At 59.9% G+C, this 42279-nt stretch carries 37 protein-coding genes and 2 pseudogenes (1 of these 39 cut by a window edge); 16 read left to right on the top strand and 23 right to left on the bottom strand.

Annotated elements, in window-relative coordinates; translation table 11 throughout:
- Positions 1-109: 109 nt before the first annotated feature.
- Positions 110-490: pseudogene (tnpA, locus tag B5F39_RS01565) on the top strand (IS200/IS605 family transposase).
- A 536-nt stretch (positions 491-1026) separates the two neighbouring features.
- Here the strand turns inward: tnpA and B5F39_RS01560 are convergent.
- Entirely contained in the window at positions 1027-1284 is a 258-nt protein-coding gene (locus B5F39_RS01560) for a hypothetical protein (protein WP_087363131.1), read from the bottom strand.
- A gap of 170 nt (positions 1285-1454) precedes the next feature.
- Here B5F39_RS01560 and B5F39_RS01555 point away from each other — a divergent pair, with 170 nt between their 5' ends.
- From B5F39_RS01555 to rpe, 6 genes are all read left to right on the top strand, one after another.
- Positions 1455-2117 carry a GntR family transcriptional regulator gene (locus tag B5F39_RS01555; RefSeq protein WP_343217563.1) on the top strand — a complete coding sequence of 221 codons (663 nt, stop codon included), beginning with the start codon at positions 1455-1457 and terminating at the stop codon, positions 2115-2117.
- Positions 2118-2142: 25 nt separating this feature from the next.
- Positions 2143-3282: a DegT/DnrJ/EryC1/StrS family aminotransferase gene (locus tag B5F39_RS01550; RefSeq protein WP_162608295.1), complete on the top strand. Its 1140-nt coding sequence runs from the start codon at positions 2143-2145 to the stop codon at positions 3280-3282.
- Between the two features lie 59 nt (positions 3283-3341).
- Positions 3342-4034 carry a zinc metallopeptidase gene (locus B5F39_RS01545; protein ID WP_087363126.1) on the top strand — a complete coding sequence of 231 codons (693 nt, stop codon included), beginning with the start codon at positions 3342-3344 and terminating at the stop codon, positions 4032-4034.
- A gap of 148 nt (positions 4035-4182) precedes the next feature.
- A complete protein-coding gene (locus B5F39_RS01540; RefSeq protein ID WP_087363123.1) occupies positions 4183-5523 on the top strand; it encodes an RsmB/NOP family class I SAM-dependent RNA methyltransferase in 1341 nt (446 codons plus the stop codon).
- Positions 5524-6711: a PASTA domain-containing protein gene (locus B5F39_RS01535; RefSeq protein ID WP_087363121.1), complete on the top strand. Its 1188-nt coding sequence runs from the start codon at positions 5524-5526 to the stop codon at positions 6709-6711. It abuts the gene before it with no gap.
- Positions 6690-7385: a ribulose-phosphate 3-epimerase gene (gene rpe / locus B5F39_RS01530; protein ID WP_087363120.1), complete on the top strand. Its 696-nt coding sequence runs from the start codon at positions 6690-6692 to the stop codon at positions 7383-7385. The genes B5F39_RS01535 and rpe overlap by 22 nt, the downstream gene beginning before the upstream one ends.
- A gap of 207 nt (positions 7386-7592) precedes the next feature.
- Here the strand turns inward: rpe and B5F39_RS01525 are convergent, their stop codons facing one another.
- Positions 7593-8021, bottom strand: coding sequence for a hypothetical protein (locus B5F39_RS01525; protein ID WP_087363117.1), 429 nt, complete (start codon positions 8019-8021; stop codon positions 7593-7595).
- 3 nt (positions 8022-8024) lie between these two features.
- Positions 8025-10877 (bottom strand): UPF0182 family protein, encoded by a 2853-nt coding sequence (locus B5F39_RS01520; RefSeq protein WP_087363115.1) that lies wholly within the window; start codon positions 10875-10877, stop codon positions 8025-8027.
- A gap of 125 nt (positions 10878-11002) precedes the next feature.
- On the opposite strand from B5F39_RS01520, the gene B5F39_RS01515 reads away from it, so the two are divergent.
- Both B5F39_RS01515 and B5F39_RS01510 read left to right on the top strand, forming a co-directional pair.
- Positions 11003-11494, top strand: a complete 492-nt coding sequence (locus tag B5F39_RS01515) for a prolyl-tRNA synthetase associated domain-containing protein (protein ID WP_087363112.1) — start codon at positions 11003-11005, stop codon at positions 11492-11494.
- A gap of 588 nt (positions 11495-12082) precedes the next feature.
- Positions 12083-14143 (top strand): Synerg-CTERM sorting domain-containing protein, encoded by a 2061-nt coding sequence (locus B5F39_RS01510; protein WP_087363175.1) that lies wholly within the window; start codon positions 12083-12085, stop codon positions 14141-14143.
- A gap of 386 nt (positions 14144-14529) precedes the next feature.
- Here B5F39_RS01510 and B5F39_RS01505 read toward each other — a convergent pair whose 3' ends face one another.
- From B5F39_RS01505 to B5F39_RS01475, 8 genes and pseudogenes are all read right to left on the bottom strand, one after another.
- Positions 14530-15666, bottom strand: coding sequence for an aldo/keto reductase (locus B5F39_RS01505; RefSeq protein ID WP_343217565.1), 1137 nt, complete (start codon positions 15664-15666; stop codon positions 14530-14532).
- Between the two features lie 100 nt (positions 15667-15766).
- Positions 15767-15820 (bottom strand): annotated as a pseudogene (locus tag B5F39_RS14705) (twin-arginine translocation signal domain-containing protein); the annotation flags it as partial.
- An 18-nt stretch (positions 15821-15838) separates the two neighbouring features.
- Positions 15839-16813: a DUF6282 family protein gene (locus B5F39_RS01500; protein ID WP_143330610.1), complete on the bottom strand. Its 975-nt coding sequence runs from the start codon at positions 16811-16813 to the stop codon at positions 15839-15841.
- 297 nt (positions 16814-17110) lie between these two features.
- Positions 17111-17791 carry a DUF4405 domain-containing protein gene (locus tag B5F39_RS01495; protein WP_204245008.1) on the bottom strand — a complete coding sequence of 227 codons (681 nt, stop codon included), beginning with the start codon at positions 17789-17791 and terminating at the stop codon, positions 17111-17113.
- A gap of 98 nt (positions 17792-17889) precedes the next feature.
- The gene (locus B5F39_RS01490; protein ID WP_087363110.1) at positions 17890-18207 is read right to left on the bottom strand and encodes a DUF4491 family protein; all 318 of its coding nucleotides are present in this window, start codon (positions 18205-18207) and stop codon (positions 17890-17892) included.
- A gap of 102 nt (positions 18208-18309) precedes the next feature.
- Positions 18310-19878 (bottom strand): DEAD/DEAH box helicase, encoded by a 1569-nt coding sequence (locus B5F39_RS01485; protein WP_087363108.1) that lies wholly within the window; start codon positions 19876-19878, stop codon positions 18310-18312.
- A 1-nt stretch (position 19879) separates the two neighbouring features.
- Entirely contained in the window at positions 19880-20350 is a 471-nt protein-coding gene (locus B5F39_RS01480; RefSeq protein ID WP_087363106.1) for a GNAT family N-acetyltransferase, read from the bottom strand.
- A 143-nt stretch (positions 20351-20493) separates the two neighbouring features.
- The gene (locus B5F39_RS01475; protein WP_087363105.1) at positions 20494-22095 is read right to left on the bottom strand and encodes a M20/M25/M40 family metallo-hydrolase; all 1602 of its coding nucleotides are present in this window, start codon (positions 22093-22095) and stop codon (positions 20494-20496) included.
- A gap of 117 nt (positions 22096-22212) precedes the next feature.
- Between B5F39_RS01475 and B5F39_RS01470 the strand changes: the two genes are divergently transcribed.
- Positions 22213-22920, top strand: a complete 708-nt coding sequence (locus B5F39_RS01470; RefSeq protein WP_204245007.1) for a 3-oxoacid CoA-transferase subunit A — start codon at positions 22213-22215, stop codon at positions 22918-22920.
- On the top strand, positions 22904-23572 hold the full coding sequence (locus B5F39_RS01465; protein ID WP_087363103.1) for a 3-oxoacid CoA-transferase subunit B: 669 nt from the start codon (positions 22904-22906) through the stop codon (positions 23570-23572). Before B5F39_RS01470 ends, B5F39_RS01465 begins: the two co-directional genes overlap by 17 nt.
- A 396-nt stretch (positions 23573-23968) precedes the next feature.
- Here B5F39_RS01465 and B5F39_RS01460 read toward each other — a convergent pair whose 3' ends face one another.
- The 3 genes from B5F39_RS01460 to B5F39_RS01450 form a co-directional block, all read right to left on the bottom strand.
- On the bottom strand, positions 23969-24901 hold the full coding sequence (locus tag B5F39_RS01460; RefSeq protein WP_087363101.1) for a 2-dehydropantoate 2-reductase: 933 nt from the start codon (positions 24899-24901) through the stop codon (positions 23969-23971).
- An 8-nt stretch (positions 24902-24909) separates the two neighbouring features.
- Positions 24910-25902 (bottom strand): glycosyltransferase family 8 protein, encoded by a 993-nt coding sequence (locus B5F39_RS01455; RefSeq protein ID WP_087363099.1) that lies wholly within the window; start codon positions 25900-25902, stop codon positions 24910-24912.
- Positions 25903-26060: 158 nt separating this feature from the next.
- Complete coding sequence (locus B5F39_RS01450) at positions 26061-27041, bottom strand: glycosyltransferase family 8 protein (protein ID WP_087363097.1); 981 nt, start codon at positions 27039-27041, stop codon at positions 26061-26063.
- A 193-nt stretch (positions 27042-27234) separates the two neighbouring features.
- On the opposite strand from B5F39_RS01450, the gene amrA reads away from it, so the two are divergent.
- Positions 27235-28623: an AmmeMemoRadiSam system protein A gene (gene amrA / locus B5F39_RS01445; protein ID WP_087363095.1), complete on the top strand. Its 1389-nt coding sequence runs from the start codon at positions 27235-27237 to the stop codon at positions 28621-28623.
- On the top strand, positions 28616-29443 hold the full coding sequence (gene amrS, locus B5F39_RS01440; protein ID WP_087363093.1) for an AmmeMemoRadiSam system radical SAM enzyme: 828 nt from the start codon (positions 28616-28618) through the stop codon (positions 29441-29443). Before amrA ends, amrS begins: the two co-directional genes overlap by 8 nt.
- 166 nt (positions 29444-29609) lie before the next feature.
- Here amrS and B5F39_RS14625 read toward each other — a convergent pair whose 3' ends face one another.
- Positions 29610-29738 carry a hypothetical protein gene (locus B5F39_RS14625; RefSeq protein ID WP_255375995.1) on the bottom strand — a complete coding sequence of 43 codons (129 nt, stop codon included), beginning with the start codon at positions 29736-29738 and terminating at the stop codon, positions 29610-29612.
- Between the two features lie 198 nt (positions 29739-29936).
- On the bottom strand, positions 29937-30086 hold the full coding sequence (locus tag B5F39_RS14145; protein WP_158095892.1) for a hypothetical protein: 150 nt from the start codon (positions 30084-30086) through the stop codon (positions 29937-29939).
- Positions 30087-30753: 667 nt separating this feature from the next.
- Here B5F39_RS14145 and B5F39_RS01435 point away from each other — a divergent pair.
- Complete coding sequence (locus tag B5F39_RS01435) at positions 30754-31662, top strand: LysR family transcriptional regulator (RefSeq protein WP_087363092.1); 909 nt, start codon at positions 30754-30756, stop codon at positions 31660-31662.
- 379 nt (positions 31663-32041) lie between these two features.
- On the opposite strand, the gene B5F39_RS01430 is transcribed toward B5F39_RS01435, so the two are convergent.
- Positions 32042-33334: an ATP-binding protein gene (locus B5F39_RS01430; RefSeq protein WP_087363090.1), complete on the bottom strand. Its 1293-nt coding sequence runs from the start codon at positions 33332-33334 to the stop codon at positions 32042-32044.
- Positions 33335-33340: 6 nt separating this feature from the next.
- Entirely contained in the window at positions 33341-35233 is a 1893-nt protein-coding gene (typA, locus tag B5F39_RS01425) for a translational GTPase TypA (protein WP_087363088.1), read from the bottom strand.
- Positions 35234-35425: 192 nt separating this feature from the next.
- On the opposite strand from typA, the gene B5F39_RS01420 reads away from it, so the two are divergent.
- Positions 35426-36478 (top strand): putative ABC transporter permease, encoded by a 1053-nt coding sequence (locus B5F39_RS01420; protein WP_087363087.1) that lies wholly within the window; start codon positions 35426-35428, stop codon positions 36476-36478.
- A gap of 103 nt (positions 36479-36581) precedes the next feature.
- On the opposite strand, the gene B5F39_RS01415 is transcribed toward B5F39_RS01420, so the two are convergent.
- The 4 genes from B5F39_RS01415 to B5F39_RS01400 all read right to left on the bottom strand — a co-directional run bounded on the left by B5F39_RS01415 (position 36582) and on the right by B5F39_RS01400 (position 40775).
- The gene (locus B5F39_RS01415; RefSeq protein WP_087363085.1) at positions 36582-37547 is read right to left on the bottom strand and encodes a D-2-hydroxyacid dehydrogenase; all 966 of its coding nucleotides are present in this window, start codon (positions 37545-37547) and stop codon (positions 36582-36584) included.
- A gap of 110 nt (positions 37548-37657) precedes the next feature.
- Positions 37658-38335: an RraA family protein gene (locus tag B5F39_RS01410; RefSeq protein ID WP_087363083.1), complete on the bottom strand. Its 678-nt coding sequence runs from the start codon at positions 38333-38335 to the stop codon at positions 37658-37660.
- A 19-nt stretch (positions 38336-38354) separates the two neighbouring features.
- A complete protein-coding gene (locus tag B5F39_RS01405; protein WP_087363081.1) occupies positions 38355-39527 on the bottom strand; it encodes a pyridoxal phosphate-dependent aminotransferase in 1173 nt (390 codons plus the stop codon).
- A gap of 27 nt (positions 39528-39554) precedes the next feature.
- Positions 39555-40775 (bottom strand): dicarboxylate/amino acid:cation symporter, encoded by a 1221-nt coding sequence (locus tag B5F39_RS01400; protein WP_087363079.1) that lies wholly within the window; start codon positions 40773-40775, stop codon positions 39555-39557.
- A gap of 299 nt (positions 40776-41074) precedes the next feature.
- Here B5F39_RS01400 and B5F39_RS01395 point away from each other — a divergent pair, with 299 nt between their 5' ends.
- Positions 41075-41947: a MurR/RpiR family transcriptional regulator gene (locus tag B5F39_RS01395; protein WP_087363077.1), complete on the top strand. Its 873-nt coding sequence runs from the start codon at positions 41075-41077 to the stop codon at positions 41945-41947.
- A 92-nt stretch (positions 41948-42039) separates the two neighbouring features.
- Here B5F39_RS01395 and B5F39_RS01390 read toward each other — a convergent pair whose 3' ends face one another.
- A protein-coding gene (locus B5F39_RS01390) for a cation-translocating P-type ATPase (RefSeq protein WP_087363075.1) crosses the window boundary here: on the bottom strand, positions 42040-42279 show its 3' end. It continues 2409 nt past the right edge of the window; only the last 240 of its 2649 coding nucleotides appear in the window; its start codon lies beyond the right edge, outside the window; its stop codon occupies positions 42040-42042.

Here is a 42279-nt window from a genome sequence, read left to right as displayed (position 1 = left end):
CGATGGTACTGCGGAGGGTATCCGTGGGAGAGTAGGACGGCGCCGGAATTAGTTGAATGAGAGAGGGACGGCCTTAGGCCGTCCCTCTCTCGCTTTATTCTCTCGCTTTATATTATATTGCAAATATCATATAGTATTCGTTCCGAAATTTAGAAGATAGATTATCTACGGAAGGTTGAAAACTGAGATTGAAAAGATTTTAAGAACTCTCTGCGAGAATAGCGTATCGCAAATCATGGGGTATCTGAAGGGCAAGAGTTCTCTTATGATATTCGATAAATCTGCTCACATGAAATACAAATACGGCAACAGGCATTTCTGGTGTAGGGGATATTACGTAGACACAGTAGGACGCAGCCAGAAGAAAATAGCGGAATATATCAGGAATCAGCTGAAAGAGGGCTATCAAGCCGACCTGCTGAGTTTGTTTGAGCCAATAGACCCGTTTACGGGTAAGCCGGTGGACGCAGGCAAAAAAGATTCCCGGTAAGCTCCTTTAGGAGCCGCCCGGGAAAGTGGTGCGGTTGGCGGATTTTCAAGCTCGTTTAGAGCTGTCGGTAATATGCCCTTATAGGGCTGGGACAAACTACCGGCTCAGCCGGTAGTTCTGATTATTTACAAGAATCTCCTCCCTGCGCCGGGAGTCCTTTCGACTTTTTGCTGATTAACTTGAGAGACAGAATACAATAGCATTATCAATCGAATCCATACACTTCATAACGCCGCGTTCATTTCGGAGGGCGGAACAGCGAAATTTTATGGTTTTTCACGCGGCACCGGAGCCGGCCAAGCCTTCAGCGACGGCGCCTGCGTTTGGGAAAAGTCCGCGTCCGCCGGTTGTTTCGCTAGGGAGTTTGCTCGCGGCTTGAATTGTGCGCGCGTTTGCCGCATTCACGGACGCCGCGTAAATTCAGGCGTTGCGAGCCTAGCCGCGGCGTCCGGCGCCGAGCGGGGGCGACAGCGGTGTGTCGGCGGAAGCGCCGCGCGTCGCGCGGGATTTCGGCGAAGCTGTGGCGCGATGTGGTCTTATGCCTCTTTCTCCGAATTTTCGGGATTTTTCGCGCGTTTTGTTTCTAGTTCGGCGCGTTCGCGTTCCAGCTCGTCGAGGTAGCTTTTCCATAATTTCAGCGCGGCGGCTGCGAAGATCGTGCCGGAGGTCAGCCCCGCGGCGATCGGCACGGGCTTCGGCACGCCCATCGCGTAGCTTCCGAGTCCGCCGAGCGCGTAGCCGTATGCGACGATCGTTGATATTGAGAGCAGCAGTACGATAAGTCTTTTGTTCATGCCGATATTTTACGGCCCTGCGGCGCGGCTGTCAAAAAACTTTTCGGCGCATGATTTACGGCCTATTTTGTTGCGCGAGCGGATTTTTATGCTAAGATTGTTAGTTGTGTTTGTTCTACAGCGCGCGCTCACGCGGGCGTGCGCGTCAGCTTTAGGGGGATGTTTTGAGAATGCAGCATCGGATGTACAACACCTCGTCGGATTCCGTATATATGGATCTTCGCGGTAAAATTTTGAATCGCGAACTGAAGCCTGCTCAGAGGCTTCTTGAGGTGAAGATTGCGAACGAGATGGGAGTCAGCCGCACGCCTGTGCGCGAGGCGCTCCGCAGGCTCGCGAACGAGGGGCTCGTTAAGATTGTGCCGAACAGCGGCGCGCGCGTGGCTTCGCCTACTGCGCACGAGATGGAAAACGCCTATGCGGTCCGCGAGTATCTTGAGAATATGAGCGTCGAGCTCGCGTGCCGAGCCGGGCTGGACAAGAGGATGCTCGAGAAGCTCGACGGCCTCGTGCGCGAGGGCGACGCGGCTTTCGAGAGCGGAGACCGCGAGGCGGCGCTCGCGGCTAATTCGGCTTTTCACCGCGTAATCTCGGAGGCGGGAAAGAACTACGTCCTCAGCGAGTATGTGGACAATATAATACAGCGCACCAACGTCTATATTTATTTTTACAGCAAGTTCGTAGAGTTTGACAACGATTCCTCCGGCGAGCACCGCGCGATTCTCCGCGCGATCGCCCAGAGGGACAGGATCGGCGCTCAGGAGCTTATGAAGGAGCATCTGCGCCGCATACGCACGAAGTTCGCCGAGGCCGCCGCCAAGGCGAAGGAGTAGAGGGGAGCCCAAAGCTATGCCTAACATGACGAATATACCTTCGTTCGACCTTACGAGAAACTACGCGCGCGTGAAAGAGGAGATCAACGTCGCGGTGCTTCGCGTGCTCGAGACTCAGCATTTCATTCTCGGCCCAGAGGTCGAGGCGCTCGAGCGCGAGCTTGCCGCCTATCTTGAGGTGAAGAACACAGTCGGCTGCGCCTCCGGTACGGATTCGCTCGTACTGGCGATGATGGCGCTAGACCTTAAGCCGGGCGACGAGGTCATAACGACCCCGTTTACCTTCTTCGCGACTGTGAGCTGCATCACGCGCTGCGGCGCGACGCCGGTTTTTGCCGACGTGGATCCGGCTACCTACAACATAAAGTCCGAGGATATTCTCGCGAAGATAACTCCGCGCACGAAGGCGGTGCTGCCGGTCCACCTCTTCGGGCAGATGTGCCCGCTTGAGGAGATAAAGGACGAGCTGGCTTCGCGCAATATCGCTCTCGTAGAGGACTGCGCGCAGGCTATAGGCGCGCACCGCATGATAGACGGACGCGTCGCGCGCAGCGGTTCGGTCGGCAGGATGGGCTGCTTCTCCTTCTTCCCGACGAAGAATCTCGGCTGCTACGGTGACGGCGGCATGGTATCGATAGCCGACGACGAGGAGCTGGCTCAGAGGATACGCCGCCTGCGCGTCCACGGCGCGGGGACTACCTATTTCCACGACGAGGTAGGCATCAACAGCCGTCTCGACGCGCTGCAGGCCGCGATACTTCGCGTACGCCTGCGTCATCTCGAGGGGTGGAACGAGGAGCGCCGCATCGTCGCGGGCCGCTATATGCTGCTGTTCGGCGAGAAGGGGCTGCTCGACTTCATCAAGCCGCCGGTCGAGCTCGCGGGCGGACGCCACGTCTATCATCAGTACGTCGTGCGCGCCAAGCGGCGCGACGAGCTTCAGAAGTATCTGGCTGAGCGCGGCGTTACTACGCGCGTCTACTATCCGCTGCCGCTCCATCTCCAGCACTGCTTCGCATATCTCGGCTACAAGAAGGGTGATTTCCCGACCGCAGAGGCGCTTGCGGACGACGTGCTCGCGCTTCCGATGTTCCCTGAGCTTCTGCCCGAGGAGCAGGAGCGTATAGTGAGCGAAATTGCCGGTTTTTACGCAAAGAATGCGTAGAGGACGCTAAATTTATCATATAATGGACTCCGATACGAATTGACAATGGAGGTGTGCGGATGTTCTATCCGTTTTTTGACCCGACTATGATTCTGCTGATTCCGGCGCTGCTGCTCTCGTTCTGGGCGCAGTTCAAGGTGAAGGGCGCTTTTGCGAAATACAGCGAGGTGCGGGCCATGAGCGGCCTTTCCGCCGAGGAGGTCTCGCGCAGGCTGCTCGACAGGAACGGCCTCTCCGGCGTGCGCATCGAGCGCGTGCCGGGCGAGCTTTCCGACCATTACGACCCGCGCGCGAAGGTGCTGCGCCTCTCGGACAGCGTCAACGCCAGCCGCAGTATAGCGGCGATAGGCGTCGCTGCGCACGAGGTGGGGCACGCGGTGCAGGACAAGGAGAACTACGGTTTCCTCAAGTTCCGCAACGCGATAGTCCCCGCCGTCCAGCTCTGCTCTGCGGCGTCGATGCCGCTCTTCTTCATCGGCCTCATCATAGGGTCGCTGAACTTGCTGAACCTCGGGATACTGCTCTTCTGCGGCGTCCTCGTCTTCCATCTCGTGACGCTGCCGCTTGAGTTCGATGCGAGCGCGCGCGCTCTGCGCATGCTGCGCGAGACGAACATCCTGTCGCAGCAGGAGATCGGCGGAGCGAAGGCCGTGCTTGACGCGGCGGCTCTGACATACGTCGCCGCTCTCGTAATGACCGTGCTGCAGCTTGTGAGGCTCGTTGCGCTGCGCGGGATGAACCGCGACGAGTAGCGCCGAAGCTCCCGCTGCGCGGGAGATTTCAGAAAACGTTCGATTTTTATCGCCGGTCGCAGAAGACCGGCGATTTTACGCCTGTATGATATAAAATAATAAAATGAGAGAAAGACGCGCGCGCTGCGCGCGGTAAGGGGTTGAGAACATGAGAGGACTTGAAGCCGCGCTTTCAGTTTACGGAGAGGTGCGCGGCGGCGCGTTCGCCTCGGAGGCCCTGCGCAAGGTGTATCAGGAGATCGCGCCAGGCGACAGGAAGCTCGCCGCCACGCTGCTCTATTGTACCCTGCGGCGTCAGAGCCTTTGGAAGACGATGCTGATAAAGTACTGCAAGCGCAATCCGCGCGAGCTTCCTCCGCTCACGTGGAACGCGCTGATGTTAGGGATAGCCGGCATCGTCGAGCTGCGCCATTTCGCCCTTCCGGTGCTCATAAACGGCCTTGTGCAGGCCATAAAGACGAACGGCGGGCAGAAGGACGTCGGCCTCGTCAACGCAGTTCTGCATACCGTCGCCGACGAATACCCGAGATTCCTGGACGGCCTTAAGAAGAGCGGTGCCTTACGCGACCAGGCGCTCTACTGGGGCGTGCCGGGCTGGGCCGCCGCGCAGTGGTCCAAGGACCTTTCCATACAGGAGGCCAAAAAGCTCGTGAAGGGCAGCGGCATGAAGACATATCTCTCGCTGCGCCTTTCGCGGGACGCCGACAGGGACGAATATATAGCCGAGTACAATTCCTCGGGCCGCCGCGCCTGGGCTTCGCCTTTCCTGGAGCGCTCAGTGCGCACCGCGGCGAATCCGTTCCCGCTGGAGCTTCCCGGCTTCGGCGAGGGTAAGATAATGCCGCAGAGCGAATCATCGATGCTCGCCGCAGAGACTATCGCGAAGCGCTCGGAAGGCGGATACGTGCTCGACATGTGCTGCGGACGCGGCGTCAAGACGGGGCAGCTGGCGGATATAATGCGCGGCGCACGCATAGAGGCGTGGGATGTTTCCGAGCCGAAGATAAAATCGGCGAAGTTCGAGATGATGCGTATGCGCGCGGAAGACCGCGTGAAATTCAAATGCGGCGACTCGCTGACGCTCAAGCCGGACGAAGCGCCGGACACGATACTGCTCGACGCGCCGTGTTCCGGCAGCGGCACGTGGGGAAGGCACCCGGAGGCGAAATGGCGCATCTCGCCCGAACAGGTGGAGGAGAACGGCAAGCTCCAGCGCGCGCTGCTCGAGCGCGCTGCGACGTTGCTCGCGCCCGGCGGCGTGCTCATGTACAGCACGTGCAGCCTGTTCCGCGCCGAGAACGAAAAGATCGTAGCCGACGTGATGAGCCGTCATCCTGAGCTCGTCGAGCTCCCGATAGAGCGCCGCGCCGAGTTCATGCGCAGGGGCAAGCCGTACGGCACCGTGATAATGCCGGCGCTGCCGTGGGTTGACGGATTTTACATGGCGATGCTCGCGAAGCGCCGCCACAGCGCCGCGGAGGTAGAATAAATGGGAAAGATACACCGCTGGGGGATGATCGTGGCCTTCCTCGTGATAGTCGGCTGCGCCTATCTCGGCGTTAAGATGGTCTTCGTCGAGGACAAAAACGTGGACGTTCCCGGCGTCACAGGGATGCAGCTAGTCGACGCGCTCAACGCGCTTCAGACGCGCGGCCTGCTCGCGAAGGTGGACAGGGTAGAGGCGTCCGCTCCCGAGGACACGGTCGTCTCGCAGAACCTGAGCGCCGGAGAGAAAGTCTCTAAGGGCAAAGTCGTCCTGCTGCGCGTCAGCAAGGGCGGCGCGGCCCATGCGATACCGGACGTGCGCGGCCTAAAGTTCGAGGAGGGCGTGAAACTGCTCAGCGAATCCGGCTTCAAGGTGGACAAGGTCGTGCGCGTGACGGACAAGCTCACTCCGTCCGGCACGGTCATCGCGCAGAACCCCGCCGCGCCGCAGCGCGTCTCGTCGAACTGCATGGTGACTCTGCTCGTCAGCAGCGGAGCGAAAGGGGAAAACTCCTTCGTATCCGTGCCGGACCTTCGCGGCTACGGACAGCAGGACGCTATCGACATGATAGAGCAGCTCGGCCTGCGCCTCGGGCAGACGGGAGAAGCCCCGTCCGATTCCGTGCCGGCCGGCAGCGTGCTCTCGTCACGCCCTAAGGCCGGAAGCCGCGTGCCTGTCGGTTCGCTCGTCAGCATAACCTTCGCGCGCGCCCCGCTTCCCAGCGACGCGCCTTCAGCCGAGGCGCCGCCGGTCGCGGATCAGGATCAGGCGAGGGCCGAGGCCGTCCGCAAGGTCGTCATAAAGGAAACCAAGCCTGTGACGATACCGACGAAGATACCTCCAAGCGGCGAAACGCAGGCCTCGGAGCAGCCGTCTCAGCCGCAGGTGCAGACTCCGCCTGCCGAAGTCCCGGCTCAAACCGCGCAGCAGCCGCAGGCGCAGCCGAAGCCGCAGCAGGCCCAGCGCCCGGCTGCTGGGCAGAAGACGGCGAAGGTGCGCTATCAGGTGCCGCCGCTCGCCAAGCCGCTCTCGCTTAAAATAGAGATCATGGACGAATACGGCACGCGCGTGCTGAAAGACGGCACGGCGAAAAGCGGCGAATACATTTCGATGAACGTCCCGTACTCGGGAGAGGCGCGGGTCACGATATATCTCGGAGGCGACTTCGTATGGCAGGACCGCTACAATTAGAAGAACTCAAGCGCGGGCGCAGGATGCTCATAGCGCCGTCGCTGCTCTCGGCCGACGCGCTCGACGTAGCCGGCAGCATAGAAAAGCTCGAGGGCGAGGCCGACTGGCTCCATATCGACGTCATGGACGGACACTTCGTGCCCAACCTTGCCTACGGCCCGGCGATAGTCAAAGCGCTGCGGAAGCGTTATCCGGAGGCTTTCCTCGACGTGCATATAATGGCCGAGCCGGCCGAGGACTTCCTGGACATGTTCCTCGCCGCCGGACCGTCGCTGCTCTCGGTACACGTGGAGGCCGCCAAGCACATCCACCGCGTGCTTCAAAAAATAAAGGACGCCGGCGTCCTAGCCGGCGCGGCGCTCAATCCCGGCACGCCGGCGGCGCTCGTCTATCCGGTGCTGCACATGGCGGACCTCGTGCTCGTCATGTCGGTCAACCCGGGCTACGGCGGGCAGTCGTTCATCCCCGAGACTCTCGGCAAGGTGCGGGAGCTCAGGGCGCGCCGCGAAGAGCTCGGCCTCGGCTACGTCATAGAGATGGACGGCGGAGTCAACGTAAAAAACGCGCCGGAAATATGCGAGGCGGGCTGCGACGCGGCGGTCGCGGGCAACGCGGTCTTCGGACAGCCCGACCCGGCCGAAGTGATAAGAAAAATGCGCTCGTCGCTCGGATAAGCGAAAACGCGCAAAAATTACACGGAAAGTAAAAGCCGCGGCACGCCGCGGCTTTTTTGCCGCGCCCGCACTGCATAAAGAAACACTCCGCGCGCGCTGAACGGCGAAAACATCTGGGCCGCCGCGAATCGCGGAGCTTATGCGCGGGTATTTCGTTTCATCGGGTGATAAGTTCTTCCGTCAAAAGCTTCATGCGCGCGGCGTAAGTCAGCCGCGCGGCATCGAATCGTCGAAAGCTAGGAAAAGCACGGGGAGGCCGCCGAAGAGCAGGCAGAGCACGCCCCACAGCCAGAAGTTTTTGCCGAGCCGCTCCGCGGCGGAGCCCCAGAGATAGACCCAGCAGAAGGCGAAGAGCGCCGCCAGGGCGCGCCCCGCGTAAATCTCAAGCGAGGGCGCGCCCGCGGCGCATATTATCCAGAAAAGCGGCGCTGGGAGCGCGAGCCCGGCAGCCGTCAGGCGCGTCACCCCGGCGCAGTCGCACATCAGCATCAGGTTCCAAACCGGCACGAGATAGTCTCGGAACCTCCCGACGCGGAATTTTTCCCCGACGCGGAACATCACGTAGGCGGCGAAGACATACCCCACCGCGCATAACGTTATCGAAATCAGCAGAGCCGTGAGGCCGAGCAGGACCATGCGCTAGAGCCCGAGCTCCCTCATGCGTCCGAGCACCTCGCCGAGCCTGCGTATATTCTCGCCGTATCCGGCCCAGTCTCCGCCGCGCTGCGCGCTCTGCGAAGCGTCGTAGAGCCGCTGCGCCTCGTTTATCAGCGACGCGATGTCCGCCGGCGCGTGCGCGGCCTGCGTCTCCGCCGAAGCGGAGGACGAAGGAGCGGCCTGCTTCGGCGCTTCGTCTTTCAGGCTGATTTTCTGCTTCATCAGCTTGCTCAGAGCGCCGCCGAAATCGTCGGCCCACGCGACGCGGCCTCCCGTCGAGACTATGACGCGCTTAAGCTCAGGCAGTTCGCCGGTCTCGGCCTTGAGGTAGAGCGGCTGCACGTAGAGCAGCGACTTCCCTATCGGTATGACGAGAAGGTCGCCGCGTATGACGTCCGAGCCTCTCTGGCTCCAGAGCGAAAGCTGCGCGGAAATTTCCGGATTCTGGTCTATGAGCGCCTCGACCTGAGCCGGGCCGTAGATAAGCTTCTGCTTCGGGAATTCATAGACGAGCAGCTCGCCGTAATTTCCGGGGTCGCAGCGTCCGGCCATCCATCCGATTAGATTGTCTCGCCCAAGCGGCATATACGGCACGATTACGGCGAACTCAGCCTTCTCCTCGCCCCAGAGGCGCATCGTCACGTAGTTCGGTTCGATGCGGCGCTCGCGCCCGTTCGGCGTGACCTCCCAGACGTCCTCGCGGTTGTAGTAGGTGTTCGTATCGGTCATGTGATATGTGCAGTAGACGTCCGTCTGAACCTCGAACAGGTCCTGCGGATAGCGCGCGTGCTCCCAGAGCTTCTCCGACATTCCGCCTTTCGGACGGAACAGCTCGGGGAATATCTTCATCCACGAGCGGATTATCGGGTCGTCCTCGTCCACCGCGTAGAACTCCATGCGCCCGGTGTATGCGTCGGCCACGGCCTTTACGCTGTTGCGCACGTAGTTGACGCCGGCGAAGTGCGCGAGCGACCTGTCGCCGGTCGTGAAAGGCTTGGAATACGGATAGCGGTCCGACCATGTGAAGGCGTCCTGCATCCACTTCACGCGCCCGTCGAGTATCAGAGGATAGGTGTCCATATCGTAGATGAGGAACGGCGCGACCTTATGGAAGGCGAGCAGCACGTTGCGGTTGTACAGCACGCGGCTCTCCTCCGTCAGAGCGCCGGTGAAGAGTATCTCCGTGTCGCGGAATCTCAGAGTGAAGAGCAGCCTGCGCCACATCGAGCCTATCGAGACGCCGCCGTCCTCCGCGTAGACGGAGCGGACGTTGGAGTCGCCCATCGGGTAGTCGAACTCCTTGACGTTCGTCTTGACCAGCACGTAAGAGCCATGCGCCGTGGACGGGCTGAAATAGATCTCCGGGCGCGTCAGCTCTATGCCGATTTCCGACTTGACCGGGATGTCCTTCATAAAGAAGTGGGGAAGGCCGCCCGAGGCTATCTCGTTGACCGGGTTCATGACGACGCCGTAGCCGTGCGTGAATTCGAGGTGAGTGTTGACCCACGTCGGATTCTGGAGATGCGAGAGGTCGAGGCCGCGCACGCCTATCATTATCTGGCGGCTCGCCCCGTCTATATCGTAGCGGTCCACGTAGACGTCGCTGAAGTTATAGTAGGTGCGTATCGCCTGGAGCTGGCGGTAAGTGCGCAGCAGCGGCGAATAGTCCCACATGCGTATGTTGCGCACAGTGTCCTCGTCGGCCGCGAGCTCGGCGGGCGTGACCTCGCTTTCCGGCGAGAATGCGACGGACTTGACTCCGTCGAGGCCGAAGCCGCGCCGCGTATAGTCGAGGTGGTAGCCGAGGTACGTCTTCTCGCGCTCGTACTCGTTAGGCTTGACCACGTACTGCTGCACCACGCCGGGGACGACGGTGCGCGCGGCCCAGCCGACGACTATGAGCGCGCCGACGATGACGGCGGAGAGCTTCCACATCGGCTTGAAGAAGTTGACGCAGAGCAGCACCGCGGCCGCAAACATCGCGAAGGCCAATATCGAGAGCGCGGGCAGCACAAAGCCGGCGTCCGTGTAGCCCGCGCCCCAGACGACTCCCGTCGGCGAGAAGAGCAGCTCGTAGCGCGAAAGCCAGTAGCCCGCGCCCCAGAATACGAGGATCAGAGCGCCGAGCAGCGTCAGGTGCAGCCGCGCGGCGGGCGCGGCGTAGGGCCGCCCGTTCTGGAAGGACAGTGCGCGCGTCATAAAGTAGACTGCGCAGGAGCCGACGAGCGCGAGCATGAGGACGCCCTGCCCCCAAGCCTGCACGAATTTAACAAATGGAAGAGTAAATACGTAAAAGCCGATGTCTATGCCGAAAAGCGGGTCGGTCTCGCCGAACGGCGCTGGATTGCGGAATTTCAGGAACTCGTCCCACATTCCCACGGCGTTCAGCGCGTTCACCAAGGCGACGAAGAAAGCCGCCGCGAAGACCAGCTTCCCCATACGGCGGAACTGCGGAAGCTCCCCAGCTCCGTCCATGAACGTCATGCCGCGCTTCCACGCGACGCGCCAGTTTACCGCGTAGACGGCGAAGCCCGGCACGAGCGCCGCGGCGAAAAGTTCCCACTGCGCGAAGATGCGCCGCCAGAAGACGGAATCGTAGCCGTTCGCCTCGAACCAGTAGAGGTCGGTCATAAAATTCGCGAACCACGGAAGGATCATCGTAAAGAGGATGAACAGCCCGCCCATGACGAACCATATCTTCTTAACCTTCGGCAGACGGATCTCAGGCGGCCTTCGCCCTCCGTCGTCCCAGCTCTCGCCGTTGTCGCCGCGTCCCTCGGTCCACTCGCGCCGCCCGCGGTTCATCATTTCCCGTAAAAGGTCGTTCAAGTCCAAAAACAGCACCCCTCGCGCAAAATTTTTTATTATATTTTTGACTAAAGAATCACGAATGTCCAGCGAAAAATACAAAAATACGGCTATAATGCTGAGTGATTTCGCACAACACGGGAGGTAACGCAATGCCGCTGACAAAAGAAGAAGTCCGAGCCAAGCTGACTGAGATGGGAATAAAGTTCGAAGTCATGGAGCACGGCCCCGTCTACACCATAGACGAGATGAAACAGATAGAGGGCATGAAGATAGAAGACGTATGCAAAAACCTCTTCCTGCGCGACGACAGGGGCAAGCGCCACTTCCTCGTCGTCCTCGACGAAGCGAAGAACGCCGACCTAAAGGCGATACGCGCGCAGATAGGCAGCAGCCGTCTCAGCTTCGCCTCGGAAGACCGCCTCATGGAGCACCTCGGCCTCACGAAAGGCGCGGTGACTCCGCTCGGCGTGCTCAACGACTGCGCCGCCGGCGTCGAAGTCCTCATGGACGAAGACCTGCGCGGCCGCCCGCGCCTCGGCGTCCACCCCTGCGACAACACAGAGACGCTTTGGATATCCGCCGCCGACATCGAAAAAATAATCAAATCGCGCGGCAACAGCCTGAAATTCATCAGAATCTAGCAAGCATACGCGGCGGGGACATCCCCGCCGCTTTTTACCGCGCGGCGCGGGGCGCCCGGAAATCCGCGGACGCGACGCGTGAAATCCGCGCTCCCATCGGCGGCGTGACGTCCGGCGAGCACACGCGGGACTTTGCCGCACGCCCGCGGCTCTCCAGCACCCGAGCCGCACAGTTCCGCCCCCGCGTACCGTCCACCCGGGATCGCGTGTCTCTAGTCCGTTAGGCCTATTGCACCACGTGCAAGGGGGCGCAAATTTCGCGAGCCTACCCTTGCACCTGATGCAAGGGGCAGGTGCGGAAAGCCCGCACGCACGGCGAACTTCGGCGCGCACGCGTGGTTTTTCGGCTCACGTGCGCGGGCTGTTGCGCACTCGCGGGGCTTCGCCTCACGCGCGCGGAACTTTTCGCGACGCACTGACACGCCGTCACGTGCGCGGAGCGTTCTCCGGCACGCGGACTCGCCCTGCGTCTTCAGCGCGCGCGGATGTTTGTAAAAATTTCGCGTTCGCGGCGAACTTCGTCGTACATTCGCGGCGGTCATGATGTAAAATGAAAGCTGCAATAATTGTGCAAGGAGGAATAAACAAATGAGAGAAAACGAAAATTCACTAAAAAAGAAACATATCTCCTTCCTCCATAAAAAATTAAACTTTCGATCGTTTTCATACTTTTCCACATTTTTACTCTTCGTATTTATATTCGCGCTCTACGCCATGACGTTCGCCGCGCCCGCGCGTGCCGAGATAGAACCGGTAACTCCGCCGACGGACGCGAACGGCGTATATCAGATTTCCACGGCGGGACATCTTGTATTCTTCAGCGACGTGGTCAACGGCACGAACGGGCAAACTCGGGACACGAACGCGAGCGCCGTGCTGCTTGCCGACATAGACCTCACGGCAGCTAACGGCGGTACGGAATACGGCTGGACGCCGATAGGCGACGGCTCCAACAGCTACACCGGCACGTTCGACGGCGGCGGGTATACGATAGACGGCCTGTCGATAAACAGCCCAGACGACGATTACATCGGACTTTTCGGAAATATAGACGGCGGTAATGTGAAGAACCTGACCGTCAGAACCGCCGGCGCGGATACGGGCAGCGGTGTATACGCTGTAGCAGGCTATAGGTACGTCGGCATAATAGCTGGCTATATAAACAACGGCGCGGTCATAGAAAACTGCGCGACTCACGGCAGCGTGCAGGCAACCGATTCCTACACCGGCGGCGTCGTCGGACTCAGCGACGAGACAGGCGCAGCCACTTCAATAAGCGGATGCGTAAACAACGCCGTCGTACACAGTGCGGGCGACCGTGTCGGCGGGATAGCCGGGTACAACGGCTGTACCGTCTCCAACTGCACAAACAACGGCAAGGTAACAGGAGGAGGGCTGAACATCGGAGGTATCGTCGGTTTCAACTATATTAAGGTGACAAACTGCACGAACAACGCCGCTGTGTCGGGCGACAAGCGCACCGGCGGAATAGCGGGAGCCTGCACTAGCGGAACCGTCTCCAACTGTACGAACAACGGCACGGTAACAGGAGACGGCGGCACGGGCGGTATAGTCGGGTTTGGCCACGGCTGTACAGTGACGAACTGCACGAACACCGAGGAGGTGTCCGGCAGCGCAACTACCGGAGGAATCGTCGGATGGTGCAATTCCGGCGTACGTCTCACCGACTGCATGAACCTGGGAAATGTGACAGGAGGCGGCGACGTGGGCGGCGTCTGGGGGTATGCAGTTAATTCGCCCACAGTTGAAAACTGCGGATTCCTTCAGACCGAGACCATAAACAACGGGCTGAGCGGAGCGGGCAAAGACGGCAGTTCTGGCGGCATTACTGCGATAACGACGGACGACGCCGCTCAGAAGGTAGTCACAACTCTCTCCGCGTCGATAGACAACGCTATGATAGCGCATGGCGGAACGGCAACGATTACGCTCTCCACCTCCCCCGGCATGCCTTCGGACGCGTTCGACCAGACGAGCGGCGTGGTTCGCGGCGGGCGGGCTGAAAGCTCCAACCTAAACGTCGCGACGGCGGCATACAACGATAACGGCACGATAACGGTAGCGGGAATCGCCGAAGGCACAGCGACGATAACGGTGAAGGCGACGCTGCACGTCACCGACCTCTCGGCTCTGTCGGACGACAGCTTGCTAGCCTACTCCGTTGATGGCGAAGAGGTCTCGTTCACCTTCGACGTGACGGTCTCAAACGTCGCGCTTGAGTCTATCTCGCTCTCGCCCGCCTCCGACGACATCGAGATGAAAATCGGCGATACGCAGAGCTTCTCCATAATCTACTCCCCGACCAACGCGACGAACAAATCCGTAACGTGGAGCGCATCGTCCGAGGGCATCGTGAATATCACGGACAACGGAAACGGCACGGCGACCGTCGAAGCCACCGGCGCGGGCGCCGCGACGATAACCGCGACGAGCGCAGACGGCGGCTTAACCGCAAGCGTGACTGTGACGGTGACAGCTGCGGAAACCGGACCGGAACCGACGCCCGAACCTGAACCCGAGCCCGAAACGCCGCAGAGTTCCGGCGGCGGAGGCGGCGGCTGTTCCGCAGGATTCGGCGCGCTTGCGTTGTTTGCGCTGATACCGCTTGTACTGAGAAAGAAGAAATAACGAACGCGCAGCACAGCGGCGCAAAGTGCATAATGTAAGAGAAGAGAGAGTCCGCGCGGCTTCTCTCTTCTCTTTTATATATGGTAGCCAACAAAGAGAAATAGCCGGTCTAATAGCCATTCCGCGCTTGACGCGGAATCCCGCGGCTTTAACAACGTTACGACTCAGTCGGATAAAAGCAACTGGGCTCCGCGTCAAAACGCGGAATGACGGTGAAACCAACTGTATCTCTTTGTTGATTAAACAACCATAGCTCACGCGCGCCCGGCTCTGCGCGTCCGCGCACGGCTGTTCCGCCGCGGCGGCAAGCGTAAGCGCCGCTTCCGGGATTTTTCTCTATCGGAAGCGGCGCACATTTTTATGATTTTATGGAAATGGGCGAAGCGCTAGAAGCCGAACTCAGCCGCCACTTCTTTAAGGTGTTTCGGGATGTCGAGCTTCTGCGGGCATTTGGGCAAACATTCTCCGCAGTCTACGCAGGCGGATGCGGGAGCGCCGCGCTGTATCGGGGACATCGAAGTCGTGTAGTCGAACATAGCGCGCTCTTTGTTTCTGTGGAGCAGGTAGTTGTTGTAGACGTAGGCGAAGATGTAGCCGACGGCGACGTTGTGCGGGCACGGGATGCACTGGTAGCAGCCGGTGCAGTCAACGTGGCCCGGCGTGCCGCGGTAGGCGCGTATCGCCCGGCCCAGAGCTTCGCGCTCGTCTGGGGTCAGCATGTCCGGCTTCGCGCGCGACGCGTAGTCGAGGTTGGCCTCGACGTCGGCCATCGAGCCCATGCCGCTGACCGTGACGCTGACCTCCGGAATGTCCCAGAGGTAGTCGAGCGCCCATTCGGCGTCGGGCTTCGTCACGCCGGTCGAGCGCAGCGCGTCGCGCATCGACTGCGGAAGGTTGGCGAGGAATCCCGTGCGCACGGGCTTCATCACGGCGAGGCCCATGCCGTTTGCCGCGGCGTATTTCGGCCCGAGCACTCCCGCCTCGTACTCGTAGTCGAGGTAGTTGTGCTGAATGAGGCAGAAATCCCAGCCCGGGTTCGCGTCCAGCACTTCTTTGAATAGCTGGAGCCTGTCGTGGAAGGAGAAGCCGGCGAAGCGTATTTTGCCCTGCTCCTTGAGCTTCATCATCTTGTCGATGAGTTTGTAGGGAATGACTTTTTCGCGCCAGCCGCGGTGCATTATCATGTGGATGTGGTAGAAGTCTATCACGTCGGTGTTCATGGCGCGGCGCGACTCGTCGAACTGCTTTTCAAAATCTTCGGGGCGCTCCATGATCCACCACGCGGCCTTCGACGTGAGGTAGACGCGGTCGCGCCAGTTTCCAGCGAGCGCTTTGCCCGCGACCGCCTCGCTCTGCCCGCCGAGGTAGACGCGCCCGGTGTCGATGTAGTTTACGCCGCCTTCTATAGCGCGGCGCACCATCGCGACGCTCTGGTCCATGTCCACGGTTTTGCCGTCGGCGAGCATCGGCAGGCGCAGGAGGCCGAAGCCGAGCGCCGAGACGTTTACGCCAGTGCGCCCCATAGGGCGGTAGTTCATCTTAGGGTTGTAGTTGAGGGCTTTCGTCACGGGGCCGGCCGATGCCGCCGCCTCCGCCGCGAAGGCTTTGCCGCCGCCGAGCACGGAGCCCGCCGCGCCGAGTATCGCCGCCGATTTGAGAAAATCGCGTCTGTTCATTTTTTCGCTTCCCTTCCGTCTATTCCAGTCCGATGAGGCGCGCGGGGTTGACGCGCACCATTAGGTCTATGTCGCGCTGCGGAACGCCGGCCGCGGTCAGCTCTTCTATGCACATCCTCATGCCGTCGAGCGGGTCGGGGTTGCCGCGCTGTCCGAGGTCCGTTGATATGAAGCTGCGCTCGGGGACGGTGCGCGCGTAGCTCAGGAATTCCTCCGCGCTCTGGCGTTCGAACTCAGGGTTGCCTGTCCCCGGCCCCCAGAGGCGAGGCAGGTAGCAGTATTCGACGTAGGCGCCGAGCTCGACGGCGCGCTCTATCTGGCCGCGCGTCATCTTCCACATCAGCGAGTTCACGTGTGTGACGACGAACTTGTGCACGCCGACCTCCTTCGCCTTCGCGGCGAGCGTCAGGCTCTCGTCGGGCGAGCAGTGGCCCGTCGCGAAAATTATGTTTGCCTCCGCGCATATTTCCATGACGCGCACGACCTCGGGCAGCACCGCGCCGCTCCCGTCGAGCACGGGAATGCCGCGGAAATCTCCGCCCGCGCCGCGCAGAGGATATTCGGCCGCGAGCGTCGGCATCCAGATGCAGCGGCAGAGGCCGCCGTCCGTTTTGACCGCCTGCTCTGCGGCGTAGACGTTGACGCGGCCGCCGTGGACGCGGTTCATACAGATGCTTCCGAACACCTCGAAGCCCGGCACGGCCTCGCGTATGAGATAGGCCCTGTCGTGGCAGCTCCAGTCGTTGGACTTGAACATCAGTGCGCGGCAGCCCGCGGCCTTCGCGCGCCGCGACAGGCCGAGCTCGCTCGTGCAGCGCGGCTTCGTGTCGGGCGCGCAGTGTATGTGTATGTCGCAGACGCCCTTCAAAATTCCGTCCGCAGCTACATTTTCCGCCGCCTCGGCCGCAGCGCGTGCGGCTCCGCCCATCAGAGCCGCGCCGCCCGCGGCGCCCATCGTTTTTATAAAATCTCTTCTCGTCATGCCCGCCGTCATTTTTTCAAAACCTCCGTAAAACCGCGCAGGCCGCGCGTCCTCTTCAAAAAATCCTCTCGTATGCCGGCAAGGGACGCGCAGTCAGTGAAAATCCCAGTGGTTCCGGCTCTTTGCGCCGCGAGCGGAAGTTCATGCCGCTCGCTCAATTCTCCCGTTCACGGACAAAATCTTAAATTAGCGGCCGCTCAATGTCTAATACCCGTGGATTATCAGCGCTCTATGCTTCACGGGTATAAAGAAAGCCCAGCGCAGTCCGGCGCGGGGCTTTACGTATCTGTCAGCGGGGCTTCTCGCCCGTCAACTTTTGCGCGCGGAGCGGAGCATGAGGGCGCGGAGGTAATGGGCCGTCCACACCCAGAGAGCCATTATTCCGGCATAGTCGAGAAAGAAAAGCGCGAGCGGGCGCTCGAAGTCGAAAAATACGAACTGGCTGCGAAGGAACATATAAGCGAGCAGATTCTGACGCAGAAGCGCGCTCACGCCGAAGCAGGCCGCGGCGAAGCCCGCGAGCCGCATCACGGCCCCGGTTCCGCGCGGCGCGCGCGCGGCGAGCGGCGAGCTCTTGACCATCCCGATCATCATGCTCCAGTGCAGGCCGAGGTGCAGTGACATGAAGCAGTAGCCCCAGTAGGCGGCGAGCATGTGGACGACGCGCGCGAGCGACGCGCCGTCTCTGAGGAAGGGCACGTCGTAGATATAGCGCGACATCGCGGCGCCGCTGACTGCCGCGGCGGCCATCGAGACGAGGCAGAGCAGGTTGACGGCGGTCTGGAAAATCCTCAGCGCGGTCCAGCGTCCTGCGAAGAGCGCGCCGTACCACCTTCGGTTCAGAACGTTGTGTAGGATGAAGAGCAGGAGGAGGCCGCTCCCGGCCCATTCGTGCGCCTCTTCGCCGACGAGCATGTAGGCCATACAGAAGTAAAGCGCCGCCGTCATAGCGACGTCTACTAGAATTTTGAACTTCATCGAAGCCTTCACAGAACCATACCCCTTTCGCGGAACGCCGCCGGATCGGCCCACGCAGCCCCTAAGTTCATGCGCCGGAGGACGGACGCCGCCGTATGCCGCGCCGCGCGTCACTTTCCGTCCGCACCGCCTCGACTCTCCTTCGCCGCGCGTTTTGGATTTTTAGGGAACCATCCCCGCGCGACGCGCCGCTCCTGCTCTTTCAGCTCTATTATGCTCCACAGGCAGCTGCATCCTATCGCGCCGAGCGCTACGGAGACGAGCAGCGCCTCAAAGAACAGCGATGAGGCTATGCAGAGCGCCCCGGCCGCGAGAAAGACTGGCCAGCAGCGCGCCGAGAAGCGATATTCGGCCATTATGACGATCGGATGGAATAAACCTATACAGACGAAGCAGACGGCCGCCGCCGCGATCCCCGCCAAGTTCACGGGGCTCACTCCTTCGCCGCGTGCGCGGCGTTCGTTTCATCTCTCATCCATTTTACCATCTGATGGGCCGGCGCGTTCGCGGCGGCGCGGAAAGCGCCGGCGTCAGCCCTCGGCTTCCTCAGTTATCTTTATCTGGCGTATCTTGTCCTCGAAGCCGAACACGGAGCCGTCGATCTCGTTGACGGCCTCGTCCACGCGCTCCATATGCGAGAAGCGGTACTGCTCCGGCAGGCGGTTCGCGAAGCGCTTTATCTTGAGCAGCGCCTGCAGATAGTTGCGCTCCGTCTTTTTCAGGAGCTGCGCGCATTTCAGCGCGTCGGGCTCGCCCTCCTCCGCGAAGAGGCGCGCGAGGGCTATGTTGACGTCGCGCTCCATTTCGTCGCTCCATATGTCGCCGAGTATCGTGCGGACGCGCGAGCGCTCGCGGCGGTCCTTTATAGCGGAGAGGGCCTGCGTTATCTCGCGCAGCGCGCCCTCGACCTCGCGCGTGACGGCGCGCAGGCCGCGGCGCGGCATGGAACATTCGGCTATCACCTTCGCCTCGGTCTCCACGTCCACCTCGTTTTTGAGCAGGCGGCCTATAGCGGGGAGCAGCTTTATCTTCGCCTCTTCGCACGGCTTGTCGAGGGTCTCGAGGTAGAGCAGCCCGGTGTCGTAGTCGAAGTTTTCGCATTTGCTGCGCGGTATGTAGGATACGTAGCCTGTGTTGAAGAAGCCTTTTCGTCCCGCGCGCCCCGCCATCTGAAGAAATTCGTTGCGCGTCAGCGGGCCGTCGATGAATTTCGCCATCTGCGCGAAAATGACGCTTTCGGCGGGAAGGTTGACGCCGAGCGAGAGGGCGTCGGTGCCGGCCACGACGTCTATTATGCGCTCGCGGAAGGCCATCTCGACGAGCAGCTTTTCCTTCGGCAGCATGGAGCCGAAATACATGCCGACGCCGCGCAGCATCGTGTCGGGCAGCTTTGAGACTTCGAGTATCTCGGCTATCTCGCGCAGCCGCTCGCGCTTTTCGCGGCTTATTTTGCGGCGCGTCTTCGCGGTCTGAGCCGCGGCCCATTCGACGCCCTTCTTGGAAAATGCGAAGATGAGCGCGTCGTGTATCTGCGCGAAGCGCGTGCCGCGCCGTTTGTAGACGAGTCTCGTGACGCGGTCGTTCGTCCCGAAGAGCGCGAAGTCGCGCCGCGCCATCTCTTCGAGGTAGCGGCGCACGCGCTCCGGATTGCCGAAGGTCGCGGACATGACGAGTATGCGGCTGTCGTCCGAGGTGCCGCGCAGCCCGTCGATGTAGGCGCGCGCGCGCTCAGGGTCGTTGAATATGAAGTGGAACTCGTCTATGACGACGCGCTGGCCCGGAAGATGCGCGTATTTGAGCGTGTATATCTCCTGCGTGCAGCAGAGGACGGAGGCTCCGGCGTTTTTCTTGAAGTCTCCCGTCTCGAGGCCGACGTCGAACCCCATGCCCTTGAGGTCGAGGTAGCGCTCGTTCGACAGCGCCTTTATCGGCGCGGTGAAGATGACGCGCCCCTCTGGAAGGCGCGGCGTTCCGTCGCGCTCCATGAGGCCGGCCCAGATGTAGGCGACCCACGTCTTGCCGCTGCCGGTGGGCGCTGAGAGTATTGCGCTGCGCCCTTCTATCGCGGCGAGCGCCTTTTCCTGCCATTTATAGAGCATCTTAAAGCTTTACGCGGAGCACCGGCTGAGTGCAGCCCGGCATTTCTTTGCTCTCGGCCTCGCCGGCGCGCTCCGCACCCATGTGGAGGTAGAAGCCTTCGGAGTTCGGGTCGGAGAGGATGTTGAGCTCCTCCGCGCCCATCGTCTCGGCTATCTCGCAGGCGTGGCAGAAGAGCTTGCCTCCGAGCCCGGTGCCTATCTCCTCTGGCAGCACCCACATGTGGCGCAGCCACCAGCCGCCGTTTTTCTTTTCGAGCGCGTAGAAGCCGAGCTTTTCGCCCGTGTCGTCGTGCTCGATGAGGTATGTCGGGTTCGCCTCTACAAAATCCTGCTTTATCGTAAGAAGCCCGCGGAATCTGTTCATCACGTCTGACGGATAGTCCCAGTAGCCTTTGGAGCGCCAGGCTATGTCTGTCAGCTCTTCGGCCTCTGCGGGTTTCGCGAGACGTATTCGAACATCGTCGTCGTACATAGTTTCTGTTTCTTCTCCCCCGTATGTTTCTCAATTTCGTGGTAATTGTACCACAGAGCGCGCGCTTCTTGTTAAATCGCGCGCGTTTCGCGCGGGCGGCGAAAAGGCGTAAAAAAGGGGGCCGCGCGGCCCCCGTGCTTTTTTTATTCCGCGAGCTCGCGTACAGCGGCGTACAGAAGCTCGGGCAGCGCCTCGAGCGAGTAGCGCAGATAGAGGCGCTCGTCCTTTTTGTGCGGAGCTTCGCCGCTCGGGCCGAGGTTCATCACCGGCAGGCCGAGCGCGCGCATTTCGGAAAGCGGCAGTTTGTACAGCTCGCCCCAGCCCGGCATGTTCTCCGAAAGGGTTTTCACGTCGCCGTCCGAAATTTTCGCTCCGGCGTAGCTGAGGTCGCAGAGGCCGGCGAATAACTCGACCTCGGTCATATCGAGGCCGTACTTCTCTTTGCAGAGCTTTTCCACGGCGCGCGCCGCATCCACGACTTTCTTGTCGCGCGGGTCGCCTGTGAAGTCGGTGCGCGGCGGCATCCACGGCGGCAGGAAGAAGCAGACGGCGTACGGGCCTTCCGCGCCAGATGCGTCGGCGATAAAGTCTACGACGCGGATGCCGCGCGCCCGCATGTCGCCGGGCGGCAGATTTTTTATAAAATCGTCTAGCTCGGCGCCGAATCTGTCTCCGCGCCGCGCCCGGGCCATCGCCCCGAGTTCGCCGAGCGTGTAGACCACGGGCTCGGACTGGACGAAGCGCGAACCGTCGTAGCCGATTTCGGTCAGAGCCGCGCACGACTCCGCGTGCTGCTCCGAAGTTTCCGCAAGCGCGCGGACGGCGAGACCTTTCATCTGGTTCATGACTTTTTCCGGAGTGTTGCCCGTCGTGAAGCAGTTGAAATAGGCGTAGGCCCTGTCGGGGACGGTGACGCTGTATGTCTCGCGCATGACTTTCATGTCGAGGCATATCCACGACGGCTCGCATACGCCGTGAAGCGGGTCGGCTAGGCAGCGGTTACCCTCCGCGGCGCAGACGAGGCGCGATACGGCGAGAGCCGCGGAAAATCCGTCGTAGCAGCTGCCGACGTGAGCGCCGCGCCCGCGCACGTAGAAGCTCGGCATGAGCTTGCCAAGCGTGCCGAGGAACACCATCGGGCCGACCAGGCCGGATTTTCCCGCCTCTCCCGGTTCCGTGTTGAGGGCCGCGACGAATTCCAGCCCGTCTTCTTCTATCATGCGCGTTATGACCGGCAGAGCGCCGCGCATCCCGGCCGAAGAATTTTCCTCGTCTCCTACGAAGGCGGCGACGACGTTGACGCCGAAAAGATCTCTGTCCTGCGCGAACTCTTCGAGAAGCGCGGCTTCAAGCGCCACGCCGCACTTCATGTCCATGACGCCGCGCCCGTAGAGCGTATCTTCGTCCGCGCCGAAAATTTTGCCGAGCTCTTCCGTGTCGAAGGCGTGCCGCGCGGCGTCGCCGTAGACGCTCACGTCCACGACGTCGAAATGGCTCACTAGGAGTACCGTGCGCTTCGTCTCCTTCGCCGCGTCCACGCGCGCGACGAGCGACTTCAGCGCGTGCGGCGAACCTTCGAGCGTCGTCTCAGCCGTTATCAGGCGCTCCGGATTCTGCGCGAAGTACGGCAGCTTTTCGAGCCGCGCGCGGAGCCACGCAGCCGGCGCGCTCTCCTCCGCGCTCTCGGTGACGCTCGGTATCGCGACAAGCTCCTTTATCATCGACAGAAGATACTCACGTTTCATATTTTTATCGCCTCCGTTTAGGGCAATAATATCACAAGCGCGGCGCGCGCGCAGATTTTTCTTGACAGTGCGCGGCTTCGCCGGGAAACTTATAGAGTATTCGAGAGGAGGCGCAACGTGGCGAAACCTTTTATAAAACCTGTCTTAAGCCCCGAAGAGGCCGCGGCGCTCGTAAAGCCCGGCTCGTCGCTGATGGTCGGCGGCTTCAACTACGGCGGCGCGCCCTACACGCTTATAGACGCTCTCTGCGCCGCCGGCACGCGGGACATAAATCTTATATGTGTAGACACGAGCTGGTACAACGACAAGGAGCCGGAGCCGGTCGGCGTCGCGAAGCTCGTCGTGAACGGGCAGCTCGGCTCGCTCACAGCCTCGCACATAGGGCTCAACAGACGGACGCAGGAGCTTTACACGAAAGGCGAACTCAAGGTGGAGCTGATACCGATGGGGACGTTCGTCGAGCGCATACGAGCGGGCGGAGCCGGGCTCGGCGGCGTTCTTACTCCGACCGGCATCGACACCGTATACGAAGAAGGGCGCGACACGCTGGAACTCGACGGACGGCGCTACATAGTCGAGCGCGCTCTGACCGCGGACATAGCTTTCATAAAGGCGCACACTGCCGACGAAGCTGGAAATCTCACCTATTTCGGCACGAACAGGAACTTCAACCCGACGATGGCGACGGCTGCGAAAACCGTGATCGCCGAGGTGGACGAGATAGTCCCAATAGGCGCGATAGAGCCGGACGAAGCCGTCACCCCCGGCATATTCGTGGACGCGCTCGTACTCAGGAAGGAGGGAAAATATGCTTCCAGAACTTAGCGAAAACGAGGCGCGCGTCCGCATAGCGCGCGTCATAGCGTCGGAGCTCGAAGACGGCGCGCTCGTCAACCTCGGCATAGGGATACCGCAGCTCGTGCCGGACTACCTGCCGGATGGCGTGCGCGTCATTCTCCAGACGGAAAACGGCGTGATAAATGCGGGGCCGAACCCTGACAAAAACGACCTGCGCGTCATCGACGCGGGCGGCGCTCCGGTGCGCGTGCTGCCCGGCGGCGCGATAATCTCCGCCGAGCTGAGCTTCGCGATAATGCGCGGCGGACACATCGACGTCACGGTGCTCGGCGCTCTCGAAGTGGACGGAGAGGGCAGCATAGCGAACTGGATGATACCGCAGAAAAGAATCCCGGGCATGGGCGGCGCGATGGACATCGTAGCCGGCGCGAAAAAAGTCTACGCAGCGACGCGCCACTTCGACAAAAACGGGAAATGCAAGCTCGTGCGCAAATGCTCGCTCCCGCTCACGGGGCGTGGGACCGTGGACGTAATAGCCACGGAATACTGCGTCGTGCGGAACATCTACGGGCGCATGGTTCTCACCGATATAGCGGACGACGTAAGTCTGAAAGAGCTGCTCGACAGGACGGAGATGAAGCTCGACGTGAGCGCGGACCTCGTGCGGCGGAGATTCTGAGATGAAAGAAGCCGGAAAGGCGAAAGCCCGCGTACGCGCCTGCAAAGCCGGGAAAAAAGCAAATACCTCACGCCGCCGTACGATAACGGAGCTGTTTCAAAATTACCGCGGCGGCTGTTGCCCGGCAGAAACCGACTGGGGCGAGCCGCGCGGACGGGAAATCTGGTGATTTCACTATAACTTGATTACGTCGTTCCGGAAATGTTCTGTCTGAGGGAACCGCCGTCCAGGACGACGCGGCATCTCGGCAACGGAAACAGCCGTACATGACGCAGCCCCGTGCGGAAAATTCACGTCACGGGGCTGCAGATGTATAGTCAAAGATTATGTCGTTCCGGCAGTCTTCAGGCCGGAACCGCCGTACCGGACGGCGAGGCCGAGCGAAGCGCCGCCGCCTTACAGCCTGAACGACTCCTCCTTCGCGCGTATCAGCCGCAGATACAGTTCGTTGACCGGCGCGGCGAAATCATGCTCGCGCGACGTCGCGGCTACCGTTCCGGCGAAGGCGTCAACCTCCGTCACGCGGCGCGCGTCTACGTCCTGGAGCATCGAGGTCTTGCCGTCGGGCGAGAGCATGTCCATCGTGCGGAAAATCTCTTCCATTTCCGCCTCGCCGAGCTCTACTCCCGCCATAAAGCGCGCGGCCAACGCCGCCTCCTCCATCGCGGAGCGCATCAGCGAGCGCGCCTCCTTCGAGCGCTGCATCATGCCGTAGCTGAAGCCGAGCACCGCCGACGTCTGATTCAGCCCGCAGTTCATCATGAATTTCTTCCACAGGCTCTTTATCATATCTTCAGGGATTTCGTACTCGATGCCGGAGCGTTTGAAAAATTCCTCGACCGCGAGGACGTTTTCAGAATAGCGCCCCGGTTCGTTGCGCGCGTCGCCGAAGACTATCCAGCCCTCGTTGCCGCAGACAGTCTCCGAGCCTATGCGCGTCGCGTCGAGCTTGATCGCGTAGGAATATAAAACTTTCTCCGCGCCGAAACGCCCGCCGAGCAGCCTCTCGCTCGTCACGCCGTTGAGCGGCGATATTATGACAGTATCCGGCCCGACGAAAGCCGCCGCCTGCTCCATGGCTTCCGCGAGCTGCCCGTTCTTGACCGAAACGAAAAGCATCCCCGCCGAAGTCCCTTCGTCCGGCTCCGCGACGTCGAACAGATAGCGCTTACCGTTGTAGACGATCCCGTCGCGGCGAAGCCGCTCCGCGCGCTCCCCGGAGGCGATCACGCGGATGCGGCACTCGGGAAAATTATCCGCCACGCTCGTAAGATAAGCCGCGCCGACCGCGCCGAGACCGATAAGGGCTATGTCTGTGATATGCTTCATTGTTTCAGTTATCTCCTAAGCTTCAGAATATCTTTCATGTTGTCCCATACCTGAGATTTTAACCTCTTGACGCAGCCTTTTGAATGCCTGTGATAATATTTTTCGTTCGACATTGCGGCGAAAAGCGAATCCCAGAGCTCGTCGCGCCACGGCGTCAGCGAGAGATATTTCCAGTAAAGCATATCCGCGTTCGTCCCCGTGAGGGCGTTCCACGGCTTCAGGTGTCCGCCGAAGTGCCATATCCTCTCCATCTCGAAAACACTCTCGAAAATCTCGTCCTTCGGGTCTGTGTTGTATCTGGGGTCGAGGTAAAGAATGTCGCCGAGGTACTCGGCGTTGAGGAAATCCTGGTCGAGCAGCGGCGGGGCAAACCTGTCTATATAGGCGACTGCGCGCTGAAACAGCGCGGTCTTCGCGGTGCGCTCCGAACGCAGCCTCTCGAGGTTCATATACAGCACTCCGGCGTTGATGTAGCGCTCGCGAGAAAGCCCCATCGCGTCGGTCTTTATCTCGCTTATGGGCACGGCCGATGCCGGCGGATTGGGACTCCTGTCTTCCTGAACTCCCCCGAGGGTGCGCTCCGTATCCGACGATACGATTTTCCACAAATCCGCTATGTCGAGAGCTACGACTATGTCGCAATCAAGGTAAATCACCTTATCCACGCTGTCATGGATGATTTCAGGGAGCATCAGGCGGTAGAGCGTGCCCCTGGAAAATCTGCCGCAGATTTTATCAAAATCGGACTCAGGAAATTTGCCCATCGCGTCGGAAACATCAATAAAATCCACCGTTCCGCGAGGCTCGCCCGGGGTTTTCGACTGATGCTCCGCGGCGCTCTCCTCCAACCTGCTCCTGTTCTCATCCGTCAGGGTATCGTCGTGAAGTATATGGAAGCAGACGGGCGCTTCGGTGTTCCGCAGCACTGAGGCGATAACCACTCCGGCGTGGCGCGCGTAGGTGCCTTTAGGGTCATAGACAGAAAGCGCGACTTGTATCATAGGCTAACAATCCTTCGAATGGGTAAATAGATTTTTTTTCTGAACCGGTTTCATATTGGCGCAGTCCCTTCATGTTACATTCTTTTTGCGGCTCTCATCGCCGGGGATTATATAATACTGCGCGCCGAAAGACGAGCGCGACACCGCGCCCTTCGCTTTTACCGTTTATTGCTTTTGAATGTTCGTTTGATGTTTTTGATATTTTCCACAAGCTGACGTGCAAGCCTGTCAATGCACTCGCGCGAATGCCTGTGATAATACTGCCCGTTGACTGCGGCGTTGTAGAACGACTCCACAAGTTCGCCGCGCCACGGCGTGTGCATCAGGTTCTGCCAGTAAAGCATGTCGGCGTTGCTCCCTCTGACGACGTTCCACGGCTTGCCCTTCGAGAAGAAATGCCATATATGTTCATTATGAAAGACATCCTTGTAATCCTCGACCGGCACCTCGTTGTATCTGCGGCTTAAGTAAAGAATGTCGCACAAATATTCCGCATTGAGGAAATCTTGGTCAGGATACGCCGGAGAACAGCGTTCCGCATAAGCTACGGCGCGTTTAGCAAGGCTGCCTTTGCAGGCATATTCGGAACGCAGTCTTTCGAGATTCATTATTAGAACGCCTGAATTTATATAACGTCCGTCGGCGATGCCGTACTTATCTGTCTTTATCGACTCGCACGGCTCTGACATATCTGGCTCGGGAGACGAAAAATCTTCTCTGACTCCGGCGAGCGCCTTATCACTCATGTTGATACGTTCGTTCCACAGGACGGATATATCAAGGTTGACGACGACGTCGCAGTCCAGGTAAATAACATAATCGACATCATGCAACGCCTCTGGCAGGCACAGGCGAAACATCGCGCCGCGCGTAAATCTGCCGCATACGGTATCAAACTTAGCTGCCCAGCATTCCACGTATCGCGCCATATCTTCAAAGCAAATCTCTCCGCCGCCGTGGTCGTTGACGGTGAACACCTCTTCCAGCTTTCCCCTGTTTTCTGCTGTCATAGTCTCGTCATGCAGTATATGGAAGCAGACGGGATTTTCAGTGTTCCTCAGTACCGACGCGATGACCACTCCGGCGTGCCGTGCGTATGTCCCATTTGGGTCGTGTATCGCGAGCGCTATGTGTATCATAGGCTAGCGCCCCTCGGAAGGAAGGCGAAGTTATCTGAAATAGTTTCATACTGCGTGCTCTCCTTTATTTCTTTCATTCAATGATACAGTCATTTCGGCCACAATTATATAACACTCAGCGGCGTTTCGCGGCTACAAACGGCAGCGTTGTATAATAGTTTGAATATCTTCGTTTATCCGAGGGGGTATCGTTATGGGAATCCTTGCTGGAATCATGGTGCCGCATCCGCCGCTTATCGTTCCGGCGGTCGGGCGCGGCGGGGAGCGCGCGATCGGGGCGACCGCGCGCGCTTATGAGCGGGCGGCTGAGTTCGCCGCCGCCTTTAAGCCGGAGACGCTTGTAATAACGTCGCCGCACGCGCCGATGTACGCCGATTATTTCCACGTTTCGCCGGGCGCGGGCGCTTTCGGGGATTTCGCGCAGTTCGGCGCGCCGCAGGAAACGTTCGATGTTTCTTACGACGCTGAGTTCGTGCGCGCTCTCGAATCGGATGCGCGCGGGGCCGGTTTCCCGGCCGGGACGCTCGGCGAGCGCGATAAAAAACTCGACCACGGCGTGATGGTGCCGCTCCACTTTCTTTCGCGCGCTTTCGGCACGCTTCCGAAGGTCGTACGCGCCGGGCTTTCCGGCCTGCCGCTTACGGAGCATTACAGATTCGGGCGGCTCGTCGCCGAGACCGCGGAGAAGCTCGGACGGCGCGTTGTGATAGTCGCGAGCGGCGACCTTTCGCACAAGCTCAAGGCCGACGGCCCTTACGGCTTTTCGCCGGACGGCCCGAGATACGACGAACGCGTCATGGATGTGATGTCGCGCGGCGCTTTCGGCGAGCTTTTCGATTTTTCGGAAGATTTCTGCGAGAGCGCCGCCGAGTGCGGTCATCGCTCGTTCGTCATCATGGCCGGCGCTTTCGACGGCCGAGCAGTGCATGCGGAAAAACTTTCTTACGAAGGGCCTTTCGGCGTCGGCTACGGAGTCTGTGCCTTCGAGGGCGGCGGGCGCGGCGATTCGCGGCGTTTCCTCGAAATTTATGAAGAAAAGGAAAAACGGCGGCTCGCAGCCATACGCACCGCGGAGGACGAATACGTGCGCCTCGCGCGCGCCTCGGTCGAACGTTACGTTCGCACCGGCCGCCGCCTCGAAATGCCGGACGGGCTGCCCGACGATATGACGCGCCGCCGCGCGGGGGTGTTCGTCTCGCTGCATAAAGACGGCAGGCTGCGCGGCTGTATCGGCACGATAGCGCCCGTCGCGTCCTGCGTCGCGCAGGAAATCATCGACAACGGGGTCAGCGCCGCCTCGCGCGACCCGCGCTTCAATCCCGTAGAGCCGGACGAGCTGGAGAGGCTCGTCTACAGCGTGGACGTGCTTGAGCCGCCGGAGAGGATAGAGTCGCCTTCGCAGCTCGACGTGAAAAAATACGGCGTAATCGTGACGCGCGGATACAAGCGCGGGCTGCTGCTGCCGAATCTCGACGGCGTGACGGACGTCGCGCAGCAGATCGCGATCGCGAAGCAGAAGGCCGGCATCGCGCCCGGCGAGGACGTTGAGCTTGAGAGATTCGAGGTGACGCGCCATTACTAGTGCAGTCTGCGGCGTCTGTTTCCACCATTGCCGCCTCGATGAAGGACGGACGGGGCTCTGCCGCGCGAGAAAGAACGTCGCCGGGCGCGTCGTGAGCCTCAATTACGGCAGGATAACGTCGGCCGCGCTCGACCCGATAGAGAAGAAGCCGCTCGCGAAATTTTATCCGGGTTCGATGATTCTTTCGGTCGGGAGCTTCGGCTGCAACCTTAACTGCCCGTTCTGCCAGAATTACGAAATAGCGGGCGCGGGCGAGGATTTACCGACGGAGAGCGCGGCGCCGAGCCGCCTCGCAGAACTCGCGGAAGAGCTCAGGCCGCGCGGCAACATCGGCCTCGCCTACACCTACAACGAGCCGCTGGTCGGCTGGGAGTTCGTGCGCGACTGCGCCGCCGAAGTGCGGGCGCGCGGAATGAAGAACGTCCTCGTCACGAACGGCACGGCGGAGCCGGAAGTCTTGCGCGAACTGCTGCCGCTCATAGACGCCTACAACATCGACCTCAAGGGCTTCACGGAGGAATGGTACAGAAAGCTCGGCGGAGACTTGCAAACCGTGAAGAATTTCATAAAAACGGCGGCCGGCGCGGCGCACGTGGAGCTGACGACGCTGATAGTCCCAGGCGAAAACGACGGAGAGGACGAGATGCGCGCGCTTTCGTCGTGGGCCGCATCGGTGGACGTGAAAATCCCGCTCCACATAACGCGCTTCTTCCCGCGCCGCCTGATGACGGACAGGCCGCCGACGCCGAAAGAGACGCTTTTCCGCCTCGCGGACGTCGCGCGCGAAAAACTTGAGACCGTAATAATAGGGAATATATAAAAAAATAAAAAACGCGGCGCAAGTCAGAACGCCGCGTTTTTTGAGGAATGCAGGCCCTTCGCCTTGAGCTCTGCCTTCATACACGGCGGGGTCGTGAGCCGCCGCGTTTTCCGTAACCGGGCGCCGCGCTTGGAACAGCGCCCTGAAGTATTCTTTCGGTACGAAGTTAGAAGCGCTTCGCGGCCGCGTGCGAATGGCCCGCGCCCTGCATGTCGGCGCAGATGTCGCGTATCTCCATCGCGAAAGCGAAAACCAGGCTGCCGACCGCTATGAACATTTCAGTCAATTCCATCATTTTAAGTGACCTCCCAGGCGTCGCCGCCGTAAATTTCTCTTATCAGGAACGGCCATCCCTTACGGCGATTATATTATCAGCGGCACAGTAATTAGTAAAACGACATAATTTAATTTCAGACATGAAAATTATTCATGTCATAAGCGCACAAAAAACGCGGCCCGAAGGCCGCGCCTTTCTTCCTAGGGAGGAAATTTATCAACAGGCCGCTTTCTCAGCCTCCGTTACGGAGACCACGGAAGCGTCCGTCGATTGCCATATCATTTTCTTTGTCATAACAAACGCGAATATCGCGGAGACAGCCGCAGTGACAGCCATCGTCGCAAGAAGAATCATATCGCCGCCCATTCCAATCCATCCCCCTTTATACTTATTCCTCATTGACAGCCTGCATTATAGAAGCGCTCCGCTCCGCTCGTAAAACAAAAAAAATTTCTATTTTAGGCGTGTTACGCATAATTACCTACAAGGGCGGAGCCGCGTTAAATCCGTATTAAACGGCGCGGCTGCGCTCCGCAGGCTTCAATATATTCACTTAATAAATATTTATGGGACGGGTCTTAAAAGAGGAGTGTTTTATGTACTTATAGTTTGTTTTATGTGTTATATAGCTTCTTATAGATACCTTGATCGCGGACGAAAATTTCCGCGCAGGCGCTTAAACGCGGCGTTTTCGGGCGCGCTGCAGCCCGCGCGGCGCGATTTACGCAAATTTACCTACCGTCCCATCCGCCGCGCATACGCATATCGGGCTGTGGATACAGCCTCCCGGCTCCTTTTTAGGCGGAAAGCTTCGAGAACGCGCGGCCTCCCGTCCGCACGGGGCGGCCGCGTTCCGTATGGATTGAAGCCGTCGCGCGCCGTCAGTCAGGCCGGCGAACGCCGCCGCGAATCATCGACTGATTTTCGTCCGCGCAGCGGCCGCGCCGCGTTCCGTGTGACCGTAGCCGGATATTCCGCGCGCGATGCTATTATATAGTCGGCGTGAAATATATGAAAAGGCGGTGCGCGCGCTATGGACGTGAGAAAATACGAGGTCATCATAAAGGCGGCGGAGTGCGGCAGCCTCACTCGCGCGGGAGAGAGCTTCGGCTACACGCAGTCAGGCGTGAGCCACATGATAAAAGCTGTCGAGGCGGAGTTCGGCTTCCGAATTTTTATGCGCGGCCGCGCCGGCGTGACTCTTACCGAGGAGGGGCGCAGCGTGCTGCCGTATCTGCGCGAGATAGTGAAGTGGAACGAGCGCCTGACGCAGACTGTCGGTTCGCTCAACGGCCTGATTTCCGGCACGCTGCGCGTGGGCTCCTTCTCGAGCATCGCGACTCACTGGCTGCCGCAGATAATCAAGCGCTTTCAGGAAAATTATCCGAATATCAAAATCGAGATAACGGAGGGCGGCACGGACGCGCTCGAGGAGGCGGTGGAGGACGGGCGCGCCGACCTGGCCCTGATGACGTACCAGCCGGGGCTGCATCTCGAGCACCACGCTTTGTGCGTAGACCCTTTTCTCGCGATTCTTCCGCAGGAGCACCCGCTCGCGGGGCGCGCCGAGTTTCCGCTCGAGGCTTTCAACGGCGAGGATTTCGTCATAGTCACGCACAGCTACGACTACGCGACTGGGAGGATACTCGACGATTATTCGCTGAAGCCGAATATAAAGTTTACATCGCGCGACGAGCGGACGATTTTTTCGATGGTGGAGAACGGGCTCGGCGTCAGCATCCTGCCGGAGCTTGTGCTGCGCGGCTGGGAGGGGCGCGTCGTCAAGCTGCCGCTCACGCCGCGCGTGACGCGCGAGCTGTCGATATGCCTGCCTTCGTTCGCCGATGCGTCCCCCGCCTGCAAGAAATTCGTCGGCTACGTAAAGAGGATGGTTGCGCCGGACGGCGGCGTGAAGGACGTGCCGGAGACTGAAAAGGCGTAGAGGGCGCGCCGCCGCGCTCGTCGGGCCGCGCGCAAGAGGAACGGCGTTTTTCTACGCGCGCCCGCTTTTCGCAGACGCCGCCACACGTCAGTCCGAAGGCGGGCGGTGGCGCGGCGTCTGCGGCGGCAGGCCGCTTGGGAGCTGCGCGCCGCTTTCACGCGCTTTCTGCGGGGCCGTCGCAGCCGTACGCGGAGTTTTTCGCCGACGTGCGAAGCCGCGCCCCGCAGCCCCACGGACGCGACGGCGTCCATGCGGCACGGCTTAAATTGCAAAAACATATTTCATACCGATTACCCGCGACGCCGCGAATCTCCCCGATTCGTCCGTCATAAATAAAAAACGCCCCCGTAAGGAGGCGTTGGATGATTTTCTCTTGCGTTTACTTTCCGGCGAGGCCCGCGAGGTGCTCGACGTACTGCCGGGCGCTGCGGCCCGAGAAGCCGCCGTGCTTCAGCTCCCAGCGTATCGCGCCTTTTTCAAACTCTTCGCTGCTCGTGTCGATGCCGTACTCCGCGGCGAGCTTCCTCGCTATGTCGAGGTACTGTTCCTGCTCCGGCGAGAAGTAGCGTATCATGAGGCCGAAGCGGTCAACGAGCGACATTTTTTCCTGCATCGTCTCGGACTCGTGCATGTCGTCGGATTTGTCGTCGCGGTCGCCCCACGTCTCTTTCATGAGATGGCGGCGGTTCGACGTCGCGTATATCAGCACGTTGTCGGGGCGTTTTTCCAGGCCGCCCTCGATGAAGGCCTTGAGGAATTTGTATTCCACCTCGAACTGCTCGAACGACAGGTCGTCCATGAAGATTATGAATTTGTAGTTGCGCCATTTGACGGCGTCGAGCACGGCCTCGAAGTCGGCCATCTGGTGTTTGTAGAGTTCTATCATGCGCAGGCCGCGCGGCGCGTACTCGTTGAGCAGCGCCTTTATCGACGATGATTTTCCCGTGCCGCCCTCGCCGTAGAGCAGGACGTTGTTCGCGGGGCGGCCTTCGATGAATGCGATGGTGTTGCCGATGAGCGCGCGTTTCTGCTCCTCGTAGCCGAAAAGCTTGTCGAATGTGACGTCTTCGAGCGGCGCGGCGGGGACTATCTCGCGCGCCTTGTCGTCCCAGCGGAAGCCGTTGTAGAGCGCGAACCTGCCGGCGCCGTGCGCGTGGTAGAAGGCCGTGACGGCGCGGTAAAGCTCCTGCGGCGAGCCGGCCTTCTCCATGGCGTCGGCGAGTTCGGCAATCACCGCGCCGGCCGCGCGTTCGAGCGAGGCAGGGCCGTTCGCGGAGGGTTCGAAGGTTTTGCCGAAACGCCTCATCATGTTGACGTTCATCCGCTTTTCGAGCTTCGCGTAATCATATTTCAAATAAAAGTAAAGCTGCTCCATGTCCTGCATCGCGAGGCCGTCCATCGTGCCGCCGCCCGGTTCGCGGCGCTCGTGCGCGAGCGAGAAGGGGTTTTCCGCCTCCGCGAAGAGCTTCGCTAGCCACGCGGTCCAGACGTTCCCTTTTATTCCGGCGCGCTCTGCGTAGCAGGCGAGCTGCGCCGCGCTGTTGCTGAACCATTCGGCGCTCTCGGCGCGTTCCGCGTCGTCGAATGTACCGATGCTTTCAAGAATGCCCGTGAAGCAGCTGTAAATTTCATCCTGCTCGAAGGAGCGGAACGGCACAAGCTCGTACAGCATCGTCCTCTAGTCCTCGTCGTCGTCGCGTATTCCGGCCTGGATGCGCGCCTTCTTGCGCTGGTCGGCGTCGAGTATCATCTTGCGTATGCGCACGGAGAGCGGCGTCACTTCGACGAGCTCGTCGTCGCTTATCCACTCGAGCGCGGAGTCCACGGTTATCGTGCGCGGAACGTCGAGCACGGTCATCATGTCCTTCGTGGCGGAGCGGTGGTTGGTCTGCTGCTTGCGCTTGCAGGGGTTGCAGGGTATGTCCTTGCCGCGCGAGGATTCTCCGACGACCTGCCCGTTGTATATCGGGTCGCCCGGCTTGATGAAAAGGGTGCCGCGCTCCTGGAGGTTCTCGAGCGCGTAGCTCGTAGCCGTGCCCGTGTCCATGCTCACGAGCGAGCCGCGCGAGCGCGCGTTTATCTCTCCGACCCACGGCTCGTAGCCGATGAAGCGCGATGCGAGGATGCCGAGGCCGCGCGTGTCGGTGAGGAACTCGCCGCGATAGCCGATAAGGCCGCGCGTCGGTATCTTGAATTCGAGGCGCAGCACGCCGGTGCCGCTGTTTTCCATATTTTTGAGCTCGCCCTTGCGCTGCGCGAGCTTCTGTATGACGACGCCCTGATATTCCTCCGGCACGTCGATGATGAGCTCCTCCATAGGTTCGAGCGTTTTGCCGTTTTCATCGTGCTGCACGATGACCTCGGGGCGCGAGACGCATATCTCCGAGCCCTCGCGGCGGATTTCCTCTATAAGAATGCCGAGGTGCAGCTCGCCGCGGCCCGAGACTTTTATGCCGTCGGGACGGCCCAGGTCCTCCATGCGCAGCGCGGGGTCGGTCTTCGTCTCGCGCTCGATGCGGGCCTTGAGCTGGCGCAGCGTTATCGCGTTGCCGTCCTGTCCCGCGAACGGGCTTGTGTTGACGATGAAGAACATCGACACCGTCGGCTCCTCTATGTCGAGGGGCGGCATAACTGCGTCGGGAATCTCCGGCGAGCTCATAGTGTCGCCGAGGTCTATATTCGCCGGGCCGGTGAACCAGACTATGTCGCCGGCTCCGGCCTCTTCGACCTCCGCGCGGTCCAGCCCCTTAGTCACGTAGAGGTGCGTGCAGGTCGAAGTGTCGGTCGATACTACCTCCCAGTCGGTCTGGTCGTAGTCCTTCCAGCGGGTGTGCGTGCGCAGTATCTTGTCGCCCTTTTTCAGCGTCCCCTGCAAAATCCTGCCGCAGCCGATGCGTCCGAGGTACTCGCTCCACGAGAGAGTGCAGACCTGCATCAGGAAGGGCTTGTCCATCTCGGCCTTCGGCGCGGGGACGCGCTCGATTATCGCCTTGAAGAGGTCGTCCATGCCGGCCTGAGAATTGTCCTCGCGCTTCGAGAGGTCGTCCACGAACCAGCCCTGAAGGCCCGAGCCGTAGAGCACCGCGAAGTCGCACTGCTCTTCCGTAGCGCCGAGCTCTATAAAGAGGTCGAAGGTCTTGTCGAGCGCCGCTTCCGGGTCGGCGTTCGGACGGTCTACTTTATTTATAATGACTATCGGGCGCAGCCCGAGCTTCAGAGCGCGCATAAGCACGTAGCGCGTCTGAGGCATCGGCCCCTCGTTGGCGTCCACGAGCAGAAGGACGGAATCGACCATCGAGAGCACGCGCTCGACCTCGCCCGAGAAGTCCGCGTGGCCCGGCGTGTCCACGATGTTTATCTTATATCCCTGCCACTCGACGGTGCAGTGCTTCGCCTTGATCGTTATTCCGCGCTCGCGCTCGAGGTTGCCCGCGTCCATGACGCGCTCTTCCATCACCTGGTTGTCGCGGAAAAGGTGCGCCGCCTTGAAAATGCCGTCGATGAGCGTCGTCTTGCCGTGGTCTATGTGCGCTATTATCGCTATATTGCGTATCTTTGAAGAGTCCTGCATTCCGTAAATTCCTCACATTCAAAATGCCCGCGGGCATTGATTTTAAGCCGACGATTCTGCTAGCCAATGTAGAATATTAGCACCTGAACGCCTGAATTGTCCATATTTTGCGCCGGCGATAAAACATGTTTGTATTTTTCCGCGCCTATGATACGATAGCGGAAAGCCGCGCCGCGCGCGGAGAACGGGGGAATGCCGGTGGAACTGTCGACGACGGCCCAATATATGCTCGTTTTCTGGAGCTACTGTTTTCTCGGATGGGTATGGGAATCTCTGCTCGTATCGTGCGAGCGGCGCAGATGGGTCAACAGGGGCTTCCTGTTCGGCCCGTGGATACCTATATACGGATTCGGCGCCGTCATCATACTTTGCTCGACAGAGCCGTTCCGCACCAGCGCGCTGCTCGTGTTTTTCTCGGGAATGACCAGCTCGACGACTCTCGAATACGTCACGGGCTGGGCTATGGAGAAGATATTTCAGGTGCGCTACTGGGACTACAGCAAGCGGCGCTTCAACATCAACGGCTACGTATGCCTGCGCGCGTCGCTCACGTGGGGAGTTTTTTCCGTGCTTCTCGTCGATGCCGTGGAGCCGCCGCTCGTCCGCCTCATAAGCTCGATTCCGATACCAGTCTCGGACATGCTGAACCTCGCCCTGACCGCGCTCTTCGCTGCGGACGTCGTTAAATCGGTGCAGGCGGCCTCCGGCCTTAAAGAGCTGCTTCAGAACATATCTTCGAACAACGAACGGCTCGCCGCGGCCGAATCGCGGCTGAACAGCGCGGCGGCCGAGCTCGGCGCGAACATGGCGGGACTGAAAGAAAAGCTCGCCTCCGTCGAAGCCGCCTTCGCCGCGCGCAGAGAGGCGGCCCGCGAACGCGGCGAGGAGAGGCGCGAGAAGGGGCTGCAGCTGCTGCTTAAACTTATCGAGCGCGAACGCCGCGCGAAATACGACCGCATACATATGATGGAGAGCAAGGCTTCCGCCGCGCTCGAGATGATAGAGCGCGCCGCGGCCTCCGCGCGCACCGACGAAGAGAAGGCCCGCCTCGCGCGCCACGCAGCCGCGCTGAAAGAGCTGCGCGAAGCGATGCGCAGCGCGGAGACTGAACTCGCCTCATACAGGGACCGCGACTACCGCCGCGCGCTCTCGCTGCTGCGCCGCAACCCGACCGCGGCCTCCAGCCGCCACAGCGCCGCGTTCGACAAACTTCGCAGGATAGACGAGGACGCCGCGCGGCGGTAGATATCAGTATCCCGCAAATGAACGCGAAAACGCCGCCCCCGACGGGCGGCGTCATTGTCTAGTTGTGCGGCAAAAAACTTCGGAGGCGGCGCGCCTCCGCGGCCTATCCGTTTACGACGTTCACGGGGTCTCCGTCGAGAAACGCCTTTATGTTCAGCGCCGTGCAGTCCATTATCCTCTGGCGGCTTTCCTTCGCGGCCCACGAGATGTGCGGCGTTATTATGCAGTTCTTCGCAGTTAGGAGCGGGTTGTCCGCCCTGATAGGCTCGGACGATACGACGTCGAGCCCTGCGGCGCGGACTTTGCCGCTTTCGAGCGCGTCTGCCAAGTCGCGTTCGTTGACGAGCTGTCCGCGGCTGTTGTTGATGATGATAACGCCGTCCTTCATCTTCGCTATGTTCTCGCGGTTGATTATTTCCGAAGTCTCGGGCGTCAGCGGGCAGTGAAGCGCGACGACGTCCGACGCGCCGAGCAGTTCGTCGAGCTGCACGTAATCGGCTATCGCCCGGCCCTCGTCGTTCTCGAATCTGTCGAAGGCGAGCACCTTCATGCCGATGGCCTTCGCTATTTTCCCGGTCTGTCGCCCGATTCGCCCGAAGCCTATGATCCCGATGGTCTTGCCCGCGAGTTCTATCAGCGGGTAGTCCCAGTAGCACCAGTCGGCGCAGCTCTGCCACTTTCCCGCGTGGACGCTCGCGTCGTGATGGCCGACGCGGCTGCAAATCTCGAGCAGCAGCGCTATCGCGAACTGTCCGACGGCTTCGGTGCCGTAGGTCGGGACGTTAGCGACGATAACGCCCCTTTCCTTCGCGTGCGCGCAGTCTATGACGTTGTAGCCCGTCGCGAGCACTCCGATGAATTTCATATTCGGGCACGAATCCATCACGCGCGCCGAGACAGGCGTCTTGTTGGTCAAAACGACCTCCGCGTCCCCGACGCGCGATATTATCTCATCTTCGTCGCCGAACGGCGTGCGGTCGTAGACCGTCGTTTCGCCGAACGCCTCGACCTGAGCCCAGCTCAGGTCGCCCGGATTTTCCGCGTATCCGTCAAGTACGACTATTTTCATAAATCCACCATCGCTTCCGTAAAAATACGACGACGGGAAATATAAAGCGCGCGCCGCGCCATTACATCTCCCGTCGCGAATTATATCCTAAACCTTACCGTGCGGCCGCGCTATATGATCTCGCAGCCTATCTCCTTGAGCTTCTCGTCTACCCACGGGCGCGGATAGCTCGTCTTTTCGACGATGTCCTTCATTATCTGCGCTTCCTTGACCTTGACAGCCTTCACGGCGGCGAGCACCGTCCCGGCGTCCTCGGGATAGATCACTATCACGCCGTCGGCGTCTCCGACGATTATGTCGCCGGGGTGCACGACTACGCCGCCCACGCTCACGGGCGTGTTTATCTCGCCGGGGCCGTTCTTGTACGGGCCGTTCGGCGTGACGCCCGCCGCGTAGACGGGGAAATCGGTCATCTCGCCTATCGCCTCGGAGTCGCGGATACTGCCGTCTACTACGATTCCGGCGATGCCGCGCGCGCGGCAGTATGATACCATCAGCTCGCCGAAGATGGAGCGGCTGCACGAGCCTCCCGCGTCTATCACAAAAACGTCTCCAGGCTTCGCCATATCCATCGCCTTATGGAACATCAGATTGTCGCCCTCCGGCACCTTGATAGTGAAGGCCGTGCCGGCGAGGCAGCCCTTGTTCATCGGGTGAATCCTGTAATTCATCGCCGCGGTGCGTCCCATGCAGTCGTCGATATTGGCGACCGGCATTCCGCGGAACTCTTCGACGAGTTCCCTCGGCGGCCTTACGAAATTCGTTATGATTTTGCATCCTTTGCTCATTTTATGTTACCTCCGATAATTAACGCTTCACAGCGGCCATGACCGCGCCGATGCGCTCCACGGCCTGCTTGAGATCCTCTTCGCTCGACGCGAACGAGAATCGCACGCAGCTGTCGTCCGTCCCATAGGCTACGCCGGGAACGCCGACGACCTTGGCTTCTTTAAGTATATACTCGCAGACTCCTTCGGAATCGAGGCCTGGAATGTCGAACTTCACCCACGCGTAGAAGGCTCCCTCGGGATAGCTGCACTGTACGCTGTCTATCGCGTTCAGCCCTCCGACGAAGAGGTCGCGGCGGCGCTCGTAGCTCTGACGCATCTCTTCTATCTCGTCCTTGCAGTCGAGGGCGACGACGGCGGCCTTCTGGATGAAGCCGCTTACGCATGACATGGTGTGCTGGAAGAGCTTGTTCATGACGTTCTTTATCTCCGGCGTCGTCGCTAGGTAGCCTATGCGCCAGCCCGTCATCGCGACGCTCTTGGAGAATCCGTTTACAGTGACGACCCTGTCCGCTATCGACGGGTAGGAAGCCATGCTGACGTTGCTGTAGCCGGTGAAGACGATGCGCTCATATATCTCGTCGGCGATGAGCACCACGTCGGGGTGGCGCAGCATAAACTGCTCGACCTCGCCGGCCTCTTCGCGCGAGAGGGTTTTTCCGGTCGGGTTGTTCGGATAGTTGATGATGAGCACCTTCGTCTTGTCCGTCACGAACTGTTCGAGCTGCTCGAGCGTCACCTTATAGTTGTTTTCGAGTGAAAGGCGCACGGGGACGGGCAGGGCGGCCGACGCTTCGATGATGGCCGGATAGGAGACCCAGCCGGGTTCGAGGTACATGACTTCGTCGCCAGCGTTGACGAGGCTGCGCACCGCGAGATATATCGCGAATTTGCCTCCGGGCGTCACGATGACGCCTTCGGGCGAATAATTGCACCCGTTCTCCTCCGCCAGCTTCTTCGCTATCTTTTCGCGAAGTTCCGGAAGGCCCGGGCCTACGGTGTAGTGCGTGTATCCGGCTTCGACCTGGCGGAAAAGCTCGTCGCATATCTTTTTTGGCGTTGCAAAATCCGGCTCGCCACCGGCGAGGTTGATGACCGTCGGGTCGGTTGCCTGCATCTGTTTCGCCTTCGCCATGAAAGTCATGGACTTCGACGGCTGAAGGTTGGCGATTTCCTTATTGAAGGTTATCATACAAAAACGCTCCTTTCTGAATGTCTTTTATTTGCTTGTATCGTTGAAGACCTTCGTATCCATGAGGCCGAGGCGGTTCGATATGATAACGGTTCCGGCGAGGTCGCCGACGTTGTTCAGTACGGTGTGCGCCGGGTCTATCGTCGGCCATATCGCCGCGAGTATCGGGATAAGGCTGAGCGGCATTCCGAGCGCTTCCATAAGCACGACCGACATAACGACGCCCGCGCCCTTGACGCCCGCAGCGCCTATCGAAAGGATTATGCCGAGGAATACGAACTGGAAGATACGGCCTATCGTCAGCTCAAATCCGTAGAGGTTCGAGGCGAATACGCAGCAGAGGCCGACGAAGAGTGCGAAACCGTTCATTCCGCAGGTGTTGCCGAGAGGCAGGGTGAAGCCGTAGACGTTCTCCGGGATGCCGAGCTTCTCTTCCGCCGTGCGTATCGAGACGGGCAGAGTCGCCGCGGACGAAGTGGTCGTGATGGCGACGAGCATAGGCGCGGTGATCTTCTTCATGAAGAGGATCCCGTTGAGTCCGCCGAGAACTTTGACGAGCACCGGGTACATGACGAAGAGTATCAGCACCGCGCAGATGTTGTCGGTTATCATGAATCCGATGACTTCGTACATCGTGGCGCTGCTGACGGTGCTGACCATCGTCGCCATGAGGGAGGCGATGCCTATCGGAGAGAAGGCCATGACGAACTCGGTGATTTTTAGCATCGTTTCGCTAGCCTGGTCGATAAACGAGATCACGAGTTCTACACGCTTGCCAAGGCACAGCAGCGCGACGCCGAGGAAGAGGGAGAAGACGATTATCTGGAGCATGTCGGCGTTATACATCGCAACGACGATATTTTCTGGGAACCACGAGATTATGTTGTCTATAAAGCTGTAAGTGACTGATTTAACCTCGCCCGAATATTGAAGGAACTCCGTTGTGCCGGAGCCTGGCTGGGTGATGAGCCCTGCGATGACGCCGACGAAGGCGGCGAATCCTGAAGTCACGATAATCCACAGCCAGAAGCGGAGGCCGACCGTAATAAGCTGCTTGACGTCGCCCATCTTGCATATCCCGCTCGTGATGCTGAAGAAGACAAGCGGAACAATGAGCATCTTCAACATTCGCAGGAAGACGTCGCCAAGCGGAGAGAGGAACTCAGCAGCGCGCGGCGAAGCGAAGCCGATAGCCAGGCCTATCACAATACCGATGACGATTTTGGTACCCAAAGACAACTTTTTCACTACAAAACACCTTCTTTTGAATTTATAATGAAAAATATTTTTATTTTTTATATAACAAATAAAAATAACCTTGTTGTGGGAAATATATCATTCTTTATCTGACATGTCAAATGCGGCGCGCACGCGGTACGTGCGTCATTACTTACGTTGTTTAAGCGTTGCGGCGGTAGAGATAAAATTTTTGAAGCGTACAAGCAAGGTTTTTTATAATAAAAACGGCAATAGTGCTCTTTTATGATAAACTGTAAGATATTGGAGGAAGTAGACTTACTAGCATTTGAAGGGATGAACGGACATTTATGGATAATCAGTTTGGCAGGTTAAGGGAATTGGTAGCATCTGCGGAGCTGCCCCCAAAACTGAGGGCGGCCGCAGACTACGTAATCAACAACCTTGACGAATGCCGGTTCCTCACCGCGATAGAGCTCGCCAACGCAATAAACGCAAGCTATTCTACGGTCATCCGCCTCGCGAAGGCGCTGGGCTTCGGCGGCTATCCGGAATTTCAGAAATTTCTGCGCGCGGCGTTCGACGACAGCCTTAACACGATAAACGAAGACATCGTAGTCCCCTCGCAGAGAATCGACGAGATTATAGCGCGCGGCGTCACCGCCCCCGTGCGGGACGTCGTCGCGGCACACGTGCTTTCCAACATACACAACACTCTCGCGAACAATCCCGAGCCGCTGTTTCAAAAAGCAAGCGGTATCATCCTTGCGAGCGACCAGAAATATATAGTTTCCGAGCGCGGCGCGGCGTGCGTCGCGAGCTTCCTCAGCCTGATTATGCGCCAGATGGTCTCGCACGTACACAACTACATAGGCTACTCGCAGAACATTTTTGACTTCGTCAGCGACCTCGGCCCGAGCGACTGCGTAATCGCTGTATCGTTTCCGCGCTATTCCCTGCTGACCGTCAACGCCACGGAGATGGCGAAGTCGCAGGGGGCGAAGATAATCCTCATAACCGACTCCGTGACGAGCCCGCTCGCCCACTGCGCCGACGTCGTGCTCACGGCCCAGTGCCGGAGCAGCGACTATTACAATTCCTACGTAGCCGCTCTGATGACGGCGGAGATGCTCTGCGCGTACCTCTCGCGCATCTCCAACTATTCCAACAAAGAGTTGCTCGAACGCATCAACGCCTATACAGTCAAGTTTGGTAATTTTTAGCGACCCCGCCCGAACGCGAAACGCGCAAAGAGAGCCCGGCCTGCCGCCGGGCTCTCTTCATATCAGTATGGCGTTTTGTTTTCCAGCGCGTCCTACACGCCGAGCCGTCTCTGCACGAACTTCACGATTTCCATGATAGGTATGATGAGCACGGCGAGGCCGAGCGCTATCGCGTATTCGTGGAGGTCTATCGGCGTGAAGTTGAAGGCCGCGGCTACGAACGGCACTTCTATGACTACGGTCGTCAGCACGAGCGAGACCAGCATCGCCGCGTAGAGAAATACGTTGTGCGTCTTGAGCGTGAAGATGGAGCCGCGGCGGCTTCTCATGTT

Origin of the sequence: Cloacibacillus sp. An23 (genome assembly GCF_002159945.1) — a bacterium.
Classification (GTDB): domain Bacteria; phylum Synergistota; class Synergistia; order Synergistales; family Synergistaceae; genus Caccocola.
Note: the sequence above shows the minus strand (reverse complement) of the source record. Positions and strands in the feature narration are given on the sequence as shown.

Coding starts and splice junctions, on each gene's coding strand:
- B5F39_RS01525 (WP_087363117.1), bottom strand. CDS start 8,021: ATGGTCCTGCTCGGCCTCACGGCTCTGCTGATTTCGATAACGTTATGC.
- B5F39_RS01515 (WP_087363112.1), top strand. CDS start 11,003: ATGCCGCTGACAAAAGAAGAAGTCCGAGCCAAGCTGACTGAGATGGGA.
- amrA (WP_087363095.1), top strand. CDS start 27,235: ATGGGAATCCTTGCTGGAATCATGGTGCCGCATCCGCCGCTTATCGTT.
- typA (WP_087363088.1), bottom strand. CDS start 35,233: ATGCAGGACTCTTCAAAGATACGCAATATAGCGATAATAGCGCACATA.
- B5F39_RS01415 (WP_087363085.1), bottom strand. CDS start 37,547: ATGAAAATAGTCGTACTTGACGGATACGCGGAAAATCCGGGCGACCTG.
- B5F39_RS01555 (WP_343217563.1), top strand. CDS start 1,455: ATGCAGCATCGGATGTACAACACCTCGTCGGATTCCGTATATATGGAT.
- B5F39_RS01435 (WP_087363092.1), top strand. CDS start 30,754: ATGGACGTGAGAAAATACGAGGTCATCATAAAGGCGGCGGAGTGCGGC.
- B5F39_RS01460 (WP_087363101.1), bottom strand. CDS start 24,901: ATGAAGCATATCACAGACATAGCCCTTATCGGTCTCGGCGCGGTCGGC.
- B5F39_RS01545 (WP_087363126.1), top strand. CDS start 3,342: ATGTTCTATCCGTTTTTTGACCCGACTATGATTCTGCTGATTCCGGCG.
- B5F39_RS01420 (WP_087363087.1), top strand. CDS start 35,426: ATGCCGGTGGAACTGTCGACGACGGCCCAATATATGCTCGTTTTCTGG.
- B5F39_RS01475 (WP_087363105.1), bottom strand. CDS start 22,095: ATGAAACGTGAGTATCTTCTGTCGATGATAAAGGAGCTTGTCGCGATA.
- B5F39_RS01430 (WP_087363090.1), bottom strand. CDS start 33,334: ATGCTGTACGAGCTTGTGCCGTTCCGCTCCTTCGAGCAGGATGAAATT.
- B5F39_RS01405 (WP_087363081.1), bottom strand. CDS start 39,527: ATGATAACCTTCAATAAGGAAATCGCCAACCTTCAGCCGTCGAAGTCC.
- B5F39_RS01560 (WP_087363131.1), bottom strand. CDS start 1,284: ATGAACAAAAGACTTATCGTACTGCTGCTCTCAATATCAACGATCGTC.
- B5F39_RS01540 (WP_087363123.1), top strand. CDS start 4,183: ATGAGAGGACTTGAAGCCGCGCTTTCAGTTTACGGAGAGGTGCGCGGC.
- B5F39_RS01510 (WP_087363175.1), top strand. CDS start 12,083: ATGAGAGAAAACGAAAATTCACTAAAAAAGAAACATATCTCCTTCCTC.
- B5F39_RS01450 (WP_087363097.1), bottom strand. CDS start 27,041: ATGATACACATAGCGCTCGCGATACACGACCCAAATGGGACATACGCA.
- B5F39_RS01410 (WP_087363083.1), bottom strand. CDS start 38,335: ATGAGCAAAGGATGCAAAATCATAACGAATTTCGTAAGGCCGCCGAGG.
- rpe (WP_087363120.1), top strand. CDS start 6,690: ATGGCAGGACCGCTACAATTAGAAGAACTCAAGCGCGGGCGCAGGATG.
- B5F39_RS01465 (WP_087363103.1), top strand. CDS start 22,904: ATGCTTCCAGAACTTAGCGAAAACGAGGCGCGCGTCCGCATAGCGCGC.
- B5F39_RS01500 (WP_143330610.1), bottom strand. CDS start 16,813: ATGACGGCGGGCATGACGAGAAGAGATTTTATAAAAACGATGGGCGCC.
- B5F39_RS01480 (WP_087363106.1), bottom strand. CDS start 20,350: ATGTACGACGACGATGTTCGAATACGTCTCGCGAAACCCGCAGAGGCC.
- B5F39_RS01505 (WP_343217565.1), bottom strand. CDS start 15,666: ATGGGGCGCACTGGCGTAAACGTCTCGGCGCTCGGCTTCGGCCTCCTG.
- B5F39_RS14145 (WP_158095892.1), bottom strand. CDS start 30,086: ATGGGCGGCGATATGATTCTTCTTGCGACGATGGCTGTCACTGCGGCT.
- B5F39_RS01485 (WP_087363108.1), bottom strand. CDS start 19,878: ATGCTCTATAAATGGCAGGAAAAGGCGCTCGCCGCGATAGAAGGGCGC.
- B5F39_RS01535 (WP_087363121.1), top strand. CDS start 5,524: ATGGGAAAGATACACCGCTGGGGGATGATCGTGGCCTTCCTCGTGATA.
- B5F39_RS14625 (WP_255375995.1), bottom strand. CDS start 29,738: ATGATGGAATTGACTGAAATGTTCATAGCGGTCGGCAGCCTGGTTTTC.
- B5F39_RS01455 (WP_087363099.1), bottom strand. CDS start 25,902: ATGATACAAGTCGCGCTTTCTGTCTATGACCCTAAAGGCACCTACGCG.
- B5F39_RS01550 (WP_162608295.1), top strand. CDS start 2,143: ATGACGAATATACCTTCGTTCGACCTTACGAGAAACTACGCGCGCGTG.
- B5F39_RS01395 (WP_087363077.1), top strand. CDS start 41,075: ATGGATAATCAGTTTGGCAGGTTAAGGGAATTGGTAGCATCTGCGGAG.